The sequence below is a fragment of the Dyadobacter sp. SG02 genome, assembly GCF_900109045.1.
Taxonomy (GTDB): domain Bacteria; phylum Bacteroidota; class Bacteroidia; order Cytophagales; family Spirosomataceae; genus Dyadobacter.
In genome coordinates this window covers 230,687-288,357 of sequence record NZ_FNYL01000013.1, presented here as the reverse complement: position 1 = coordinate 288,357, position 57,671 = coordinate 230,687, and the positions used below count along the sequence as shown (strand labels likewise).

Here is a 57,671-nt window from a genome sequence, read left to right as displayed (position 1 = left end):
CCGGAGATAAAGCAACCGTTTTGGGCAGACATTCAATGTAATCTCATATTCGTCCGCCCCTTGCCGGCGTACTTTGATTCCATAGGCAAACTTTCTTTGCGCATAGGTCAACTCCTTTCGCTCGCCCTTTTCCGCATATTTTATCCAAAATATCCTGATGGGACTGCGGATGTCGAGCGCTCCATCCCTGTTAAAGTTGAGGACATAGCAAACTGTATTTGCATTGGGATCGCGCTGGATGTAAAACAAGAGATCAGGGACGTCGCTCGGCACGGGAAGCGTATCCTGCGCGGGAGATTGCAAAACAGCTTCGACGCAGGATGACCCGGCAAATGCCCGGACGACGGAAAGCAGAACCAGTAAAAGTGTTGTTTTCATAATTCATCGTGCTATCGACCCACCATTAAGCTACCCGATCACCCCAATGTGCCAATCTCCGGTTGGCACATTGTGATACTTGTGCAATGAGAGTCAAATGGAAATACATATGAGAGATCAAAGCTTGTACCACGGCCCGGCGTGCCCGTGGTAACCCGGGAATCGGCATCAGCGATGCAGGAAAGGCGCATTCGGCCGGACAAAGAATTGTATTACTCCAAATGGCTGATCCGGAAATACGGAAAACTGGATGTCGTTGGCGGCTCCAACCGACCTTTAATTTGGCACAAATGGATTTCATAGAGAGGGCATAACTATCAGTCCATCAGGGTTACAGGCGCCGCAGACGGCGAATGCATTGAACTCCGCCGAACCGACGGTGGCCTTGCCATTTGATACTTTCAGGATTGGCAGGGACTTTGTCAGGGAGCTTAGTCAAAAAGCAAAGCTCAAACGAGTACCACTAAAATGATAAAGCGACGGAGAAAATTTTTTTACCACAGATCATGGCTTCTTTTCGCAGGGCTTGCGTTGATTGCAATGCGGACGGACGCGCAGATAAAACTCTCGCTCGATCAGGCTGTTGACCTCGCGAGGGAGAATAACCTATCGAACAAAATTGCCTACCAGGAACGGCTGGTCAGCCTTGCCGACTATAATGATAGCAGAAATGCCATCCTGCCCCAGGTCACCATGGGAGCGTTCTATCAACGGTTCAGTAAGGTTACCTTGTTTTCGGACGGGCTTTCGGATTCGCGCAGCATTACCCGGATACCCGGCCCGAACAGCGCCGGAACGAGCATCGAGGCCTCGGTTAATCTTTATACCGGAGGACGTCAGAAAGCACAGATAGAGGAGCAAAAACAGCGCAAGGAACTCGCCACATTAAATCAGCACGAGCAGAAAAGCAGCGTGAGCTTGCAGGTATGTGTGCAGTACTTCGAGCTGGTAAATGTCATTGAACAGCAGAAACTAGTGGGCGAACAACTTAACCGGGCCGAAACCCGCCTGAAAAATATCCGCGCGCTGTACAAGAATACAAGGGTTACGAGAAACGACGTCCTGAGATCGGAAGTCGTGCTGGCCAATGTGCGGCTGCTGGCAGAGAAGACGGCGAACGACCGCCGGATCATTAATAACAGACTGAAACTTTTACTCAACCAAAGAGATGAAGAAGATATAGTACCGACGGACTCCGCGCGGATTATCCCGCCGATCACATTGGCGCCTTCGACAGACCCATACGGCCAGGCCGGATTATCCTTTGCCGTGAGGAAGGCGCTGATATCGGAAGAGATTTCGCAAACCAGGCTGACACTCGTCAGAAGCAACTACAAACCCATCCTGGCACTATTTGCGGCTTATAATTTGTCCTACCCCAATAATCTCTTTTTCCCGCCTGTCGATCAGGCCTATTCCGTGGGGTTCGTCGGACTGAAAGTGCAGTATCAGTTATCTTCTTTATATCACAATAAATACAAGGAATCGGCGGCGTCCATCAGGATACAGATCGCCAGGCAACTCGAACAATCCCTGGCCGATCACGTGAATGACCAGATTTCCGCATTGTACATCAGATACCAGGAGTCTTTGATGAGAATCGCCGTCGCGCAGAGCACCATTGAACAGACCGAAGATAATTACCGGATCGTAAGTACCAAATATTACAACCAGTTGGCCCTGTTGATCGATGTTCTGGATGCCGACAACCTTTTTCAGGAATCGAAGTATAGCCTCATACGTGCGCAGGTCGATGCCCTGAATTATTACCACCAGCTTCGTTTTGCAAAGGGAACATTATAACCCGTTCATCTCAGAAAACATGACAACTTCTTCCAAAAAACCGATTGGCCGGTTGCTTACAAATGGAACTGCGGCCATATTGATCATCGCCCTGCTAAGCTACACTTCGGACTACTTTATCCGTAGCAACGAATTTGCAGAAACCAATGATGCCCAGGTGGAAGCTTATATCAATCCCGTTTCGGCACGCGCCGGCGGGTACATCCAGCGCGTACTTTTCAGCGAACATCAGCAAGTCAAAAAAGGGGATACATTGGTAATCCTCGACGACCGGGAGTACCGTGCCAAACTCCTGGAAGCGGAAGCGACGCTCGAAGATGCGGAGGCGCAACTGCATGTCCTTTCGGCCGGTATCCAGGCCGCTCAAATCGGGGCTTTGGTGAACAAACACCAGATACGCGGGGCAAACGCAAGGCTGACGCAGCAGCGCAAAGACCTGGCCCGGTACCTGAATCTGATTGATGAAGAAGCAGTTACCGGCCAGGAACTGGAACAAATTACTGCCCGGCACGACGTGGCGGCAAGCGATTTCAACAGCGCGGAGGACAATCTCAAATCCACCTACGCCAGAATAGCGGAACTGGAAAGCAGGAGGGCATTGATCCTGGCCGACATCAAAAAGAAAAAAGCACAGCTCACTTTTGCCAAAATAAATCTGGGATACACGGTCATAAGGGCGCCATATGATGGACAGGTGGGCAGGAAGACGATTTTGGAAGGCCAGCAAATTCAGCCGGGACAGCCACTTGTTTCGATTGTGAATAAAAAAGAGAAATGGGTTACCGCCAATTTTAAAGAGACACAGCTTGACCATTTGTATGTCGGGCAATACGTTTCAATCGCTGTCGACGGCCTGGGCGGGAGGGAATATGCTGGAAAAGTCGAGGCTATTTCGGCGGGTACCGGTTCCAAATTCTCCCTTTTACCGCCGGATAACTCTACGGGCAATTTTGTAAAGGTGGTTCAGCGGGTTCCGGTCAAAATAAAACTGACGGAAGGCGATATGGACTTGTTGAGAGCCGGGATGAGTGTGATCGTATCAGCCCAAAAAATGTCACGCCAATGAAAACGCCGACCTACTTCAAGCCGTGGACCCTTCAATGGCCCTGGGGCATCCGGATTTCACTCGTGCTGATCCTGGCAACCGGAATCGTTCAGTTCGTCGTATTTGCCATGACGCAGAATTATGTGGTAGCCTACTTTGGAGCTGAGCCGCAGGAAGTTTCCCTCGCATTACAGGTAACCTATTGCGGCATCGTGGCCGCCCTGCCATTCCAGTTTCGCTTTGTACGTTACTTCGAAACCCGGAATATGCTGGCCACCGCCCTCCTGGCCAGCATGCTGTTAAGTGTGTGCCATATTTTTGTCCATGATATTTACATCTTCATATTCCTTCGCCTGCTGACCGGCTTTGCGGTAAGCGCCATTGCGGCTGCTGCATTGACACTTTTATTCTCTGTTCTTACGCCCGATAAAATCCCGACGGTCGGCCTGTCGGTGTTTTTCGGGACAGTTTTATGTTCCGGCGTCATTATCGGGATACTCGGCGCCTGGGTCGTCGGCAATATGGAATGGAAGAACATCTACTATTATATGATCATGATCCAGTTCACTACACTTGTTCTGGTGTTTTTCCTGTTGAACCCCCATAACAATGTCAAAAAATACCCTTTGTACCAGCTGGACTGGACCAGCGGGACTTTTAACCTGATCGCGCTCGTATCTTTTGCCTATACCGTATTATATGGCCCCGCCAGAGACTGGTTTGATGATCCGGTAATTGTCTGCTCGGCCATTGTCTCTATCAATTCGTTCGGGTTGATGTTATACAGGCAGTCATTTTTAAAACGTCCGTATATTCACCTCGACACCTTCAGATCGCTCAACTTTTATGTCGGCATTATCCTGCTCATGTTGTTTTACGTCGTAAAGGATAGCCTGAACCTGGTGTACGCCTATTGCTCGGCTACCCTGCAGTGGCCGATCGAGCGGCTGATCATGCTGGCCCTTTGCAATGTGTCCGGCATAGTGCTCGGTATCTGGACGATGGCCCAATCGTCCGTTTTGAAGGTTATTTCAAACAAAACCGCTTTCATCATGGGGTTTTCGGTCATGCTGATCTATCATCTGTGGATGTATTTCAGTTATTCCGGTGATATTTCTTTCAGTGAATTGATCGCCCCCGTTTTCCTGCAAGGTACCGCCTGTGGCGTTTTGTTTGTACCCATTATCCGTTTCGTCCTGGCCTCTGCGCCGATGTATACCGGCGTTTCGGCCACGGTAATGGCTACCATGGCAAGGTTTGCATCATCGGTAATCAGCGTTTCCGCGTTCTTCTCGATGCAGCGGTATTACAATCTGCTCAACAGACAGGTGCTTTTGAGAAACCTGACGGAATACGACCAGAATTTCACGAGCAGGATTTCGCAAAATGCCGTGTCGTACCAGTACGCGGGATTTACCGGGGGACAGGCGCAGACATTGGCCATTGTGGAGGTAAGTAAAAGTTTAACCATTCAGAGCCAGCTGCGCGCGAGCATGAATGTTTTTATGCTGATGACAGGAATTTTGTTACTGCTGCTTGCCATTATCTGCCTGGCGCCGCCGGTGTTCAGGATGTTCCGGAATTTACTCGGACAAAATAGCGATAAGTGACCATTCGGAAACCGGTCACGCGGGAATGCGTGGGGCCTTGTCTTCAAAAAAACGCAGCGTAATCTGCACACCGCCGGTTTGCGTAATGCGCAATGTGCCATCTATCTGTTCGCTCAATCCGCGGATCAGACTCATACCGAGCGTCCGGCTCAGATTAGGGTTCAAATCTGCCGGAAACCCGATCCCGTCGTCGGCAATTACAAGCCGGTAGATTTTAGGACCTTCTTCTTTGAACTCGATCCTCAATGTACCGATCCGGCCTTTCGGAAAAGCATATTTGAGCGAATTGGTCACCGCTTCGTTCAGGATCAGCCCCAATGGCACGGCAAATGCAATATCCAGATCGATCGGATCTACATTAAATTCCCGACGGATGTCCGCACGATCGAACGAGTTGATGAGATAGTCGACTATTTCACGGGTATAATCGTTCATGGGAATGCTGGACAGGCGGTCGGCCTGGTAGAGTTTCTGGTGGATCAATGCCATTGCATGGACCCGGTTCTGACTCTCGCGAATGGCGGCGAAGGCTTCCTTGTCTTTGAGAAATGACCCCTGCGAATGCAGCAGGCTCGTGATAATTTGCAGGTTGTTCTTCACGCGGTGGTGCATTTCCCTCAGCATCCATTCCCGTTCTTCCAGGAGCCGGTCCTTATCCGTAAGCAATTGTTCCCTGTCGATCAGCAAATGGTCTTTTTCCTTCACAATGTGTTGAAGCGCGTGATTCTGACGATTGATTTCGACCTGCTTTGCTTCGAGCAGCTGGTTGATATGCTTTTTCACCCGGTAGCCTTTAAACCCTAAACCGAGTAGCAGGATCAACAGAACAGCCCCCGCGAAAATACCATTCCGGATATAGGTTGCCTGGCGCAACTGGTTTTGTTGAAGCAGGCTCTTCTCCGTTAGAAGTTGAATCGCCTGTCCTTTCAATTTGAGGTCCTGATCTTTCTTCTCAGTCTCGTATTGAATGCTCAGCTGACTGATTTGCTTGCTTTTTGCTACATTGAAAACCGAATCATTCAGTGTTTTGTATTTCTGATAATGCCTGATAGCCGACAAGTAATTTCCCTGGGCGGAATCCACCTTGAAACGCATCCAGTGGACTTCGATCCTGTGGCTGGGAATAATCTTTTTGCCGGGCACGGCCAGTAATTGGGTCAAATAGGGCGATGCTTTTTCAAACTGGCCGTGTGCTACATAAAACTGGCTGATTTTCCGCCAAGCCGAATACTGGAAACCGGATGTGACCTCGTCGCTCCATGCCACGCTTCGGAGGTAGTACATTTCAGCCACACTGTATTGTTTCAAACCGTCGTAACACGCACCGAAGGACTGCGCCAGAAGCAGTACGTCTTCATAAGTATACGGCAGATCTTTCCGCACGACATCTTGCAGAAACCGCAACGCCTCCCGGGGCTTTCCCTGCCGCAACAGGGTGAGGGCCATTCGGTTAGCAAGCGCCATTTGGACCAGGAATACACCCTTTTTCCGGCTGAGCGCCAAGGATTTATGGTAGTAGACGACGCTTTTATCGAACTGGCCCAGCTCGTAGTAGGCATTACCCAACCTGTAATAAGCGTAGTCGAGTTCGTCGGGCTGGCCGCTTTCCTCCGCGTCCCTGACGACTTTGAGAATGTAAAACAGTTTTTGGTTTAAATCCCCCCTGGCCTGGCTTATATCGGACAAAAAATAATAGGCATTAGATAAATAGCCGTATTCGGTCGGCGTTTTGTAGACACTTCCATCCGCCAGTTCATGATAAGCCCGGGTCAACGGCTTTGAACCGATTTGGGTTTGAATGGCCATTACCTGCTGTGCTTTGGTTTCGGCCTCTTTGGTATCCCCGGTATGTAGCTGAAAATCCTGATAGCCCATTTCCATCAGGATCAGCATCTCCTGGGAGCGGTCGCCGATCTCCCGGGCGAGCGCCAGTGCCCTTTCCAGCGCGACCCTGTTTTCCTGGCAGTCGTCGCAAAAAATCGTCGTCGCCATCCTGAGCAACGCCCTGATTTCCCCCGCTTTGTCGCCCCGCTCCTGGCGCTCCCGGACGACCTTCATAAAGTAAGCTTTGCCTTTCGGCCAATTGCTATCCAATAAATAAGCAATACCCTGCAAACACTGGCTTTCTTCCAGCCATTTCCGATGGCCGATCCTGGCACTGAGCGTTTCGGCCCGGCGAAAAAACAAGAGCGCGCTGTCCCGATTTGCTTTTCGGGTATATGATGGCCTGAGCCTTTTTTTGCCGAGTTCGAGCAACGCCCTGATCTGATTGGTATCGGGCTTGCCAAACGCCGACTCATGCGTCAACCCGGAAGTGTCGGAAACACGGATGGGCTGTGCCTCCGAGGGAATGCCCCAAAAGCCAAGCCACGTCGTCAGCAAAAAGAGAAGGACCGATCCAGAGCGTGGCATAGTGAGTTTGACGAAATTTACCGTTGTATGCGGGTGTGTTTATGAATCAGGTGACTGGACTGTGAGCATCTTGCGGATACCCATTTTTTCAATGCGATATTCGAGTGTAGTAGGCCTCAGGTTCAACAGTTCGGCAGCGCCGCCGGCGCCCCGGATCCGCCCGTTGGTCTGATTCAGGATCGATAGAATGTATTCCCGCTCCGATATCCGTTGCATCTGCTTCATTTCCGACAAATTTTTGGGCGGACCTGCTGTCGCCTGTGCGAAGGTCTTGTTATTTTCAGGCTGGCTCGGGGGAGCATTGAGCGCAAAGGACCGCTTTTGAAGAGGCCTGCCGAGCGCCAGCGGCGTTTGCCCGTTACTCAGGATGACGGCCTGTTCAATGACATTTTCCAACTCGCGGATATTTCCCGGCCATGTGTAATTGATCAACTCGTCGAGTGCCGTATCGCTGAACCCTAAAAACGGCTTTCCTTGTTTCCGGGTCAGTTTTCGGGCAAAAAAGTGTGCGAGTAAGCTAATGTCCTCCTTGCGTTCGCGCAGTGCGGGTAACGTCAGCGGAAAGGCTGCCAACCTGTAAAAAAGGTCCATTCGGAAACGGCCTTCCGCTACCTCAGTTTCCAGGTCGCGGTTCGTGGCCGCAATGACGCGCACATCTGTTTTAATTGGCGCCCTTCCTCCTATCCGTTCGATTTCCTTCTCTTGAAGTACCCGCAACAATTTTGCCTGCAATTCCAGCGGCAGCTCGCCGATTTCGTCGAGGAATATGGTTCCCCCGTGCGCCAGCTCGAATTTGCCGGTCCGTTTTTCGATAGCGCCGGTAAATGCCCCCTTTTCGTGGCCGAACAATTCCGATTCGATCAGGTTTGCCGGTAACGTCGCACAATTGATCTTCACCAGAATTTTATCTTTCCGAAGCGATTGGTTATGGATAGCCCTGGCAATCAGCTCTTTTCCCGTACCGCTCTCCCCCATCACCAATACCGTCGTGTCCGTCGGCGCAACTTGTGTAACCAGGTTGAATACGTGCAGCAGGCTTTCGCTCTTTCCGATAATCTCCTCGAAATTCACGAACGCCTTTACTTCTTCCTGCAAATAGGAGTTCTCCTGTTTCAGTTTTTCGCTGAGGCGGGCTACCTCTTCGTAGGCCATTACCCTTTCGAGCGTCAGCAACAGCGGTTGTTCGAGCCGTCCCAGCAGGGCCTGGTGCGAGACCAGGTAAGGTTGGGGATTCCGGTTTAATAGACAAATATGGAACTGTTCGCCATTTCCCAGGGCGAACGACATCGCCAGCGCCGATTGCAAACGGAACGTTTTGGCTACCAGCCGTATATAGGGGTCCTGCAAAAGCAAGTCCTCCATCTCCCTTTCCGAATAGCGGACGGGCTCGTTGGAAAGCAGGCCGTCCGGCCAAAGCACGGGTGGCTCGATCTTTGAATGGGTCATCTGCAGAATGTCCCGGACACCCAGCACCTGGTACTCTTCGAATCCTACGCGGTAAAAATTGAAATCATGCGTCGCATGCGCACGCTTTTGCCGGACGGTTAAAAAATCGAACGGAATATGCTTCTGTAACAACCGGGCGACAGTCAACAGCCTGCTTTCCCAGCTGCCCTTGTCCGACATTGCCTCGGTAAGCGCAATCTGCAATGCTTTTTCCTCCCGCAATTTCACCTCCACACTATGCGAATGCCGGTATCGCCCGATTTCCAGGGTCGTGAGGACATCCTTATCGCGGAATGGTTTGACAATATATCCGCTTGGTTGTGTGGCCTTTACCGCTTCCAGCACGCTCTGGTTGTCATTGGCGGAAATGTAAATGAAGGGAATATTGATTTCTTCCAACTGCTTGGCCAGGTCGATACCAGTTTCATTCCCTTTGAGATAAATATCCAGCAGGACCATATCGGGTGTCTGCTGCCCGATCAAATCCAATGCCTTGGCGACCGAGTTGGCAGTTCCTTGCACCGTGTAACCGGCGTTGGTCAATATAATTTCAAGATTGTTGGCAATAATATATTCGTCTTCCACAATCAGGATTTTGCAGGAAGATGTGTGGATTGAAAGACTGGATGATGGTTGCATTGCTTCAAACGGCTAGAATTTTGAGATAACGACCAATTTCATATTTAGAAATAACTATACCGCCCGGGTATTCTGGCGGGAACAAGCTGACGAACAAGTGGATTAAACCGAATGCATTAATCGGTAAGCAGCTAATTTACTGATCGTTACATTAGTTATAACTGCGTTTATTATAAATATATCAAGTTTTTTCCACAGTTCCGGCGCGGCAGACGGCCTTTCCGCAGGCCGATTTCAGGCTATCCCGGAGCCCGATCGCTACGGACCGTTGTGATAACTCCAATTTTTTGGAGATATCCGAAAACAATGCTTGCATACACTGCGGTACCCACCGACGAGCTGTTCCGGCAGGGAACTACAATGAGGTTAGTCATCCAGTTTTTTGGATTTCTTCTTCGTTTTGGAGTAATACAATTCGGTTTTACCATGCTACCGACTACAAAAACGGCTACTAGGAGCCCGAAATGGCCTTTTTTATGGCGGGCCGTGCATGGCACGTGTTTGATCCGTCCATCAAGGTCCCGAAGGAAATGCAGGTGCATCCGCGGCAGACGAACGGCAGAGTTTCCACAACCAGAAATAACCCGAAACGATGAAAACATCCAGCTTTGAAATGGTCAATGCGAGGCCTATCCTGACAGATTTACGGTCGAGAATACAGGCATATGACGCTTCGCAAACGGTATATCTGAGCCGCGAACGGCCCACGCATTCCAGCGATCGCCCGGTATCGATGCTCGACATGAGTTCTTTCGGCATCCATGAAATCGTCCTTCCCGGTTTATTGCAGTTTTTAGGTATCAGAAGTCTTACCCTGGACAGCCCGTATGATCTGACCTCGCTGGCTGGTCTTCGAATTGACACAACACACATTGCCAGCGAACGCTACCCCTGGATATTCGTACGGAACGAGGCGATTATTTCCGAATTGCGCGCGCTGTTCAGCTGCTGCCGGACGGTCGCATTTGATAATTGGTCCAGCCTTACCGGTGCCTCCGATCTTTGGAGCGGGCTGCTTTATGACGTTATCAAACCGATCCGGAAAAAAGACCTCGAATTTATCTTTTATCTCGGCGATCCGCAGCACAGGCTGTCCTTCCAGGTAGATGAGGTACTCGACATTATCAGTGATTTTTCGCTGTATGGCAAAGTCACTTTTGCGCTGGACGAGAGCGAGGCAGGCAAACTGTGGCGGGTCCTGAACGGAATCCAGGCCGACGCGGGCATGGCGGACGAGGATGCAAGCGACCTGAACCGGAAATGCATTTCCATTTTCAGGACCCTGAACGTCACGCGGTTGCTGGTATACTCTGCTTCCAAGGCGGTTTTGTTCAGTGAGCAACAACAATTTACCCTGGCGCGGATGCGGGCCGCACCCGTCCTCGAAATGGCTACCGACGCCCGTCAGAACTTCATTACCGGTTTCAGCATGAGCTTGCTGCTGCAATTGGAGATCGCCCATTGCGTCGCCTTCGGGCTGGTCGTTTTCGGCAGTTTTGGAGAACGGTCCGGGCGCCTGGACCAAAAGAACCTGCTGGCTTACATTGACCAGTGGATCGACGACCTGGAAAGGCCCGACACCATGCATCTTTATCAGGAATCACCGGGGTAGCGCCCACCCCCTGCGAGGCAAGCGGAATGGCCGATCTCCTGCCCGGCCGCCTTGGATAATAAGTGCCCAAAAGTCTCCGTATAGTCACATGCGTTCGATGCCGGGCAATTCGATGCCCGGCAATTTGGAGAACGAAAGCGCAAAACCGATCGATAGTCCATTCTAACCCAAACAGCGATGAACGAATTTCTCTTGGTAATCCACCGGGACTTGACGAGCAACGATGCCAGGCCCTCCCCGGATGAAATGAAAATGGCCGTGAAACCCTACCAGGACTGGATAGCCGGTATTGCTGCCCGGAACAAGCTGGTTGGACCGCCCAGGCGCTGGGATGCGGACGGTCGTTTTATCCAAAGGGGTAACCCGGTGGCAAGCGGGCCTTACACTGCGGGCAAAACGTCTATCGCGGGCCTGTTTCTGATCCGGGCAAACGACTACGAGGAGGCGGTTGAAATCGCCGGAGCGTGCCCGATTATTCAATACGGCGCGGTGGTGGAAGTGCGGATGGCCATGATGCCCGCGCAATGATGTACAAAACAGGCTGGATGTGCTATGATTCTTTGCGACAATTTGCTAATTTTATTGACCTTGCCAGGTATAAAGAGGATATAGATGTCTTGCATATCTGTTCAATTATACTTTAATCCGGTTGTGTCATGAGCAGATCCTGCTACATCGCTATTTCACTGCTCCTATCGGCTTACCATTTTGAAGTAAAAGCATCATTCCTCTTCCCCCGGTTAACCCGGTCATTTGCCGACAGTGCGGCCCTCGCTCTTCCAGGCGCCAAGGCGGATACCAACAAGATCATCCTGCTATTGAAGCTTTCCACCTTTTACATCTATAAACCCGGGGAGGCGAAAGCAGATATGGACAGTGCAAGCACCCACCTTGTCTCCGCTCTTTCCCTGAGCAACCGGCTGGGCTACAAAAAAGGCCAGATCATGACCTTGCTCACATGGAGTATTTTGTTCTCCGAAACCGGCGACCGGCCCCGTGGCGTGAGGATTACCAAAAAGGCTATCGGGCTAAGTGCTGCCGGAGGTGAAACGCTGCTTTCGGCCATCGCGTGGTTTTACCTGGGTGAAACCTACCCGCAAAGCAATGAAGGGCTGATCGAAAAAGCCAAATGCTTTTGGCAGGCAAAGGCGCTCTTCAAGAAAGCCGGTGACAAAGAATCCGAAATCGACATGCTGGGAAGGATTGCCGACATACATTATAAACAGGGAAATTACGCCAAGGCACTCAGTGAATTTGAAAATGTCCTCGCATTATTTCGGTCCATCAACGGCCCGTTGCACCTCACGTACAATATGCTGACGGAGGTGAGTAACTGCCTCGGAAATTACCAGGAGTCGATCAAATACGGACATGCGGCTATTGAAACCGCCCAGCAGGCAAACGACACGATATTCATTGGTTTTTTCTATTCGAAACTGGCGTCCGCCTACTACGATCTGGGCCAGTGGGAGCCGGGGATACTGTATCTTCAGAAAGCACTGAATGTCTTTTCCAGTCAGCATGAAACCATGATGGTACTCAGCACCGGCAACGGGATTTGCAGGGGAATGGTGAATATGGGCCATGCAGGAAAAGCGATCGCATTTTACAATGACCTTGTCGAAAAAAATCCTCCCAACAACATATTCGCCAAGTTGACCGTGGCCAAAACGTATGGCCATTGTTACATGGGCATCAAAAACTACGGCCTGGCGGAAAAGAGCTATAACACAATCATTTCGCTTCTGAAAAGCGTAAAAAACGAAGATATCGACTTCGTGGATATCTATAAGGACATTGGTAATTACTATCTGACGATCAGGGAATACGACAAGGCCAGGCATTACCTCAGCGAAGCATTGCACATCAACCACCGCAATGGTACGGTACGGCTCGTATCGCAGCTGCATGCGATGCTTTTCAAAGTGGACTCTGCGCAAGGGAATTACCTGAGCGCGATACGCCATCAGCAGCAATTCAAGTCGCTGAGCGATTCGATTTTCAACGAGGCCAAAAGCAGCAAGATCGCCACTTTGCAGATCCAGTACGACAGCAAGGAAAAAGAGCAGAATATCGCATTGCTCAACCGGCAGAACGTTATCCAGCAGGCTAGTATCCGCCAGAAAGAGCTGGAACGAAATGTCACAATCGGCGGTGCGTTTATGCTGCTTTTGTTTTCCGGCCTTATTTACAATCAATACCGTACCAAAAAGCGGAACAATGAACAACTCACTTTGCAACAAATCGACATCAGGCAGAAAAACAGCGCCCTGCTCAATCTTGTCGAGGAAAAAGAGTGGCTTTTAAAAGAAGTGCACCACCGTGTAAAAAATAACCTCCAGACCGTAATGGGCTTGCTGGAAATGCAGCTTGCCCATCCGACCCAGAGTTTGATCACCGTGATCCGGAACAGCCAGCGGCGGGTTTTCGCCATGTCGCTGATCCACCAGAAACTTTACCAGTCCGATGACGTCAGGATCGTGAAAATGAACCTGTACCTCAAAGAACTGGTCGAATACCTTCAGGATAGCTTTGTCGTAGATAAAGCCATCCGTTTTGAACTGGACCTCGACCCTGTCGACCTGAAAGTGGCCAGGGCTATTCCGCTGGCACTCATATTAAACGAGGCCATAACCAACGCGTTGAAATATGCGTTTACCGACCGAAACGAGGGACGGATTGTCGTGGCCATGAAAAAGAAACCGGACGGACAGGTACATTTATCCATATCCGATGACGGCGTCGGGTTACCGAAAGACCTGAACTGGCTGAATATCAATTCCCTGGGCATGAAACTAATGACCGGATTGAGCGACGATATCAACGCCCGTTTTACGATCGAAAGCAACCAGGGCACTACCATCTCCCTGGTTTTACCACCCGAGCAACCCGAAGCACGGTAATTTCTATTCTAAGGCCCCAAGCATTACTCACTGCCGACGGCTGACAACGATTTTTTAGCTTTCAGGCTTTTTACAATCACCATGAGTACGAGGCCTGCCATGATGATCGACGAAATAATAGCAACGATCTTGAAAATGGCCATATTGGTCAGTAGCTGGCTTTGCACCAGCGTATTCCTGAACAATATGCTTTTCCCTGCACTCGCAGCCTGTTCCGCGGCAAAGCCCTGGGATGCGAACAACCGGGTGTAAGCACCCGATCGCTCCGCAAACAGGAAATTGGTGTCGGAAAGGAATGCTAGAAAATTCTCTTTATTGGATTGATTATAAAACAATTGCAACGTATACAGTCCCGCACTGCTGTTTAGCCCGGCTGCCAGGCGTGCTGCCGCGGCGACGGTAATACCGGCAAATCCCGTGTAAGACGGCAGGGCAGCCACCGAAAAGCCGACGAGCGGAACGAAGAGCATTCCGCATGCGACACCCTGCATGAAGACCGGCAAGGCCAGATCGCTGAAAGATAAATCCGTACTGAATATTTGGTACATCCACCAATGGTAAGCCAGCATTACCCCGAAGCCGGCAATCATGACAAGTGGCCTTTTCTTGTCCAGCCGGATCATGAGCCAGGCCGTGCATGCCATGGAGGTCACCAGCCCGGTGAGGTTTACGGCCGCGAGCTGCATAATGTCGTTGCTGTTCCACCTGAGCACACCGCCGGTCAGGCCGTAGATCAGGGTAATGGTGTCCTTCATACCATAGAAGAGCGTCAGCAATATAATGCCGATGATAAACTGCTTGGACTTGAAAATGTGCAGGTGGAGGTAGGGCCGCCTGCGCCGGCTTTGGCGGATAGCAAATAAAGTCACACCCACCAAAGCGCCAAACGCGGCAGAACACACACGCACATCACTAAACCAATAGTACCTTGGGCCGTACAGGAAAACATAAACCGTTAACAAGAGAATTCCCGTGGCCAGCAGAAAGCTGATCCAGTCGACCTGGTAGAGCGGATACGGTTTTACATCCGACTTGCTTCTGAAAATGAGCAGTATCAGCAGTATGCAGATGGCCTGTGCAAATATCAAAAACAGATAAATATGCTGCCACGCCATGCGGTCGGCCACGGCGGCGGTTGCAAGCCCGGCGACGGTAATGCCGCCCAATGCCGAGCCATAAAACATCGAAGAACCGATGATTTGTCCCGGACCGGGTTTCAACAAACCGAAAATAAGCGTGAGCATCCGACCACCAAATGCGGCGGTAAGGAAGCCGGTCAGGAGCCGCAATACCATAAAAACGTAAATGTCGCGCACCTGCATGCTCAGGAAACTCATCACGATCGCCAGCAGCATGATCGTGATCAGGTAACTCCGGGCTTCGAAGTAGCGCAGCAACCGGAACTGAATGGGCAGGAAAGCGATAATGCCCACATAAGTAATCTGCATGGAAAAAGTTACATCTTCCGGCTGCGCGCCGAATGCCCCCAGGACATACGCCTGGTTCAAGGCATATAATCCGAATGGCGAAAGGCCCACGAGCAGCATTGCCACCAGTATCAGGTACAGTAGCGGTCGCTGGCGCACCACCCAACGCTGAAAGTATTCCGGGTTGTTCATCGCTGCTGGGCTTTGGCAATCGCTACTGTCGCATTCATTCCTACCTTCACGGCATTCAGGTCGGGATCGGTGAGCCTGATCTTCACAGGAACGCGTTGTGTGATTTTCACAAAATTACCGGTGGAATTATCGGGTGGCAGTAATGTAAATTTCGACCCGGTAGCGCCGGCGATGGATTCGATCTCGCCGTGGTACGTTTTGCCCGGCAATGCATCCAATGCAATCGTAACCTTCTGCCCTGGTTGCATTTCTGCAACCTGCGTTTCCTTGTAATTGGCAGTTACCCACTTGTTCCCCTCGTTAATGATCGATACAAGCGGCTGGCCGGGCTGGATTTGGAGGCCTTCATGAATGGTCCGACGTCCTAATCTTCCCGTAAAAGGAGCTGTAACCACAGTATAGCCCAGATTTACCCTGGCGAAATCGAGTATTGCCGTCTTGCGTTTGATATCGGCCAGCAGCAATGCTTCACGGGCTTCGAGTTCTTTGATACGGGAAAAACTGGTGGTGAGCGTGTGCTGCGATGCATTGTATTCGCTGGAAGCGACATCGTACCTGGCCTTCACCTGCTCAAACTCCTGGCCCGTTACCGCTTCTTCCTGCAACAGATTCCGGAAGCGTTTCATATCCTGCTCCTGTTGCCACAGCCTCGCTTTGGCCGAGGATATCTGGTCCTCGTTAACGGTTGTGGCTGTACGCGACGCGCGGATGGACGTGTGCAGTACGATGAGCTGCGCGCGGGAATCTTCCAATGCAGCCTCGGCTTCCGTCACGCGGATCCGGTATTCGCGGTCGTCCAGCACCACCAGCGTGTCGCCCTGGTGAACGATCGCATTCTCTTCGAAACGTATTTGGGCAATGTACCCGCCCACCCGGGCCGATACGGGATTTACGTAAGCTTCCACCTGCGCGTCGTTGGTCTCTTCGGCCTGGCTTTGTTTAAAAAAATACTGGCACAGGTAATAGAGGATTGCGGCAACGATCATCAGCGTAATGGCCGTGATAGTCAGGTCGGCGAGGGATTTATTTTTCTTGGTGGTTTCCATGGTAGTGATGGTGAGGTGATTTATAATTGGCCTTGCGCGTAAAGGAGTTTGTAATAAAAAATCCGTTCGTCGGCTTGCGCTCTGACCAGGTTGTAATTGGATTCCAGAAAAAGATTGTCGGCATCCAGCAAATCCGTCAGCAATGCCGACTGGTTAAGATATTTGGTATTGGTGATCCGGAGGTTGGTACGCGTTTGCTCGATCGATTCTTCGGCAACCCTGATCCGGCTCAGCGATTCGTGGTATTTGATTTGTGCCGAGCTGATTTCCGTGCCTACCTGATCCGAAACCGCCTGCTGTTGAAGGTACATTCCCGCGAGGCGGGCACGGGCGGCCGTCATTTTTTGCTTGGAATGATAAAATGCAGAGAGGTGAATGCCTGTTTTAATACCCACAAAACCCACCGAGTACCACTGTGCCACCGGGGGAAAAAACAGGGTGTTGGGATAATTAAGCCCGTAAGCGCCCACCAACTGAACCGTCGGAAGGTAGCTGCTTTTGATGAGGCGGATGCGCGACTCCTGCAATCTGATATTCTCGCCGAACCGTCGCAAGAGGTAGGAGTTGTTGGGCTGATGCAGCATATCTTCAGTTGCGTAGGCGTTTCCGGCCGGCATTTGACCTGGGTTCCGGGTAAGTATTCTGGTGGAATCAGGGAGGTTCAGCAGTACGTTCAGCCGGTGGTTCGCGATGGTAAGGTCGTTGGACGCCTGTTCCATGTTGAGCTTGTTGGCCGAAAGTATTACCTGGGCACGCAGGAGGTCCGTCTTTGTTACCCGCTGGTTCTCATACAGAGAGGTGATGTTTTTCAGCCTGATCTCGGCGCGCTTGATTTGCTCCCCTATCAACGAGTCCAGTTTGCCCAGCCGCACCATTTCCATGTATTGTACCACGGTTTGTAAAGCCACATTGCCCTGGAGGTCGGCCGTATTGATCTTTTCAATCTTTGTCCTGATCCCCGCTTCTTCGATAAACGTCCGCTGGCGTCCACCCGAGTACAGCGTAAACTCCGCCCTCGTACCTGCATTCACGCCGTTCGGGCTGGGCCTGCGTGTGTGGGAATGCGCATCGGACAGACCGCTCTCGAAAAGGGTCAGTTTGGAAAAACGGTCATATTCGGCACCGAACGACCATTGTGGGAGGATCGCGTTTTTGGCGTCCTGATACTCGGCTGCACTCGCAGCCTCCTGTTGTTTGCTCGCGGCAACCGTCTGGTTCTGCGTCTTTGCTTTTTCAATGGCCTCCTCCAAAGTAAGGGGCAGCTGGGCGAGTACCGGTTTGGGCAATAATGCCAGTAACAGTACATTTGCCAGCACCATTGCGGGGATCTTTGTGAGAATCTTGGTATTCATTCTGTTCGTCATTTAGTTCGGAGCGCATTTCCCGCCGGGTTAAAACCGTGAAAAAAGCAACCTCTTTCTAATGCAAATTTCCTGACATATTCCCCCTTTTAATCGTCGATATTTCGGCACTTTTGGTCGGTTATACGGATATTTGCCCCCATATACTTTACCCATGAAGCCAATCCCCCAATACAATATCCGGCAGTTGCAAAGGCTGTTCCGCAAAGACGATGTGCCGCATGACTATTTTTTCGTCCGGGAAGACTCTTTCAACCTCTACGAGTCAGAGCCATTCCGCACGGAAACCTTTGCGATTGCTTTTCTGCGCAAAGGCACGTTCGTCGTGCAGGGGGGATTGGAAAGAAGCGAATTGGTGGCGCCATGCCTCTTCGCATTGGGCCCACACGTGATCCGGCAGTTTGACAGGGCGGACCAGGAACCGCTGTTGGAAATCATCTTTTTCACAGGAAAGTTTTTCCTCAACGATCTGTCGGACGTGTTTTTCCTCTCCAAATTCCCCTTTTTTGAACAAAATCAACCCTGCTTTGCCCAGCTCGACCAGACCCGGGAGAAGCAATTCATCGCATTGTACGAACAAATCCAGGCGGTATTGTCGGAAAAGCACCCCCACGAATCACAGTTGATCAGGAGTTATATCAATATCCTGATCCATGAATTTGATGCTGAATTGGGCAGCAGGACTGTGAATGTTACCGAAGATCACGGCACGCCGGCATTGGTGGCCAACTTCAAAACGCTGCTGGTGCGGGAATTTAAAGATCAGAGAACCGTCGGCTACTATGCCGAAAAACTGAATGTCACGGCAAAGCACCTGTCCGAATTGCTCAAAGAAAAGACCGGAAGATCGGCCAGTCAATGGATCAACGAGGCGATCATTCTCGAAGCCAAAGTATTGTTGCAACGTAGCGACTATACCGTTGCCAAGGTAAGCGAGCAGCTGAATTTTTCGGACCAGTCGGTGTTTGGGAAGTTCTTTAAAGCCAATACAAACATGTCGCCGGCGTCGTATAAAAAATCCGCAACGCACTCCTGAATTACCCGGCCCTGTCGAACAGTTCATTGCCCGATAGGACTCGACCCGGCAATTTCCTCCCGCATGACGGGAGCCATGGAATCAAACCGGATCGCAATCCGCGTCCCGTCATGGTTGCTCAATTCCAGGTTACCGCCGAACTCGCCCGTCAGGCCGCGTATCAATATGATTCCCAGCGATCCGGTTTTCCCTTTCAGGTACCGGTCCGGCAAACCGACACCATCGTCCCGGATGGCCAGCAGAATATCGGAACCGGGGGATTGCCTTTTCAACAAGACATCGATTTTGCCTTCGCGGCCATCGGGAAATGCGTGTTTAAGGGAATTTGTAATAGCCTCATTGAGAATCAGTCCGATAGGTATGGCTTGTGAAACGTCCAGATCGACCGGATCGACGTCGATACTGAGCCCTATGCCATCGAAATTGAAACTCTCCCGAAGGTATTCGATCAAATCCGTGACGTAATCGGGCATATTCACCACCGCCAGTTTATCCGACAGATATAATTTTTGATGGATCAGCGACATCGCCTGCACGCGATGCTGGCTTTCCTTCATGGCATTGAGCGCGTCGCCTTTCAGGAAAACAGATTGCGATTCGAGCAGGCTCATGACCGTCTGAAGGTTATTCTTAACCCGGTGATGCAGTTCGCGGATCAGCCATTCACGCTCCTTTACCATTTTTTGGAGCACACGATTGTTCTCCGCCGTGGCAATATTAATCTGTTGCTTTGTTTTGTACCGGTTGTAAAGCAGGATTAAAAAAAGAACGGAAAGGATCAGAAAGGCGGCCGTGATATTGCGGTTGCGCTTCGTTTCCGTCAGTATTTGATTTTGCAAAGCAGCACGCCGTTCAAGCTGACCGATGTCACGCGCGCGCATCCTTAATTCATTGTCCTTCCGTTCCGTATCGAACCGGACATTCAACATCGCGACCTGATCTTCTTTCTCTTTACTCTGCAGAGAATCTTTAAGGGCTTTGTGAAGCTGGTAATTTCTAATGGCGGAAAGGTGATTTCCATTTAAAGAATCCAATTGAAAACTCCACAGGTAATTATAGATAAGCTGATATTTCAAATTGCCTTCAAGGGACTGCGCACGATGCTTCAAAAGGTATTTATGTGCCTGATCGAGCTGCCTGGTGGCCAGGAAATGCTGCACGGCGGCGTTGGACAAAGCCATCAGGGTATTACTGACCAGCTTGTTTTCGTTGGCCAATGCAAGCATTTGATCGAAATACCTTTGCGCCAGCGCGTGCTTACCCAGATTGTCGCAGGCTTTCACGGCAATCGCATAAAGCCCTATTTTCGAACCGGGAGCCATGTCCGGGTATTTTTTGATCGTAGCCAGCGAATAGTCGATGGCAGCCTGGTAATGCGGATACTTACCCAGATTCTGGCGGTTCGCAAAATTTGTCGCGATAAGCGCTATACTGAAATTATCCTTGTGACGCACCGCCACGTCCATCGCCAATTGGTCATATTCGAACGATTTTTTGAAATCATTCGAGATAAAATAGGCGTAAGACAGCCGGTTGTAGATGGTACAAAGTTGCATTGAAGAGTCTTTCTGCGCGATCGCCACCTTCTCTGCCAACCTTCCGTAGCGGACGGCTTCGTCCATGATCCCCATTTTCGCATAAATGTATCCGATCAGATCATACACCCCGTGAATTTTGTTGTAATGCACAGCCCGGTACAACGCCAGCGACTGTTTCAATTCCGACAGGGCCACAAACGGCTCTTTGCCGATGATCTGCAAAAGGTCTCCTATTTCGCGCCGTGCATCCGCCTCTTCTTTTTTCGCTTTGGCCTTGCCATATGCCGCAGCCGCCTGCCTGACGACCTCCATGCGCTGGCTGATATTGTGGGCAAAATCGGCGTATTGAAAACGTTTCTGCATGAGCGCGTTCCCCTCACCCAGAAAGTTACCGATGCTACGGTAAATGCCCAGCGACTTTTCCAGCAAAACGGACGCCTCACCAGGCTTGCCGCTTTCAGCGCTAATCATCGAAGACAACAGACAGGCATCCGCTTCCCAAGATTTGTTTTTCTTTTCAAGACTAAAATCCATGGCCTTTTGGGCGAAACCCGCAGCAGTTTGCAGATCGCTTCCCGCCTCCCCGGGCCTTAAAAGATATTGGTAACCTGCTTTCAAAAGCGATGCGAAGTGCGCCTGGTCCGCATTGGAAATTGGGCTACGGGCCTTCTCCGCATGCAAAGGATCAGCCCCGGCGACCCGGAAAATAAGCAAAAGAATGATCAGGAATTGACAGGCGGTTCGCACCGGTGCGGGGGATTCTTTCATTGACGGGCAAAGGGTTGAGGAATCATTTCCGAAATCTAAGTAATTGCCGAGAGCTAAATGGTAAAAGACACCCGCAAATTGTCGTGCTTACACCTCATGCGCTTACGCGGTGTTACCTAATTTTGACAACAACTAAACCAGCAGAAACAAAATGAGAAAGATCAGGATTTTCGAACACATCTCGCTCGACGGGGTAATAGAACACGATGGAGACTACACCTATGGCGCCTGGACCACACCCTACCGCAGCCCTGCCGGGGCGGCAATGCTTTTGGAGGCGTACGGTACGGACTTTGACCTGCTCCTTGGGCGCCATACCTACGATATATTCAGCGGCTTTTGGCCGACCGCCGGAAATTTCCCGATGGCCAACGCAATCAATGCCGCGACAAAATACATTGTAACCCACCGGCCCGACAGCCTGGAATGGGGACCGGTAAAAGGTGTGAATGAGAATATTACGGAGACAATTCGTGAAATTAAGGCAACCGACGGCGCCGATCTGATCGTCTTGGGAAGTTCAACGCTGACGTCTCTCCTGCTGGACCATGGCCTGGCCGACGAGGTGGTACTCATCACCTACCCGGTTTTGCTTGGCAAGGGTAAACGCCTGCTATCCGACAGTTTTGACGCGCGGGAGCTTGCCTTTGTCGATTCCAGGTCCACGCCAACGGGTTTGCTGATCAATACTTACAGGCACATCGGATCACTGAAAGCGGCTAATAACCGATAATGCTTTCATCCGCCGACGCGATTTTCCCATAAGGATCAGCCAGAAACGAACGTACGATCGGGCCCATCGATTTTCCAATCACGCCATGTCCCTTGTCGATCAGCAAAAAGCGTTGGCTATTGGGCATGTAGTGGCTGATACGGTCGATGTACAATGGTCGGCACGCCGGGTCCATTTCGCCATCGGCTAAAAGGGCCGGCTTGTCGGAATAGTATGGCTGTTTCGTCTCCCGGTTGACCGGCGGTACCTTCCAGCAATCGCACATAGCCCGGTAAACGTCGTTGATGTGAAAACCGGCCAGGTAAGGATATACGCGATCCAGATCCCGGCGTACTTTTTCGGAATGGTAGGCCGTCTGGTCCGCACAATAAACGGACAACCGCATACCGTCCGGCGCGCCGTTCCTGCGGAAAAATTCGTTGAAATAGTGAAGCATATAAGGCTGATGCTTCCCTTCCATTATGTCCGTGACGATCCGGGCAAGATCTTTCCGGCCCGAATCGTCATAGAGCTTGTCGAGCACCACGGCTAACAGTTCGTTTTTGGTATACTTGATGTGAACGGAATCCTTTGTTCCCGCTTCGAGGTAAGGCAAGTCGAAGGTTTTTGTGGCGATAGCATTGAAATAAGTATGAAAACGGCTTCTGAGGTTGCCATAAAGTTTGCGCTGAACGGAATCCGCCGCCACTTTTTCGAAATAGATATGGAGCGCCTCCATAAAGTTTACCGGCTCGTCTTCGTCGATCGGCACAAAAGTGGGCAGCGGCGAATCGAGGATCAGCGAGCGGATGCGGGACGGATCACGTTGCAGAACGGCCGTCATCAACCCGCCGCTGTATGAAACGCCAAACAGGTTCACCGAATCGATCTTTAATGCTTTCAGAAGGTCATGGATGTCCGATACGGTTTCATCCGTATTGTACCCTGAGAGATCGATCCCCCGTTTTTCAAGTGCCGCCTTGTAGTTTTTAACGCCGACCACCGTCATACTGTCCTTGTCCAGGTTCCGGCGGACGGCATCTTTAAGCGCCTTGTCCAGCTCGAACGTACGCAGGTACGGCAATGCGAAACGCGTACCCCGCTGCTCAAAAACAATGCAGTCCCGGTGCTCGATAAACGGGCTTTTCGAAAGTCCTGCCGCGGCACCGAGCGAACTCCCGCCTGGCCCGCCCGCGGTATAAAGTACCGGATCATGATGTTTGTCGGGGTTTTTAGTTTTGACAACGATAAAGGGCAGCTTAATCAACCGGGAATTTTTCTTTTTCCGGTTTTCCGGCACCAGCAGGTAACCACATTGTTTTTGAAAACTGCTGTCGGGCAGATTCGGCCCGGAGGTATAATTTTTCTTTGCATTGTCCGGTACGATTTTCAATACCTCGGGGTCAATTTTGAAATCGCAGTCGCAAGTCTCGATTTTTGCTTGCTGCGCAAATGCCCCGCTACTTAAAAAGAAAATGGTCAGAAAGTGTACAATGCGCTGTGACATATTGCTATATTTTTTTCAAATGTAGCCGGGCGTCAGTATATTCGTCAAGGTAAAAAACGGACAATTTGAAAGAAATATTCGACCCGATTCGCGATCACTACACGTTTGCTCCGCCCTGCGGCGAGCTTTCGGACCATATTGATTTTTTCTCCGAATCTATCGTCCGTAGCGATGCGTTTACCGTCGAAATGTTTCCAAGCTGGACGCCCACAATGTACATTAACCTCGGTAACCCGTACCGGATTTCGCTGGACAATTTTACTTATTCAGTCGATAAAAGGGCGGACATTCTCGTGCTGAGGGATTTGCATACCACACGCCACAACCTGCCCGGCGACCGTATTTTCACCATTAAGTTTCAGCCTGGCGGCTTGGAGGCTATTCTGGGGATTTCGCAGGTGCTTTTGAAAGGAAAAGTAATACCGCTGCATCAAATCCTGCCTGTGCAATTAATAGACCGGTTAAAAAATAGCCCGTCCTTCGCCGATCGAAAGAAAATCACGGAAGAGTATTTGCTTGAAAAACATGATACAAGGATAATGGACCATTATCTGGCTTTTGTCCGGGATATCGCGGAAACGTATCAACAATCAGATTGGCAATTGAATGTAGGCCAACTTGCGGAAAAGCATTTTACTACTTCCAAAAGTATTAACCGCTATTTTCATCGTGTGATCGGCATCAGTCCCAAAGGATATTTCTCCATTCTCCGGGCCAGAACCGCGCTGACTGCCTATGTCAAACAGGAAAAATTTGACCCGTGCCGGTTTGGGTATTACGATAGCAGCCATTTTTACAGGGAAGCTGCAAAATTCACGGGAACAACGCTCGGGTAATGTTAAAGCGAAAGTTTTTCGGAAGCAATTTCAGCACCTGAAAATTCAGGAAAAGCAAGCTTTGCTACCACCCTGCCGGGTGCCGCTTCGATCAAAAAGTCGACATTCAGCAGCGCCGAGATATCCCGCACCAGAACCAGACCCAACCCATACCCGTTCATCCCCGGATTGAACGCAAACTGCCCTGACACGCTATGTCCGTTCATTCCCGGAGTGTCATTCAAAGGCGTGCCGGATAACGGATTTTGAATATACAGGCATAACCTTTCATCGACAACCTCACCCGATATTTCAATTTCCCCTCCCGAGGTATTTTTCGTGGCGTTGTCCAGCAGGTTATGAAGGATAACCCCGAGAAGATTCGTATTGCTGTGGACTGTCAGCTTTTCGTCCAGGAAAATGCGTAGCGTGTTGCCGCCTGAGGAGAGAATCTGTTCAAACAAACCGGCCTTTTGGCGGATCAATGCAGCCAGGTTTACATTACCCATTTGCAGCGCGCCCCGGTGGATTTGACTTTTCGCAAATTCCAGCAGGTTTTGCATAAATACCACCATATTATCCAGGCCGCGTTCGACTTGCAAGTTACTTTCGGCCGCCTGTTCCAGCTCCGCGCCCCCGATGAGCTTGCCGGTGTGTTTGGTCGCGGAGATGATGTATTGCAGGGGCGCATGCACGTCATGGGCTATGGACGCCACCACGCGCGTAAGGAGGTATACCTGGTGGTCCAGCTCCTCCTGTGACTCGCCCAGAAACGACAGCGCCTCTTCCAGGTCTGCCGTCCGCTCGGATACGAGCATTTCCAAAACGTGTTTTTGCTGTTCCGCCTCGATGGCCCGGTCCCGCTCCCTTTTTAATGCTTCCGCCTGCCGTTCGCGCTCTGTTTCAAGGAGAAAAATAATGGGTACCATAATGAGCCCCAGCAAGAGGCCGCGCAGGGAAAGCCGGATGGTGATAATCCAAAGCGGAAGATCGCGCATCGATTTGAGCGGATAATCCTCGAACATGCGGAACGATGCCAGAAAGAACAAGTTCGAAATCACCGCGCAAAGTGCCAGCGCGATCGCAATTTTTTGCCATTTGGCTAACCTGAGCCTGTGGTAAGTCTGATAACTCGACAACCAGGTTGCCATGCACATCAGCCAGATTACGATTTCCGATCCTACCAGACTTACCATATTAGCACCCTGGCCTTCGGAAAGCCGGACAGGCACGATCGCCAGGGTTACCACGGTGGCCATTGATGCACCGAGTTGCAGATTGTATTTTCTCACGGGGGACTTTACACGAACAATAAGCGTGCAATATAGCAGGTACTTGCCCCAACCCCGGCAATCGCTCGGGTTCATTGCAGAAAATTCATGGGTTATTACAATGCTGCCGCAGTGGCTCAGCGCTACTGATGGATAATCTTGTTCGACACGACGTAACCCGCCAGGTTTTTGGCAAACAACTGCGCGCCCTGCTCGCTCAGGTGGCACACATCGCAAAACATGACCGAATCTTTGGGCATCACGGCCGACATGTCGAACATATAGGATTTGTGCGTCTTGTGGACTTTCTCCAACATGGCATTATGAACCTGGATACCTTTTTTTACATTATCCGGTTTGCCCCAGGTCGTTACCGGCGATACTACGAAGCAAGGGGTAAAATACTTTTTATCGGCCTGCTCGCCTGTCAGCTTCACACCCTTTGGAAAAAAGGACGCGTATTTAACCAAAAGAATCGGCTCTTTCCTTTCATTGGCAAAACCGGCAATCGCACTGACATTATTATAATAGGATTCGGCGGTTTTAATATGGGCGCCGTATGAAGCCAGTGCAGGATCTACCTCGTCGTTACTGATATATTGCCTGTGTGCCAGTTTTTGCCGGACGGTTTTGATCACCAGATGAACCACGTAGGGAGCTACCGTTACATTCATTTCCGGGTGTGCGGCCAGCAGGTTTATCTCGTCGTACCATTTGATATGGCTGTAATCCGGGTGAAATAATTCATCGGAGATATTATTGGCCCTGTTTTCATTAATCGCCTCGTAGTAAATGACCAGATCGAACTTCCGGTCCTTTAATAATTTGTATTTGATCAGATTGTCGAGAGAGCTGTGACCGGGCATAGCCACATTGAAAAAGTTGAATTTCTTTATGCCAGGGTAAGATTTTTGAAAAAGTGTATCCAGACGCTTTTCCATTCGGGACCAATCGGTATTGACCACCGATCCTCCGAGTATTAAAATGTTGCGCGCATCCTTCTCAGGCCGCGCATCGGGCATTTTTTCTATAAATGGGTAATATTTTTGGGGAAGATAATTTGCGGGAAGGAAAAACGGATAGCCCAGGAAAAGCAAACCTAATCTGAGCATAAGCTCCATAAATAACAGCAGCAGCGTCGTAGCAACTAAAACCAGCAGGGTTTTTCTACCAATCATTCTAAATCTAATTCAGGGATAAAGGAAAATTTAACGTTATGCATACTTTGACACCAGCAGATTTGTCGCCGTTGCGAATCTGCCGAAAAAACATCATTTAACGTTACAAATCAAACAATCGAAAGATATTTTATGACAAATCTAATATCTGATCCCAGACATTACCTATTAATTAACGGTTAGAATTGAAATGCGCATCGTTGCGCCCAATGTCCACAACGGGCGCAATCCGAAACCCAACTTGCTGGAAGTCCGGCTATTCCAAAACCAATTTGTTTAAACAGGCATGGTTAGATTTCTCCTTTCCCGATCTTCTCGAAATAAGTAACCGCTCATACCCCTAACTAATCACTTGTCAAGCAGCTCATCCGACGACCATCTACGGTCGTCACCTTCGATGCTGTTTTCAGGTTCTTCGACGTTAACGTTGCCGCGACAATTATTGCCTTTTCTGATTCCTGCGGGGGAAATCCCGCAGTTTAAGTATTTGCTTTTTGTTTGAATACTCACCCTAAACCGCCTCTGCTTATGTAATTACTTCTTCAAAAAATACGCGGAAGGATTTCGATGTATTTCCGACTGCATCCGCACATCACGTGCCGTTATCTCACCTTTCTTAACTCAAATTCAAAACTCAATTTAGCATGAAGAAAAAAATATCGCTGCTTCTTCTGTGGTGCATGCTCATGGGAATCGGGGCCTATGCGCAAACGCAGATTTCAGGTAAAGTAGCAGACACCAATGGCAATGAATTACCCGGCGTAAGCGTGGTCGTGAAAGGTACTACCACCGGCACTACCACCGACCAGAACGGCAACTTTTCGGTAGCCGGTGCACAGGGTACCGTGCTGGTATTCTCTTTTGTGGGCTTTGCCACGCAGGAAGTGCCTGTCGGGGCCAAAACGGTGCTGAATATCACCATGGCGCCCGACGATAAACAGCTGAACGAGGTGGTCGTGATCGCTTACGGTACGGCCAAAAAGAAAGACCTCACCGGCGCGGTAACGGCCATCGATTCCAGGACGATTGCCGTGCAATCCAATTCGACGGTCACCCGGGCGCTGGAAGGCGTGGTACCGGGGTTGCAGGTTTCGTCGGTGGACGGCCAGCCCGGCCTGGACATGGGGATCAGGGTGCGCGGCGCGGGGTCTACGAGCCAGAACAGCTCCAACGCCCTGATCGTCATCGACGGGGTGCCGGCCGAGCATGAGAATGCATTATCATCCATCAGCCCGAAAGACATTGCGAGCATCAGCGTATTGAAAGACGCCGCTTCAACAGCCGTTTACGGATCGCGGGGCGCGAATGGCGTCGTGCTCGTAACTACCAAAAGAGGAGTTACCGGAAAAACGCGCATTTCGTTTGAAGGGCGCTGGGGCGTGAACTATGCCGGCGCCCTCAAATTCGATAAAATGACTGACGCCAAAGACATTTACGAATACGCCTGGCAGGCTGTCTACAATTCCGTGCGGTATGGTGTGGCAGGCGGGCCTTCCACCAACGGTACTTCGACGACCAATCTTAAAAACCCGAATATGTCGCACGAGCAGGCGGCCGAGTTTGCCAGCGCGCATTTGTTCGACTATACGGGCTCCACAACCAATTTTTCCGCCAACCTGTTGGGTAACTGGATGCTGTACGACGTACCAGGCGCCGTTTACACGCCCACAGGCACCGGTACGCAGGCCAGCGCAACGATGTCGGGGGCTTACCTGGTGAATACCGATGGAAAACTCAATCCGAACGCCCGGAAACTTTACGACGCAGGCAGCTACGACAATTATTTTCTCGAAAGCAAACTCCGGCAGGAATACAACCTCACCGCCAGCGGCGGTACCGAAAAGGTCGATTACTTTACTTCCGTGAGTTACCTGGAAGATCCCTCCTACATCCGGGGATCGAAGTTCGGCCGGTATAATGTGCGTTCGAATGTGAATGCGCAGCTATTCAGCTGGGTCAAAATCGGGGCTAATATCGGGTATACCAACCGTACCACGCAGTCGCCCGCGACGCGCTTCGGCAGGAATGCAGGTTCGGCGACGGCCAACGTATTCCGCTGGATCAACGGTCAGAGTCCGCTCATCTCGCTCTTTGCGCGGGATAAGGACGGCAACATCAAGAAGAATGCCGACGGCACCGACATGGTGCATGTGAAGCTGGGCGATACCTATTCGCCACTCGGCCCCACAAAAATCCCGACCTCCGAAGCCAACCTGATCAAATTGCTGGACGACGATATCGACAAACGCGTTTCCAACGACCTGAACCTGAAAGGCTACGCGACATTCAAACTCCTGAAAGATTTCAGCCTGACCACCAACATTTCCTATGACCGCTTTTCGGAGACCCGCACGCGGTACGGCAACAGCGGCACAGGACCGTATGTGGGTGTGGGTGCATTTGGTAAAACCTACCAGAATGTAGGGATACTGGATGCGCAGCAGCTCCTGAACTGGGCACACAACTATGGCCGCCACGAGCTGACAGCCATGGCCGGACATGAATACTATCAATACAACCTCGAAAACCTGAACTACAACTCCGCATACGGGCTGATCGACGGGTTTCCGGCTTACGCGAACTTCGTGGGCCGCTACACCGGCGGGACTTTCGCGGCGCCGGGAGGAAACGAGATCAAGACGGCCATGGAAAGCTTCTTCGGCCGCGCGAGCTACATCTACAACGACCGCTATTACCTGGAAGCCTCCGTTCGCCGCGACGGTTCTTCGAAATTCAAATATGCCAAAGACCGCTGGGGTACCTTCTGGTCGGTGGGCGGCGGCTGGCGGTTATCGACCGAGGAGTTCATGAAAGGCACGAATTCGTGGCTGAACGACCTGAAAATCCGTTCCAGCTACGGCGTTATCGGTAACCAGAGCGGGATCGGCAACTACTCGGGGTACCAGTTGTGGAGCTACGGCGCTACTTATACTTCGAGCACTTCCGGGTCTGGTATCCCCGCGGGCTACACCCTCACCCAGGGCGCGTTCGTCAATGATGGCCTCACCTGGGAGAATACCCACACGCTGGACGCCGGTATTGATTTTACATTATTTAAAAGGGTGCACGGGTCGTTCGACTGGTATAACAAGCACACGGTCAACTCGGTATACAATCAGCCGATCCCCTATTCGATGGGCCAAACCACCCTCACCAAGAACTCCGCGGGCCTGCGCAACAGGGGGATCGAGGTGGATATTAATGTAGATATCATCCGGACGAAGGACATTAACTGGACGGTCGGCGTCAATGGAACGCATTACACGACCGTACTCACCAAAGTTCCCCCGGGCGTAGGGTCGGCCCAGCTGAACGGCAACTGGACGGCCGGCATAGATGGCTGGGCTGCCAACGGAGGCGGATCGACCGGCGAAACTGCCTATTTGCGCGGCGTGGGCAAAGATTTTTACAATATGTACTTCTTCAAATATGGTGGTGTGGACGCCAATACCGGCCTGCCGCTGTTCCACCACCGCGTAACCCAGGCCGATCACGCCGGCGACAAGTTCACGGACACGCCGATCGGTTCCGACGTGAAAACGACAGACTACTCGCTCGCCAGCCGGTATGAAATGGGCAGCGCGCTGCCCAAATGGATCGGAGGTTTCAATACTACGTTCCGTTTCAGGCAATTTGACTTCTCCGCAATCCTCGCTTACCAGATCGGGGGCAAGTACCTGAGCGTGGAATATGCCAATGCGCTTTACGTGAACGGCAATATAGGCAGCGCACTTTCCAAGGAGTTAGTGGGCAACACCTGGACACCCGAAAATACCGATGCCAAATTCCCGATGGCGTTTTACGGAAGCACTTATTACACCAACGGCGCCACCATCGGAAGCTGGATGTATTCGGATCTCGCGCTGTTCAATGCCTCTTACCTGAATGTGAAGAACCTGTCGCTCGGATACAATCTGCCCGCGTCTGTGCTGTCCAGATTCAAAGCGAGCAACTGCCGCATCTTTGCATCGGCGGATAATGTGGCGATGCTCACCGGCCATTCCGGATTCGATCCCCGGATGTCGCTCGTGGGCGGCCTGGAAGTGGGAGGCTACTCCTACCCCTACATGAGCACGGTTTCTTTGGGTCTTAATCTAACTTTCTGAGGATATTTAAAAGGCATATCGACATGAAAAAATACATTTTCATCCTTCTGGCGACCTTCCTGTTCAGCTCGTGTTCCGACAAACTGGATATTACGCCGCCAAACAACATTACCGACGAGCAAATCCGCGAACTGCTGCTATCGGGCAATGCCGAGTCCATCAAGCTGGTGATGGGCAGCATGGCGAACAATATGCCGTTGCTTTTCAATTTTGCGGGGATCAATGGCGTGGGTTCGGCGGATATGTATTACAGCAACCAGGGCCTCGACATCATGCGCAACCTGGAAGGCAACGACATGGTGCTGGGCGACGTGGCAGGTCTCTCCGCGCTCGTGGGCGCACCCGAGTATGGGCTCGACAACTTCATTTCCAGTACGGCCAACAAAAACCTGGTTTACTGGTACTATGCCTGGAACTGCATTAGTCAGGCCAATAAAATGCTCAATTTCCTGACCGACGAGACCGTAGGCACTAACACCTTCCTGATGGATTGCAAAGCACGCGGCCTCGCCGTTCGTGCTTATGGCTACAATTATCTGATGGAAAACTATCAGGACGCTTTCATGCTGACCGGCAAGGACAAGCTCGGCCTGATGCTCTACGATTCGTTCTCGCCCACACAGCCCGGTAAGGCGCGGGCAAGTGCGCAGGAGACATACGCTTTCATCAAAGCCGATCTGAATGCCGCCAAAAAGCTCCTCACAGACGCCGGTACCGGGTACACCGCGGATGTGACGGATATCGATCTGGCCGTGGTCAACTTCCTGCTCGCAAGGGTATCCATATGGACCGGCGACTGGAATACCGCCCTCACCGCCAGCGACGAAATCCTGGCCAAATACCCCACCCTGATGAGCGAAGCACAATACGGCGGCAAAAATACCGGAACGGCGAAAGACCCCGTGTATCTACCTGAAAGCAATGGTTTTCTCAACAATGCATCCAATCCGGAGGCCATTCTTGGGTTCCCCGTCGGCCAGGCGAAAACGTACCATAATGCGTACACCAATCCATTCGGCGTAGGCAGCGGCGGCGTGACGCGCGCTTACAAGCGGATCGATAACCGGCTGTATGAAAAAATGGCTGCCGCAGACTATCGCAAAGCCTGTTTCATGGCGACGGACTTTGGCGATTACACCTATCCGGGCAACAATACGGTGGCATTCATTCCCAAATACACCAATACCAAGTTCGCCGCGACGCACGGGATCGGGAGCACCAACAAAATAGAAGTCGGTAATGTAACCTGCTACTACATGCGGACCTCCGAAGTGTTGCTCATGAAAGCGGAAGCACAGGCACAGCTCGCGAATGAAGCAGCTGCCAAAACAACCCTGAACATCCTTTTGGCCGCCCGTACCAAATCCGGCTCGCCGGCGCTGACCTGCGATACCTATCCGGCCATGGCCGGGCTAACCGCCCTGCAGATGGTGTACCTGCAAACCCGGATCGAAATGTGGGGCGAAGGCGGACGCGAGTTCTATAATAACAAACGGTGGAATATCCCCGTCGACCGCAACGGCTCCGCCAACCACCTGGCCAAGGTCACTTACCCGGTGGCGAATATGACCCTGCAAATTCCGGAGGAAGAGATTTTGTACAATCCGCTGGCGGTGCAGAATTAGGAAGTACTCCGTTTATTGTTACAAAAAGCCCTTCTCCCGATCGGGGAAGGGCTTTTTAATGGGCTTGCAATCTTACCGTTAAATAAACAAAATCGACCGGCAGATATTTTTTTCTTAAATTAATACAACTACGGCACCCCACGGCACTAACATGCCCGAAATATGAAACCAACTGTACTTATTTTCTACGCGAACAATCAAGGCCAGACGTACCTCGGCGAGCTCGATAAGGAATGCAAAGGGATCCAGCAGCTGCTCAATGCGGTCGAACGGCGCGAATACGAAGTTTCCCTGATTCCCCAGACCAGCATTTCCGATATCATCAAGGAATTGAATATTCCCGGCCGCCTGGTCGAGATCATCCATTTTTCAGGCCATGCCAATGATTCAGTGCTACTTTTCGGCGACAATGCGGCCGACGCGGCGGCCTTCGCCGATAAACTCAAATCGGTCAGAACGGTAAAACTGGCATTTCTGAACGGCTGCTCGTCGAAAGGGCAGGTCCGGTTTTTCCACGACGCCGGGGTGCCTTATGTGATCGCCACTTCACGACCGGTGGAGGATACCAAAGCTTCATGGCTCGCCAACCAGTTTTACAATTACCTCTCGCTTGGCCGGACGGTCAACGCGGCATTTGACGAGATTCAAAAGGACGCCCGGTTGCTGAAAACGGACCTCTCGCTGGTTGTCAACCGAGGTATCGGGCTTGCGCCCACGGGTCAGGAACCGGAAGAACTCGAATGGGGGCTCTACGCACTGGCCGATTCCGCGGAGTACAAGCTGCCGATCACCCTTCCCGCTGCCGGGCAAACGCCGCAAAACGGGGTCAGGCACACGAGGCTGCTCTCCAAAATGCTGGTAGCGCTGAAAAACCAGACCAGTCCCATTAGTACCAAATATAAAAACACGATTGCGACGATCGAGTTGCAGGGGGAGCCTGCCGACAAGATCATGGTGAGAAGCCTGCTCGAAATACTGCCTTACCCACTGGGCATAAGGCTTCAACAAATCAATGGAATCCCGCAGGACGATGGCGACCTGAGCGAATATCACCGGCAGCTGCTATACGATTACGCCCTCTTTTTTGAAACACAACTCAACCTGAGTACGATTTTGCTGCTGAGCCAGATCTGGCAAAACAAAACAGCTATCGACCTGTCTTTGCAGGAGACATTCAAACCGATAAGGGACTTTCTGACGAATAACAGGCTTAATCACTCCCTGGCCGACTACGCCGTCGTGATCCAGAAAGGGATTGAAATACTGAATACGGCGGGCATTGACAACATCATACCGAAAATCGAAAATGTCAGGGATTACCTTACCAGTGGTGCATTCGGGAAAGCCTGCGCATTCTTCGACGTCAACAAAAACTACTTCTGGAGTCACATCAGGCTCAGCCAGGAAGAAGCCGTGGAGCGATGCTACGCGTCCCAGGAGCACATTATAGGCGGCCTACCCTACTTCTCCTTTGTGGTTGAAAACATCCTGACATCGGTACGAGACGTGGATACGATCAATTTCCGGCACGTGGACAAGTATTTTGCGAGCAGCGTGTCCCAGTTGGTGGCGGTATCCGAAGATGCCGGAAGCAATTTTATGATGAACCCCAGTCCGATGGAAAACAAGTCGATTTTATGCTTTTCCAAATATGACTACGACCCTTCGACACCTTCGATCAATCTTTTCCCCTTCCTGCTGGACCGGAATGTGTTCATCAAGCAGGCGGCGACAGAGATCGACCTGTACCTTTTCCTCGGCTTTTTCAGCGATGAAATGATCACCAACCTCTCCATTCGGAAAGTCGGGAATCCGTGCTTCTATTTTATGTCTTTGAAAAACCCGCAGAAAATATGGCGCTTCAATGACGAGGACCCTTCCGGTTCCGACCTCGCGCATATCGACGATGTGGTAGCCGAAACTTACCGACAAAACCACCTGCTCACCAATGCGGGGGAGCTCAATACCTACCTGAGCAAATTCAAGACTTTTTTTATCGCCTCGTAAACCCATGGCAGATAGCCCATTCAAACTTTTCGAGCCGTACAGCTCCTCGGACAAGGATATTTTTTTCGGGAGAGACCCGGAAATTTTCGCGCTTTACAACCTGTTGCAACAAACCCGCCTGGTACTATTCTACGGCGCCTCGGGAACGGGTAAAACGAGCATTATCAATGCCGGCCTGCCCAAAGTCTTCAAGCTGACCGACTGGTCGAGAGTTTCGGTCCGCAGGAAAGACAATATTAACGACGCTTTTCGGCAGGAGTTAAAACGCCTCTTGCAGGTAACTGAAATTTCCAGCCTCGCCACGGCCATCACCGATGTTTATGAAAACCGCTGGATTCCGGTTTACATCGTGTTCGACCAGTTCGAAGAGATTTTCACACTGGGCGACCACGAAGAACGGGTAGCGTTTTTCAAGGACATTCAGCAACTGCTCGTACTGCCGATCCCCTGCAAGCTGATCCTTTCGATACGGGAAGAATACATCGGGCATTTGTATGAATATGAGCAGTTTGTGCCGCTTCTGTTCGACAAGCGCTTTCGGGTAGAACCCATGAAAGACGATACGACCCGTTCGGTCATTGTGGATATGAGTAAATCTGCGGACGTCGAGCTGGAAGAAGGACCGGAAACAGCCCGGAAAATACTGATGCAAGTGAAAGAGGGCACGCAGGCGGCGCATTTGCCCTACCTGCAAATCTACCTGCATTACCTGTACGTGCAGGAATGCAAGACGCAGAAGTCTCCCGGGATTACCTTCACCGAGCATGGCATTAACGCGGTCGGAAGGTTGGGTAATGTGTTGAAGACCTTTATCGAATCCATGCTGGAAAAAGCGCGGGAGGAGTTCGTGACCATGCGTCTGCCGGACGATTTCGCGTCGCGCCTGCTGGACGAATTTGCCACCGATGAAGGAACCAAACAATCGCGAAAGGTGGATGAGCTGATGGTAAGCCTCGAAACCGGCGAACAGGATATCAAAAAAGCGCTCACCTATTTTTCAAACCTGAATTTGCTCCGCGCCGACGAAGACGACGTGAGCCGCTACGAGCCGGTACATGATGTGGTGGCCAAACAAATCAGCGAACTGAGATCGGTGGAAAGCAGGGAATTCAAGGCTTTTGTGAGATCGTTTCAAAGCGATTACGAGCGCTGGATTGCTGAAAACAAACCCGAAACCCGGCTGCTGACAGAGACCGACATCGCGAAAGCAAACGTTTACTGTGCGCGCCTCGAAAAGATCCCCAATTACGAAAGCCATTGGAAAGAGTACCAGGAAACGAGCAACAAATACCACCAGGAAAAGCTCAGCAAGGTACAGAAGGAGGCGATCGATAAGGAGGAACAAAACCAGAAGCTGACGGAGGCGCTTTCGAATACGGAAAGAGCACGGACAATCGCATACATCATCGCATTCGTGGCGATGATGTCGAGCCTGATGGCCTGGTTTTTCTACAAGAATGCGGAATCGCAAAGGGAAATTGCTGAAAACGAAAAATTCAAATCCAAAGCGCTCCAAGAGAAGGCGGAGCGAAGCGAACAGAAAGCCATTGCCCTGGCCGACAGTGCTACAAAGTCGGAACAAAGGGCCAGGCTGGCATTGCAGGATAAAAATACTGCATTAACCGCCCTTGCCGCGAGCAACAAGAATACCAAAGTCCAAAAGAACCGGGCCGAAGCCGCACTCACCAAAAGCCAGGCCGAACTGGGCAAAAGAGTGGCCGCCGAAAAACAACGGGATAGCATTGAAGTAAAAAAATACATTTCTGCCGCGAACCGGATGCGCAACATTCAGCAGTATGACCTCGAAATGTCGATCCTCAAAAAAGGCCTCGGCAAGTTTCCGGACGATCCCGAATTGCTGGAAAGTTTAAAGTCATTGGAAGCACAAATTAAATCCGTTCAACCATGAAAAAAATCTGCGTGTTATGGATTTTGCTCGTGGGAACTTATGCCCACGGCCAGAAAGCAAAAAAAATTGCGGCCCCGGAACCCGATCGTTCCTGTGAAAACCTGCTGGTGTCTGCCAAAAAATCGCTCGAAAAAAATGAGCTTACCCAGGCACGCGATTATTGCGAAGCCGGTTTGCTGGTTTGCGATGATCTTTCCGGCAGTTTTCAATCGGTACTTAGAAACGTGAATTCCAAAATCGATTCGCAAAAAGTAGAAATTGTAAAGGCATATGAATCGGCCCGGGTATTGGCCGAAAAAAATCAAAACCTGATCAAGGCATTCTATTTTTACAATGGCAGGTTTGCTTTGGCATTTAACAGTGGGCGCTACGGGTTTGTCAATAACGACGGCCAGGTACTGATCGATTATAAATACAGTTCCGCAATTCCTTTCGGACAGAAATACGGATATGCCATTGTAAAAAAACAGGATAATGGCCCGGAATTTCTACTGGATACGACGAGAGCGGAATTCAAGCTGACCAGAAATGTCAATTTCCTGACCGACACTTCCATCACCGCATGCATTACATCGATCCGGACCCGCAAGGAAAGGTTTGCTATTTTCGATGCGAAGCAACTAAAAATACTCTTTGTAGAAGATTCGAGAGGGGTCAATCAAACGTTATTGAGACGACTGGTTGCCGGGTTAAAAGACCTGCCGGAACTGACCACATTGGGCCTTGCCAACACGGGTATCACCACCATACCAAGAGGCATTTTTTTAGTACCACACTTATTAACCCTGGACTTGTCCAATAATAAACTGGGGTTATCAGAAGAGGTGTTTCCCAATGATTCCCTAGAAAAAAGCAATATCATTAAACTGGACCTTTCCAACAATCAACTAGACAGCATTCCCAGCCGGATTGCGAAATTGAAAAACCTTCAATACCTGAATTTGCTGGGAAACAAAATCAGCAGGGCGCATTTGGAAGAGATTAAAACCTGGCTTCCGAATCGCACCATTTTATACAAAGATTATTACGAAGAACCTCAAAAGATCCTGGCCGAAATAAAGATCGGATCGAATTTGCCTATCGACGACAAGATAAAATTATACCAAAACCTGACATCGTTGCTGGAAGGCTACCATCGCGAAGTCCCATTTGAAAACGGCATCAAAACCATGTTGTACGAGAGCAAGGCGGACCTAGCGTGGAACCGGAGCTTTAAATTAACGCGGATTCAAGCCGGTAATGCCAAACCCAGTTACGATTCTCTTGCCCGGTACCAGATAGGTCTGCGGGACAGTCTGTTGGTATTCAATGATTCCCTGCCAAACGATCCCATCATCCGGTTCCGTCTCGCGCAATGCTATGGTAACCTCGGGTTTTACAAGTTGTTCCTTGCCCAATATGAGGAAGCGGAAAGAATATGCAGGCTCGGGCTGGAAACAAGTCCTTCGCAAACCTTTATTAAATTAAACCTGGCGCACGCATTGCTTTGGCAAAATGAATACGACGAAGCGGTTATGACCTATCGGGAGTTCCTCGTCAGCGAAGCCGCGTGTAAATCGGCGTTGCAGGATTTCGAAGATTTCCGCAAGGCCGGAGTGCCCGTCCACCCCGACGTCGCAAAAATCAAGGCAATGATCGGCAGGCTTAATTTTTTTAGCAAAGGGAAGTAAAAACCCAATGCACATGTCGAGGCAAATCCACAACAGGACCATCAATATCGACGGGATCGATGTTTTCTACCGCGAGGCCGGGGACAAAAGCAATCCGTCGCTGCTGCTGCTACATGGCTTCCCGACTTCGTCGATCGCATTCAAAAACCTGATGATCGCGATGTCGGACCAATATCATCTTGTCGCCCCGGACTATCCGGGTTTTGGTTTCAGCGAATTTCCCGTACCGGATCATTTTGCATATACATTCGGGAATATATCGAAGCTGATAAACCAATTCACCGAAGCCATCCATCTCAACCGGTATTTTATTTACCTCCACGATTACGGTGCTCCGATCGGGCTTCAATTATGCATTAACCACCCCGGGAAAATTGCAGGAATTATCGTTCAAAGCGGCAATGCACATCGTGAAGGTATGGGCCCTGAATGGGATGAATATATTCAATACTGGTACAATCCGACCGCCGAAAAGAAGCGGGAATTAATCAAATTCCTGAGCGCGGAAGGCATTAAAAACCAATATTTCGGAGGGCTTCCCGAAGAGGTATTAACCAGGGTAAGCCCGGAATTGTGGATGCTGGATTGGGAGTTTTTAAAGAGGCCGGGCAATATTGAAAAGCAGTTTGAATTAAACTGCGATTTTAGAACACACCTGGAAATGTTCCCTGCATACCAGGAATATTTCCGCAAATACCAGCCGCCGGCCCTTGTCATTTGGGGGAAATACGAGATATTCTTTTCGGTGGAAGAAGTACCCTGTTACCGCCGCGATTTGCCCGACGCCCAAATCCACATTTTAGACGGGGGGCACGATGTGCTGGACACACATTTTGATGAGGTGTTGCAGTTGATAAGAGATTTTGTTACCGCTTAATAAGCAATTGACTACAAACAATATGAAGTAGTTACAGGTTGGATCTTTGTCTGATTTGATCATATGTTTTGATCAATCCGAACATACCATTACCAATCCAACCTGTCAGTCAACCATGTCCTACTTCAACTATCCCGAGCGCGGCGTTTATCACCTGCCCAAGAAAAACATTTTAGTTCTCAGCTGCATTGACCTGCGGTTAACGGACAATTTGCTGGAATTCCTTCATTTCGACAATCTTACTAACCGCTACGACCATTTTGCGTTGGCCGGAACGTCGTTGATGACCCAGGCCGAAAATCCCAAGCTAACAAAGTTGATCGATCACAAAAAACTCAAAGCGGGAATAAAAAGTTACAAAAACTGGAATGAAGTGTGGCAAGATCACGTGAGGATTGCGATTGCCCTGCATGACATTAAGGATGTCTATATCATTGAACACGAGGACTGTGGCGCTTACCAAAACTTCCTGACCGAGGAAGCGCTTTCTGTTGGCGAGCATGCCTGTCACGTCAAATTCTCGATAGCGCTGGCAGAAGAAATCCATCAATTTAAAGTAGATAAGGATACCACCGTGACCCTGAATGTCCACTGCTTTCTTTTGGATTTGCGCGGTAATGTAGAACACCTTTATTCGATACCATAATAAAAAGTTTCCTCAACTACCCATCCCAATCGGGACAAAAAACAGCACTTGCAATTCCCTGCGGTGCTGTTTTTCATTAAGGAAACTGGCGCATTTGTTTTTTGATTCGCGCCGATAACGATGAGCTTGCCTAATGCCGGGCAAATTATTTTTCCTGATTTTAACTTTGGTGAAAATTTTCCGGAAAACGTCCACGCAACTTTGGAGTGACAAAACCAAACAAAATCTAACCTTATGTCATCTCCATCGTTTTCAAATGCAGTAACCGACAGCCATGCGGTTACCACCGCGAGATCACTCCGCAACCTCTATTTCGTTCGCGCCGCCTTTTCGGTTTGCTGGGTAATCCTTACCGTGCTGTTTGCCCAAAAATCGGCAGGCATTACCACCGTCCTGCTGGTAATTTACCCGGCCTGGGACGTCGTAGGCACGTTAATCGACATCCGCGCCAATCGCGGCGGCGCTTCCAAAGTACCTCAGTATGTCAATGTGGTGATCAGCATTGTTACAGCCATTGCCGTGGGCATTGCATTGCAGCGGGGTATTCCCGAAACGCTGGTGGTCTTCGGGATCTGGGCGATTCTTACCGGGTTGATCCAGCTCATCCTCGGGATACGGCGCAGACAATTGCTCGGCGGGCAGTGGCCGATGATCATCAGCGGAGGCCAGTCCATCATCGGCGGAGGTTCGTTTATCGCACTGGCGCATGATCCTACGATGGGTATCAGCAGTCTGGCCGGTTATGCTGCTTTCGGGGCGTTTTATTACCTGGTTTCGGCATTCCGATTGTCCAAAACTGTCAATAGGATCGCCGCGGCATAACGAGGCGTTGGCGGTTATCCGGGTTTCAAAGGCTAACCGCCACTACTTTTTACGCGCTTCCTGATACGGCTCAGCGAAGGGTTGGTAATGCCCAGATAGGAGGAAATGTGGTACGCCGGAATGCGCTCCACGATATTGGGATGCTCTTCCAGCAACCTCAGGTAACGCTCCTCATTGGAGAAAAACATGAATTCTTCCGTACGCGTCTGCGCATAGGCGAAGAACAGTTCGGCCAGCAACCTGCCGAACCTCCCCCAGTTCGGATTGGTTTCGTACAGACCGTTGAGATCCTTGTAGGAAATGAAAACAATCTCCGAATCCTCCATGGCTTCGATGAAATACCAGCACGGATTGCGCGATATGAAGCTTCTGAATGATACAACAAATTGATTTTCCGAAAAAAAGAAAAGGTTTTTGTCCGTATCGGTCTGCGGGTCGCGGTAGTAGATCCTGAAAATCCCCTTTAACACCAGACCGAGGTCGTTGCAGACCATACTTTGCATATTAAAAAAATCGCCTTTCCTGATCGTTCGCGGTTTCCAGAATGGCTGACTTTCAGCAATATCCTTGTCTGTCAAACCAGCGAACTTTTTCAGATACGCGGCAATAATCTCGTTTTTGTCGGTCATAACCTGGCCAAAATGATTAACTAAATACAAAAGACCCCGCCGCGCTCACTTTAACAATTCGGCCACTTTGGCGAGCTCCGCCCCTTCGGCAACCGGATAATCGGGCTGAATGCCAATCACTTCCCAGCTTTCGCTCGTACCAGGCCATGTAGGCGCGCCGGTGGAAACGGAGATAAAGAGCTGCTCGTTGACCGGGTACCATGAGTTCATGAACGCGCCACCGGCCGATTTCTGCCCCACCACTTTGGCACGACGATGTTTTTGCAATGCAAACGTAAATGCCTCCGCAGCCGACGCCGTACCCGGATTGACCAAAATGAACAACGGCTTCCCGTACTTTGGTTCCAGGAGCCAGTCGACGGTCTTTTCGGTGTGGCTGCTCCCGTTTCTGGTGTTAAATTCCAGGAGGGCCGTCCGGGGCGGCAGAAAAAAACTTTCCAACACGCTGCCCACATTACTGCCCCCACCCCCATTATTGCGCAGGTCGATCACCAGCGCCCTGGTACCGGCGACCAACCGCATCGCGGCAAACAGTACCGGCAGGCTTTTGGCCGAGATATTGATTTCCGAGATTTTGATATAACCGACATTGCCTTCCAGTACTTGCACTTCACGAAAACCGAAATTACGTTCGATAGCATCCTTGCCATCGAAAAAAGGGTCATATCCTGCGTTTTGCGGAGTTGAATCAGGATGATTTTGCGATGGATTTTTCAGGTCGTTTACCGTTTTCGGGTCGTTCCTGACATACAAATGCCCATCACGGCTGAATTCCTGCAAGCTCTTCGAAATCACCGCGGCCAGGTCCTGCCAGTTTTTTACATGATTAAAACTGCCGCGTTGGTGTTCCCCACGGAGGTGCTGTGCTATTTTTTGCCCCTTTTCCGGAAAAACGTATGCGGTATCGATACTACGGGCCATATCGCCGATCGCCGCATCGATTGCTTTCGGCGACAGCTCCTGGGAAAAGGCATTTTGAAAACAGAGAATCAAGATTGCGCTCAGATAAAAACAAGCTGATTGAATGGCTGACATATCTTTGGTTGATTGGGTTTACAGGCAAAGTTCCTGTATATCCGTCACTCAAAATTGTATCAGATTAGCGCGCTATGCGGCCCGGTATTCTTTCGGTAAAAAACCTGTTACCTCTTTAAATACCTTTGTAAAATGCGCCTGGTCCGTAAATCCGGCCTCGTAGGCGATGCGTGTGAGTGTGTAAGGAGTGTTTTTAATCATCGTCAAGGTGTTTTTAACTCTCAGTTTCCGCATATAGTCACTCAGCGTGCCGCCAAAATAGCGCGAAAAATACCGGGAGATAGTCACCGGATGAACGCCCGTTTCAATGGATAATTCCTGTAAACCGACTTGCTCGTTCCAACGGTCCTGCAAGAGTTCCGAAACCTGCCGGACCCATTGGGGAGGCTGCCTGCAAACCCTGCAATGCCTGTCCATCAGCCCGATAACCGCCATTGCAATCGAATCGCCCGCTAAAAGACCGTCGTGTGAAAGATGGCAGTAGGCCCTCAGAAAGGCAAGCGCGGCAAGCGGATTGCGGTTGATCGCCTCGCCGATCTTCTCCTCCCCGACACCATATGCCGCAAAGAAATCCGGCGCAAATTCGATATTGAAGTTTCGCGAGCCTGGCATCGTCCGGCTATTTTCATGCGGCTCGCCGGCGTGGAAAAATACCGCCTCGCCAGCCTGCCGATAATGCTCCTCCCCTTGCCGCTTTTCCAGGGTCGCCCCGGCCAAAAGCACCGTCACGTGCGGGTTCGCATGAGCGTGCAACGACACATTCGGAAGGTTTTCCCGGGTATAGCAGGTCACGCTCGTCCAAATGCCATTCGCCTGGCAAGTCGCTGAGGTGTTTCCCAGGTAGGTGGCTGTCGGTAGTATCTGCATGCGGCGGCAGGGATTCAAGTAATATTCAAGATAGCAAAAAATTAGCGCTCAACGCTTGTAAAACGGGGGAATACACTTACGAATTTACGTATAACTACCTGATTATTAAATATTTAATATTTTATTTTCATTTACCGATTAATAACATTCACTTGCTTTTTGCAGCGGGTATCGCGTCGTTTGACCCGGATTTTGTGAGTTCCTCCCCGCTTCATTGAAGATTTCTTACTTGTTTCAGCGCGTCAGTTTTGGACGTGCATTGGAGATTCTACCAACTTAAACAGTGAAAGGAGCCAGGTTATGCCGACAGAAAGCCAATCCAGACTTATTGCAGTCAAGTATCCTTGTCCCGTCCGCCGTGTTACCATTCAATGGACCGGTCAGGAATGGAAGATCGTCAAACAGTTTCGCGTTCCCAGCATGACATTACCCGCACCCGACCCGTTGCCTTCCGGAGAAAAGAGCATCGGTTTCTGGATCGAGGTCGCCGACGGAAACGGTGGCATTTATCAGCGCGAAGTAATGCCGGACCCGTTGCTGGGTATGGAGCAATTTGGAAAAGACGGCGAGATGACCCGCTTAAACCATCCGCCGCATGATGTTACCCTCGAAATTCTGGTGCCGGACGTGACAGGCATATCCGAATTACACCTCGTTTCCAACACAAAAGCACAGTCAGGAGCCACAAGCGGCCTGAAACGGACTGTATTGAAACTGCCCAAAGAAATGGGCGGCGACACCCCCGACCAGCCCGGCGGCGGACACCACCACTAGGTGTACCAACACCCCGCGTTCCATTCTTTCTTTCTTTCCATCCATTTCAAACACCGATCACTATGGCTGCATCAGATGGAGAAATTTTCGGACTGACCAAAATATTGGACAACGGTCCGGATAACCAGAGATTTAATATCGTCATCGTCGCCGAAGGCTTCCAGGGCGCGAATGCCGCCGCCCAGACCGACTTCAATGACCGCTGCCAGGAAATCGTCGATGCATTCCGCGACGAGCCCTGGTTTAGTGAAGGTTTGCTCGCTGCGATCAACATACACCGCCTGAATGTCCGTTCGGACGATGCGGGCGCCGATAATCCCGCCACCTGCCCCGACATGTCGACGGCCACGGCAGTGACGGCAGCTACCTATTTCGACGCTACCTATTGTTCATCGGGTATCCGGCGATGCCTGGCCTGCGACTGGACGCTCGTCCGCAACACCCTGAATGCCCAGCTCCCGCAATGGCATGCCGCCGCGGTGCTCGTCAACAGTCCCGAGCGGGGCGGTTGCGCCAGCGGAAATGTTTTCGCCACCGCCCTCAGTGCCGACTGGCTCGACGTTGTCATGCACGAGCTCGGCCACGCGGCCTTCCGCCTCGCCGACGAATACAGTACCTGGCAGGGCTGTTCAAGCGGCGAAACCGACCGCGACAATGCCCCTGCCGGAGAACCGGCCGATCCTAACATTACGGCCCATTCCAGCCTTGCCGGGCTGAAATGGGCACACCTGGTCGGTCCGCTCACCCCGGTACCCACCATGCAGAACCCCGACTGCTCCGCCTGCGACACGCGTGCGAATGTGCGCCCCGACGACCATGAAATTGGGCTGTACGAGGGGGCCGGCTACTACCATTGCGGCTATTTCCGGCCGGCATACACTTGCAAAATGCGTAGTTCATTCCAGCCATTTTGCCGCGTCTGCGTAGAAGCCATACAAAATCGCCTGCGCCCGTTTTTTACCACGCCCGCACTGGCGGCGTCGGTATCCGCACTGGATTTCGGCAGCGTAGGAGCCGGATCGACGCTCACACTTACTTTCGACCTGAGCAATGTAGGTAGCGTAGCCGTCACCGGTGTTTCATTGACCAGCGATAGCCCCAATTTTTCCGTTGCGCCAAACTCCTTCGCGAGCATGTCCGCCGGACAAACGCAATCGATATCGGTCACATTCGGCCCCGCATTCACCAACGGTGCCCGCACAGGTACGGTCCTCATTACGAGCAATGCGCCGACGCTGAGCATCGAACTGGATGCATTTGTTTGTACGCCAGCCGCGGATATGGACATTCAGACCGCCGACGGATCGACAACGCTCAATTTCGGGGATGTAGGCCGGCGCCTGACGATGTACCGATGGTTCGAGGTCCGCAACCTGCAACGCCCGTGCGCGTCGCAATTGCGGGTAACACTCGGCAGCCCGCCTGCCGGTTTCGAGTATGCGCCGGGTACAAACCTGAACTTTACCCTCGCTGCGCCGACGCCCACCCAGTCCTTCACATCCCGCCGGGTATATGTGGCATTTCCGTCCCCGCCAACAGGCGGACCCGATTTCAACGGCAGCCTCACCATCACTACCCCCGACGATTCCGTCACACCATCCGTCACCCTGAACCTCGTCGCCCGTTCAGTCGACCCGCCGCCGGTGGATTCGGTATTGGTCATCGACCGTTCGGGTAGCATGAGCGAACCTACGGGCGTCCCGGGCGCATCCAAAATGGACCTTGCCATCCAGGCGGCCAATTTGTACATCGCTTTGCTGAAAGACAATGACCGGATCGGTGTGGTCCGTTTCAACCATTCTGCCAACAACCCCGGTGATGTACTGCAAACGCTGGTAGTCGCCGGCGATCCGGAAACCGGTGCGGGCAGGGCATCTGCCCGTGGCGTGCTAACAAGCGCCAACCTCAGCCCGTCCGGTAATACTTCCATCGGAGGAGGCACAATCCTGGGTAGTACCGTCCTCGACGCCGCCGTGGCGAATGCGCGGGCAGTGGTCGTGCTGACGGATGGCATTCAGAATACCAACCCCGATATCCCTGCTGCCAGCACCGCTGTCTCGGCAAAAACACCCCGGCAGCGGGTATTTGCAGTAGGTTTGGGATTAAATCAGTTGGAAGACAGGTTGATTCAGCTGGCTTCGGTCAACAACGGTGTTGCGCAAATCACCGGCGAGCTGGCCGGCGACCGGGAGTTCTTGCTGCAAAAGCTATATGTCCAGATCCTGAGCGATGTGGCCGACGAGGCCTTTGTACAGGACCCTACCAATATACTTTTCCCCGGTACCGAGCAGGCCACCGATATTTACATCGGCGAGGTGGATGTGGCCGTGGATTTTATCATCGTATATCGTAAGGCTCCTGCCTACCCGATCATCGACCTCTGGCTGGAAGCGCCTGACGGGACCACCATCCGCCCCGGCGACGCAGGGACTACATTCCCCAACTTCATGTTTGTGACGGGCGACGGTCATGTGTACTTCAGATGCCAGTTCCCAGCCTTCCCCGACCGCCCGCAGGCGCATATCGGCCGGTGGCGACTGTGGTTGGCCAGCCGCAAGGGCAGGCCCGCGCTCACACACGGGTACTCCCAGGGAAGCAATGTGAACTTCTACTATTCCGTGATGGCCAAAGCGCGGAGCGACTTGCGTCTCAATGGTTTTATTTCGCAAAGTTCCTACGACCCCGGCTCGCCGATGCTCCTGGTGCTCGAACCGACTTTGTATGGCCAGCCCGTCAAGCTCGATGCCCCGGTGGAAGCCCGCTTCACCCGGCCGGATGGCGTGATCCGCATCATTACCCTGACCGAAACCTCTTACGGACAGTACAGCGGCACCTTCGACGACACTCACCAGTTGGGGGTCTACTCCATTTCGACCGTGGTGAGGGCTACCACACCCCTGGGCGCAGTCGTTACCCGCTACCGCCTGTTCACAGGATTGATTTTCAAACGCGGACAATCAGACGGCGGCCCCAATGGCGGCGGCCACGACGGAGGAGATCCGAACGGCGGAGATCCCAATGGCGGACAAAACGATCCGGATTGCCGCAAAGCCGCCGTCGCATACAGGCAGCTTCGGGCATTGTTGCTGCGGCTGTTGGAAAAGCATCCCGAGGAGCGGGAGGAAATTACTGCGCTGCTCGAATGGTTGAAGCTTTTTATAGCTAATTGTTGTAAATCAAAACGTACCAAAGAGGATTCACGGAAGCTTCACGCAATTCTGGAAAAAGCCAGGCAACTGCTCGATGCCGACGAAGAACCCTGATGTATCAGTCCAGCCCTTACGGAACATTTGAACCGTAGGGGCTATTTTTTTGAAACTTCTACCCGGAGCAGACCGGCTGTCCCGGATGCCCCTCCAAATTGGCCAGTTTCCCATACGCACGCATGGCAAGTATTTTTTAGTTTTGATCCCGATCAACGAAATACGTACATGCAGCTACAAACCAAAAACGCAATCATTTTCGGCGCAGGCGGCTCGCTCGGAGGCGCTGTTGCACAAGCCTTTGCCGTCGCCGGCGCGAAGGTATTCTTATCCGGCATCCATTCGGCATCCGTGGAAAAAGTGGCGGCAGCAATCCGTGCGGCAGGCGGACTGGCCGAAACCCGGCAAGTGGATGCGCTCGATAAAACGGAAGTCGACGCATTTGTAGCCTGGGTAGCCGACCAGGCCGGCTCCGTCGACATTGCATTCAATGCGATCGGCCTCGAAGATGTTCAGGACATTCCGCTCACAGACATGGATGTAGAGGATTTCACAAGACCGATCTTGAGGGCAATGCGAAGCCAGTTTCTCACCGGTACGGCGGCAGGTCGCGTCATGAGCAAGCAGGGAAAAGGGGTGATACTGGCCCTTACCGCCACGCCCGGCGGCATTGGTTACCCCGGCACCGGCGGATTCGGGACCGCTTGCTGCGCTATCGAAAGTTTCACCAGAAACCTGGCCTCCGAATTAGGCCGCTTCGGCGTTCGGGTGGTTTGCATCCGATCGGGAGGCTCTCCGGATTCGCAGGTATTTATCGACGCCTTCGCCCACGTCGGCCACGAAATCGCCACTCAGATCATCGGAGGGCTGGCAAAGGATACGATGCTCAAAAAACTACCCAAAATGCAGGATATCGCCCACGTAGCCGTCTTCGCCGCCTCCGACCAGGCCGCCCTCATTACCGGCACCACGATTGACGTAACCGGTGGCACGACGTCGGCATTGAATTACAAGACCAGTGAGGATGGGCCTTTTATTCCACCGTTTCAGGAGCGCGGGACGTGATGGCCCGCAGGATGCAAAAAATCATTTTCACACTTTTCCTATGTGATGATTCTATTGAATGGATTGCGGTTTAGCTTTGCGCTCCTATAAAATACCGTAATCTGATGGCTACCATTATCGACCTTTCCAAGACCATTTCATACGACAAAAAAGATCCTTGGTTTATGCGCATCAAGGTTAAACATAAACCACACAAAAACAGCAACCTGCTCATCCGATTTTTCATTGGACTGCCCCATAAATTATTTCCTTCCCGGTTTGAGGGGTGGGCCGACGACAAAATTGTCGGTATGGGCGTGCATGCCACAACGCACATCGATGCTCCCTGGCATTATAGTCCGGTTGTCAACGGCCAGAAAGCGAAAACCATCGACGAAGTTCCGCTGGAATGGTTGTATGGTAATGGAATCGTGCTCGATATGCGTTTCAAACAGGATTTCGAAGAGATCACCGTGCAGGACATCGAGAACGACCTGAAAAAATCGGGTGCCCACATCACACCGGGTGATATTGTGCTTATATGGACCGGGCGTGACCAGCTCACAGGTGACGATTACGTAAACCGTGGAACGGGTATGAGCCGGGCCGCCACGGAATGGCTTATCGACCGTGGCGTAAAAGTGATGGGCATCGATCAATGGGGCTTTGACCTGCCGCTGCGTTACATGGCCAAAAAGGCCAGGGAAACACAGGACAACGCACTGTTCTGGCAGGCGCACCTGGTCGGCCAGCAGCGCGAATACCTGCATATGGAGCAACTGACCAACCTGGGCGCGTTGCCTGCATTTGGTTTCAAAGTAGCCGTATTCCCGTTGAAGATCAAAGGTGCGTCGGCCGCCCCGGCGCGGGTAGTTGCGATATTGGAGGGTTAGCGTGCCTTGGTAATCGCCAACTCCTGCGAACCACCCCGGCGCGAGCGATTGAGTGCGGCAGCTTCAAGGGCCCGATCATGATTTCCATTCCATCTTCTTAATTTCTAAGTACGAAAATGAGCCTGAGTTTTACTTAATTTGTAATTTATCTAAATAAAATTAATCCTCAGGCCCAGTTTTATGATTCCTCCATTACGAAATGTAAATTATTGCCGATCCGCCCGGGTGGTTCGGCCTGCACTTCGCTTTCAACCCATTTTTGTATCCCTCTTCTTTGCTATTTTCTGTTCCGTTTCGATGTCGGCCATCGCGCAATCGCGCCAGCAGGGACTGATCCGCGGCGTCGTAACAACCATAGACGGTTCGCCTGCACAGGGGATCTCCGTCAAACTCAAAAACAACGCCAAGGGTACCGTCGCGAACACCCAGGGAGGCTTCGAATTTAAAAACCTCGCATTCGGGACTTATACGATAGAATGCTCGATGGTTGGGTATGAGACCGCTACCGCCGACGCTACGGTTTCCGAAGAGAAACCCGTCGCCGACGTCTCCGTCCAGCTCGATTTTTCTTCCAACAAGCTCGACGAAGTGATCATCAGCAGCGGCGGGAACCGGTTTGCGAAAAAAGAGAGCGACGACGTTTCGAAAATGCCCATTGCCAACATGGAAAACCCGCAGGTATACACGGTGGTAAGCAAGGAGCTCATGAAGGAACAGGTTGTGACCGACTACAACAGCGCATTCAAAAACGTGCCGGGCGCGGGTATCGCCGAAATACGGAACCAGGGAAGAACTACCTCTATTTCAAGAGGTTTCGCAACGCCACAGCTCGTCCGGAACGGGATTGGAAGCTTTACTTATTCGTCCATAGACCCGGCCAACCTGGAACGGATCGAGGTGATCAAAGGCCCGTCCGCCACCTTGTTCGGAAGCACATTGTCGTCATTTGGCGGTTTGTTCAACCGTGTTACCAAAAAGCCGTTCGATACTTTCAAAGGCGAGGTTTCTTTCTCGGCCGGGAGCTGGGACCTGAACCGCCTCACAGCGGACATCAATACCCCGCTGAACGACGATAAATCAGCTTTGCTTCGGATCAATACGGCTTTGCACAGCGAAAGGAGCTTCCAGGACGCGGGTTTTAACAGGAGCTTCCTGATCGCGCCCAGCTTTTCCTACGCGGTAAACGATCGCCTTACCTTGCTGCTGGATGTAGAATACAGCGGTTATAAAGCGGTGTCGCCCATGCGCGTCGCGCCGGCCACAAAAGGCAAAGCCAAAAGCGTTACTGAACTGGGCATGCCTTACAAATTGTCTTTCGCCAATAATACAATCAACTATTCAGGTCAGCAATACAACATTTTCGGGCAGATTAAATACAAGCTGTCCCCGCAATGGACTTCCCAAACGATCGTTTCCCGGACAAGGTCGTCGGCGGACGGTTATGTAGTAGGGCTCACGATACTAACCGATTCCACATTGCGCCAAACGGTTACCAACCAGGATTACCCCTATTACGGGACCGATTTCCAGCAGAACTTCATCGGCGACTTCCATATCGGCTCTTTGAGAAACCGCGTCGTAGCCGGCGTGGACGTTTACAGCCTGCGTGCGACGCGGAACGATGCATCCGTCAATATGCCTGCCATTAATTTCAGAAAGCCCGGCAATGCATATAACAATTTCAACCTGACCAAGGTCGCGCCAATGTTCGAGACGGCGACTTTCACCAATTTCACGGCCATCAATGAAAGGACTTACAGCGCCTACGTTTCGGACGTACTGAATGTGACCGACCGCCTTTTGGCCATGGCCAGCCTGCGTATCGACCGCTATTCCAATCTGGGCACCTATTTCCCAAGCGCGGATTCGACCGCCGGGGCATTCAAGCAAACGGCACTTTCGCCCAAATTCGGGGTCGTTTACCAGGTTGTGAAAGGCAAAGTATCGTTGTTTGGTAACTACATGAACGGGTTCAGCAACGTCAGCGGCTCCGATTTCTTCGGGAATACGTTCAAACCCAACCAGGCCAACCAATGGGAAGCCGGTGTGAAACTGGATTACAGTTTCGTGACGGCGACATTGAGCTATTATGACATCTCCGTGACCAACGTCACCCGCGACGATCCGGAACACGTCAATTTCTCGATCCAGGATGGCACCCAGGTGAGTAAAGGCTTTGAAGCAGAAGTAATTGCAAATCCTTTGCCGGGCCTGAACATCGTGGCCGGGTACACCTACAACGACAGCAAGTATACCAAAAGCAACGAGAATGTGCAGGGCTACCGCCCCACTACCGCAGGCCCTCCCCGCATGGCTAACCTGTGGATCAGCTACCGCCTTATCAATGGCGCCGCGAAAGGATTGGGCATCGGTTTCGGGGGTATTTACGGCAGCGAGTCGTTCCAGAGCAATACCAAAACATTTACATTCACTGTTCCTTCCTATACGGTACTGGACGCCTCGGTTTTCTACGATAAACCCCGGTACAGGCTCGGCGTGAAGGCGGATAACCTGACCAATGAAAAATACTGGTCGTACCGTCTCGCGGCGCAAAACCCGCTGAGGATTACGGGTAATATTACCTTTAAGTTTTAAGTCAGAGAATTACTTCGAGTTGACAAATGGGTGCCCGGCGGGCACCCATTTGTCGTTTTTAATGATCTCGCTATTCCAAACCCGGCAATGCTGGAAGCGGGGTCTTTAATATTTCGAAATACTTGATAATCAAGCACATTAAGACTAACTTAGAAGTATTGTCATCAGTTAAACCCCCTCAGTTCTATGAAAGCTCTATTTACAGGAATCGTGCTCCTATTGGGGAGCGTCGCCACCGTGTCAGCCCAGGATTATTACCTGCCGGTATCTTCTACTTCCAAAGCGGCGGTCGCGTCGCTGCACCGCGCTTCGGAGTTGTATTCCAATATCCATTTCAAGGAAGGTAAAGTAGAGCTCGACAAAGCACTGGCCGAAGACCCCAATTTCTTCATGGCCCACGTATATGCCGTGCAGTATGCGCCGAAAGCTGACAGACCGGAGCTGATCGACAAGGCACTGGCCATTGATGCAACGAACTTCAATGAGGCTGAGAAGATAATGCGGGAATGGATCGGTAAATGGAAAGCGGACTCGACAGCAAAAGCCGGAGAAAGTATGAACGCATTGATAGCGGCCTATCCCAAAACGCCTCAGGCGCTGGAATGGGCCTCCCTGCACGCTTTTTACACCGACAAAAACCTGGACGGAGCATTGGACTATGCCCAAAAGCTGGCTGTAATCAGCCCGGAATATGCGCCCAATTACAATATTCTGGGTTACCTGTATATGGAAAAAAAGGAAACGGAGAAAGCGAAGGCAGCTTTCGAGCAATACATCAAACTGGCACCGAAGGAAGCCAATGCCTACGACAGCATGGGCGAGTTCTATCTGATCAATAAGGACTATGCCAAATCGGCGGAACTTTACGACAAGGCGGCGGCAATGGGGCTCGCGGATGCCAAAGAACGTGCAGACAAAGCCAGGGCGATGATTAAATAAAGACGATAATTTTTAAGCCCGTCGGACAACAACATCCGGCGGGCTTATGCGGATTTACGGCGGCAAAGTGTATTTTTGGGTTTTCCGCCTATGAAAAACATTCTTATCGCCGACGACCATTCATTGATCCGCTCCGGGCTCCGTATGGTGCTCGACAGGATGGCCTTCAAGACAGACATCAGCGAGGCCTGGGATGGCAGGACCGTAATGATGAAAATGAAGGAGAAGCCCTTTGACCTGATATTGCTCGATATTCAGATGCCGGCGACGGATTCGGTGGTACTAATGCATTGGATACAGAGCTTCTACCCGGATACGCGAATCCTCATTGTTTCCCAAAACCCGGAAACCACCTATGGCAAACGATATATACTATTGGGCGCCCATGGTTTTATCAGCAAAACGGCTCCGGACGAGGAATTGATCAAAGCAATTACCCAGGTGCTGAATGGTGATACTTACGTCAGCGCGGACCTGTCGCAGTCGATCGTACGCGGGGTGTTCAGCGGCGCGACGGCTAATCCTTTCGACCAGCTTTCGCAACGGGAGTTTCAGGTGGTGATTTGCCTCGCCAAAGGATATTCGATGAATGAGATCTGCGAAATGCTGCAAGTGCAGTATTCCACTGCACACACGCACAAGCGGCGCGCTTTCGAGAAGCTTAATATTGAAGAAAATAAGGAGCTCGCAGACCTAGCCGGCGCCTACGACCTGCTGAGCTAGACCGGGCGACAACCTTTCGCTGTTTTCCTTCCATTGTATTTGCAGCGTAACGGATGTGCCCGCGCCGCGCTCGCTCCGCACATTCAGCTTTGCATCGAGGCGGTTGGCAAAGTCGATGATCATCTGGTAGCCCAGCCGGCCGTTGCGTTCGATACCCGCCGCCGTAGATGCCTGTGCGATCCGGTCCTGAATTCTTTTCAGCACGGGTTCGCTCATGCCCCCGCCCGTGTCGGCGATGGTAAGCGCTACATTTCCGGCAGATTCCCCGGTTGCGGATATGGTGATTTCACACTCGCGCGAATGCTTGTTCGCATTGTCAATGATATTGCGAAGAATTACTTTTAAAAGCTCGCGGTCCGTGTGTAACGTGTAATGCGTATCCGCAGCAAATGTCAGCCTGTTGCCATTTGCGTCGAGCATTTCCCGGAAAAACAGCCGTAATTCCTGCAAGAGGTCGTCCAGCGGAAACGACGTTTTATTCACCGAGAAACCTTGCGTAAAGGAAGAGGCCCAAAGGTTAAACTCTTCCGCGAACTGGTACAACTGGTCGGCGGTGTTTTTGATCTCGCTGCTGGTCCGCTCGATACCGTTGAAATTCTCCCGCTGCACATTGTCGCGCAAATGCCCTGTAACCTTGGACAGAAAGTACAGAGGCGATTTCAGGTCATGCGCAATCGATACCGTCAGTTTTTCCATCAGCTTACTCTGGTATGCAAGCTCCTGCGTCCGTTCATTTACTTCCGCTTCGAGGCGGTTGCGCTGGCGGAGCAGGTAGCGGTACCGCATTTTGACGATGACGATAACGGATGCGACGATCAAGGCAAGTACCAGCAGGTAAAACCACCAGGTTTGATAGAAAAACGGCATCACCACCAAAGGCAACTCGGCGGTGATGTAATTAAGGGTACCAAACCCCGCTTCTTTCCTGAGCCGAAGTTTGTAGCCTCCGTGTTGCAGGGTGTTCAATACGATGCGGTTATTTTCGGGCAGCGGATACCAGCGGTCGTCCAGGCCCTCTACATTGTACTGGATATTCAGATTGTTGGGACTTCCGAAGTAGGGTGATGAGACGGTCAATTCCAGTCGTTTGAATGAAGGCGCTATTTGCAGGAGAGCTTGTCTGCTCGCCGGTGTGCCGTCCAGCATTACCTGTTCGATAAAGATTTTACTATCCGGAAGTACCGTTTTGATGCTGTCGGGATGAAACACGACCACGCCGTTCATAGACGGAAATGCAAACCGGCCGCTGGCCATTCGCAATGCGCTGGGCGAACAGCCTCCATTGAATTCCGTCGTTTTCAGGCCGCTTTCCTTTCCGTAATAATGATGATATACCTGCTTTGATTTGCCCGAAGCATAATCATAGAAATCGTTGAGGGAGCATTGGAAAAGGCCGTTGTTAGTACTCATCCAGATAAATCCTTTTCGATCTTCCACGAACGAATGAACGATCTTCAGATGGTGCGCTTCGTCTTCGGGCATTTTTGTAAAACGGCCATTACGGAAAAGGTAGTAGCCCTGGCCATAGCTCCCCATCCATACGTTCCCCAATTTGTCGCGGTACACCGTTCGCAGCTCTACGTCGTCAAACTCATGGTAAATGCGCTGCTTGCGGTTCTTTGCGTCGACCCACATACACAACCCGGTGCCGACGATCCAGAACGTCTGGTTGCCCATGGGAATAAAACTTTGCATATTCTTCCCTTCAATACCTTGTAGCGGATAAGGCTCGATTAAGTTTCCGCGCACCCGCGCAAACCTGTTTTTCCGTCGCCCGAACTGCACTTCGCCCTCCATCATCCATATCGTCCCTTTCTCGTCCTGTCCCAGACACGAAAGCACTCCGGTCAACGGGATTTTCCTGAGGACCCTGAACTGCTCATCTGCTTCCAGAAGCGTCGTTGCGCTGGAATACCAGTAATGCCGGTCGCGGTCGCGCAACAGGCTGTATCTGTTGTAACTATCCTCTACCCCCGGTACGGACGGGCTGCCGGGCAAACTACCCGTAACGGATAACACCTGGTTATCGCCATAAGGCGCCAGTGCATAGAAAGCATCTGCATTGAGGGCATTTTTACCGACCGATCCGAGTTGCTTTCTTCTCAATATATACACCCCATCCGTGTTTGAGCCGACAATCAGCAGGCCCTGCCGGGGATAATAGCGAACAGAAGTGATATAAGGAATCTGCTTTAAGGTGGCAAGGTGACGAAATTCCACCTCCCCGCCGCTAAGCATCACTTCATAGATAGCGCCGTCGATATTCAGCACCATTGCTTCATTTTGCCAGCAAAAGTATGCTGTGTTACGGTTGCGCTCCAATTTGTCCCAGGGTATGGCGATCGGAACTTTCTTGCGTGTGCGTACGCCATTGGAGTCGAGTAAAACAATTTCCCGGGCGCGACTGAAATAGCAGAGCTTGTCACCGACGCTGCCAATGGCTTGTGCCATATTGCGGTTGATGTCCAGCGAGTCGACTCTTCGCACTTTGCCGTTTGAAACGTACCCTGCAACTAAATTTTCTTTGATGATAAATCCTTTACCATTCCGGGTTTCGAAGAAACTGAACGTCAAGATATCCGAGAATCCCGTATGCATGAACTTTTCCGTGTAGCGGGTCATTGGCCCGAGGTCAAACTCGTCGAAACGCCTGAGTATCCCCCTCATTGAACCCAGCAGACCCGTTGGCGACTGCGGTTTGGAAAATCCATTTCGGTGATCGTAATAGGATATCTCAACATTATCGTCTATGCAAAAAAGGCGGCCGTCATTGCATTTACCAAGCGACAAAAAACGGTTTCGCCGAAGGCCCGAATTGCTGTTATCGAATAACCGGAAATGCTGCCCATCGTACCGGACGATACCAGCTTGCGTAGTGAACCACAAGTAACCATTGTCGTCCATCAATGCCGAATTGACGCTATTCTGGGGCAGGCCGTTCTCGCTGTTGAAATGGGTCACCGTCCACGACTCGTTTTCCTCTGCATGTAGTGTTAAAGACAACAGGAATACGGTGGAAAACCGACCAAGCAGGTACAAAATTCTCATAGGGATGCTCTGCTCCGCCATCAGGAGCGTATGGCTGACAAGCTATATCCATTTGATTACAAGTAAAAGTAAATTCTGTACGAATAATTTCCTCATGTGTAGTAAAAATTTGTACCAACAATTCGAAATAGTCCTTACAACTCTTTTCCGCAGCTGCTTCGACATTTGTGATAGCCGTTTTGGCCATCACTTAAATTCGTTAGTATGAAAAAGCATTACATCTTGGCGGGCCTGCTGATGCTCGCCGCAGCCCCCGGTTTTGCACAAGTAAAAATCGGCGCCGCAGGTGCCCCCGACGCAAGCGCCACACTGGAAGTAACAGGCGGAGCCGCTAACAACAAAGGTCTGCTCCTTCCCCGCCTGACAACCGTACAGCGCAACGCCATCGCCAACCCGGCCAAAGGACTCCTGATCTTCAACACAACGACTAACGAGGTTCAGACAAATATCGGAACGCCGGCTGCGCCGAGCTGGTCTACAACCCCTGCCGCGGGCTGGAACCTCGCCGGCAATGCAGGTACTAACCCGGCCAACAACTTTATCGGTACCACCGACAACCAGCCGTTGGTTCTCCGCACGAACAATGCGGAAGCCGCACGTGTACTGGCCAATGGCTGGGTCGGCATCGGGGTTGCTGCACCTGAGACAAAGCTGCATCTGAATAACGGTTCACTGAGAATAACTTCCGGCTCTACGCCGCTGCCAAACCATGCATTGCACATCATCAATGATGGTGGAGGTAGTTCAAATAATGACAACATCGTAATCGAGTCATATGGGGCCATTACCCGGCCATCGATCGCGTTCAAATCCAACCATGGAACATTCGCAGCACCGGAAAACAGCCAGGCAGGCGACAACGTCGGTAACGTCTTTTTCACAGCTCGCCGAAATGGCGCAGAAGCCAATGTGGGCATTATCTCGGGCGATTATCTGGGCGATGGTACCAGCGCCGCTTCCCGATTGACTTTCGTCACCAGCCAACAAACAGTTATGACGCTCGACAGTAGCGCTAACGTGGGTATTGGTTCGGTTTCTCCAAGAGCCAAATTGCAGGTAGAAGGTGGTGTGCTGGTGCGCAATGAGAAAAACGTCAGTCATTCAAACGGAACTCTTTTTACGTGGAGTACGCTACGTGGCGGGAATGGAGAAGCAGAGTTCGTTAACTACCATGGTTTAGGTACAGGCGGATTTCGTTTCTATGATCTCGCCCCCGGTACCGCTGCATTCAATACCAATAACATCGCCTTCATTGCACCCATTACCGGTGCATACACGAACGTATCCGACATGCGTGTGAAGACCAACGTGAATATCATCAACGACGGTCTGCAAAAGGTAATGGCCATGCGCCCGGTATCCTACGACTTCCACAGCGGCAGAACGATCAAAGACGGCGTCGTGAAATTCACGGAGAACGACAAGGTGGTCAAAACCATCGGGTTCCTCGCGCAGGAACTGGCGAAAGTGGTACCAGAAGCGGTAGTGATCCCGAAAGACCCGGCTAATGAACTGTACAATGTGTCCTATGCCACCGTGGTACCGGTACTCACCAAAGCT

The 57,671-nt window shown here is 51.3% G+C and carries 39 protein-coding genes (2 of these 39 running past the window's edge); 25 read left to right on the top strand and 14 right to left on the bottom strand.

Annotated elements, in window-relative coordinates; translation table 11 throughout:
- On the bottom strand, positions 1 to 378 hold the 5' portion of the coding sequence (locus BMW93_RS27105; protein ID WP_090383821.1) for a DUF4833 domain-containing protein. The gene continues 186 nt to the left of window position 1, outside the view; only the first 378 of its 564 coding nucleotides appear in the window; its start codon is at positions 376 to 378; the stop codon falls past the left edge of the window.
- Between the two features lie 468 nt (positions 379 to 846).
- On the opposite strand from BMW93_RS27105, the gene BMW93_RS27100 reads away from it, so the two are divergent.
- From BMW93_RS27100 to BMW93_RS27090, 3 genes are read left to right on the top strand one after another with little or no spacing between them, the layout of a single operon-like run.
- Positions 847 to 2,181 carry a TolC family protein gene (locus BMW93_RS27100; protein ID WP_090383818.1) on the top strand — a complete coding sequence of 445 codons (1,335 nt, stop codon included), beginning with the start codon at positions 847 to 849 and terminating at the stop codon, positions 2,179 to 2,181.
- A 19-nt stretch (positions 2,182 to 2,200) separates the two neighbouring features.
- Positions 2,201 to 3,247: an HlyD family secretion protein gene (locus BMW93_RS27095; protein ID WP_090383816.1), complete on the top strand. Its 1,047-nt coding sequence runs from the start codon at positions 2,201 to 2,203 to the stop codon at positions 3,245 to 3,247.
- A complete protein-coding gene (locus BMW93_RS27090) occupies positions 3,244 to 4,836 on the top strand; it encodes an MFS transporter (protein ID WP_090383814.1) in 1,593 nt (530 codons plus the stop codon). Before BMW93_RS27095 ends, BMW93_RS27090 begins: the two co-directional genes overlap by 4 nt.
- Positions 4,837 to 4,851: 15 nt before the next feature.
- On the opposite strand, the gene BMW93_RS27085 is transcribed toward BMW93_RS27090, so the two are convergent.
- Positions 4,852 to 7,248 carry a histidine kinase dimerization/phosphoacceptor domain -containing protein gene (locus BMW93_RS27085; RefSeq protein WP_090383809.1) on the bottom strand — a complete coding sequence of 799 codons (2,397 nt, stop codon included), beginning with the start codon at positions 7,246 to 7,248 and terminating at the stop codon, positions 4,852 to 4,854.
- Positions 7,249 to 7,287: 39 nt separating this feature from the next.
- Positions 7,288 to 9,333, bottom strand: coding sequence for a sigma 54-interacting transcriptional regulator (locus tag BMW93_RS36160; protein ID WP_218147742.1), 2,046 nt, complete (start codon positions 9,331 to 9,333; stop codon positions 7,288 to 7,290).
- A gap of 592 nt (positions 9,334 to 9,925) precedes the next feature.
- Between BMW93_RS36160 and BMW93_RS27075 the strand changes: the two genes are divergently transcribed.
- The 3 genes from BMW93_RS27075 to BMW93_RS27065 all read left to right on the top strand — a co-directional run bounded on the left by BMW93_RS27075 (position 9,926) and on the right by BMW93_RS27065 (position 13,848).
- Positions 9,926 to 10,945 carry a hypothetical protein gene (locus tag BMW93_RS27075; RefSeq protein WP_090383807.1) on the top strand — a complete coding sequence of 340 codons (1,020 nt, stop codon included), beginning with the start codon at positions 9,926 to 9,928 and terminating at the stop codon, positions 10,943 to 10,945.
- Positions 10,946 to 11,122: 177 nt separating this feature from the next.
- Positions 11,123 to 11,473: a YciI family protein gene (locus BMW93_RS27070; RefSeq protein WP_090383804.1), complete on the top strand. Its 351-nt coding sequence runs from the start codon at positions 11,123 to 11,125 to the stop codon at positions 11,471 to 11,473.
- Positions 11,474 to 11,601: 128 nt separating this feature from the next.
- Positions 11,602 to 13,848 carry a histidine kinase dimerization/phosphoacceptor domain -containing protein gene (locus BMW93_RS27065; RefSeq protein WP_090383801.1) on the top strand — a complete coding sequence of 749 codons (2,247 nt, stop codon included), beginning with the start codon at positions 11,602 to 11,604 and terminating at the stop codon, positions 13,846 to 13,848.
- A 23-nt stretch (positions 13,849 to 13,871) separates the two neighbouring features.
- Here the strand turns inward: BMW93_RS27065 and BMW93_RS27060 are convergent, their stop codons facing one another.
- The 3 genes from BMW93_RS27060 to BMW93_RS27050 are packed head-to-tail and all read right to left on the bottom strand — an operon-like array spanning position 13,872 to position 17,865.
- A complete protein-coding gene (locus tag BMW93_RS27060; RefSeq protein WP_090383799.1) occupies positions 13,872 to 15,467 on the bottom strand; it encodes an MFS transporter in 1,596 nt (531 codons plus the stop codon).
- The gene (locus BMW93_RS27055) at positions 15,464 to 16,513 is read right to left on the bottom strand and encodes an HlyD family secretion protein (RefSeq protein ID WP_090383795.1); all 1,050 of its coding nucleotides are present in this window, start codon (positions 16,511 to 16,513) and stop codon (positions 15,464 to 15,466) included. Before BMW93_RS27055 ends, BMW93_RS27060 begins: the two co-directional genes overlap by 4 nt.
- A 20-nt stretch (positions 16,514 to 16,533) precedes the next feature.
- Positions 16,534 to 17,865, bottom strand: a complete 1,332-nt coding sequence (locus tag BMW93_RS27050; protein WP_177194212.1) for a TolC family protein — start codon at positions 17,863 to 17,865, stop codon at positions 16,534 to 16,536.
- 163 nt (positions 17,866 to 18,028) lie between these two features.
- Between BMW93_RS27050 and BMW93_RS27045 the strand changes: the two genes are divergently transcribed.
- Positions 18,029 to 18,910, top strand: a complete 882-nt coding sequence (locus tag BMW93_RS27045; RefSeq protein WP_090383789.1) for an AraC family transcriptional regulator — start codon at positions 18,029 to 18,031, stop codon at positions 18,908 to 18,910.
- A gap of 23 nt (positions 18,911 to 18,933) precedes the next feature.
- Here BMW93_RS27045 and BMW93_RS27040 read toward each other — a convergent pair whose 3' ends face one another.
- Positions 18,934 to 21,216, bottom strand: a complete 2,283-nt coding sequence (locus BMW93_RS27040; protein WP_090383786.1) for a sensor histidine kinase — start codon at positions 21,214 to 21,216, stop codon at positions 18,934 to 18,936.
- Between the two features lie 151 nt (positions 21,217 to 21,367).
- On the opposite strand from BMW93_RS27040, the gene BMW93_RS27035 reads away from it, so the two are divergent.
- On the top strand, positions 21,368 to 21,949 hold the full coding sequence (locus tag BMW93_RS27035) for a dihydrofolate reductase family protein (protein WP_090383782.1): 582 nt from the start codon (positions 21,368 to 21,370) through the stop codon (positions 21,947 to 21,949).
- Here BMW93_RS27035 and BMW93_RS27030 read toward each other — a convergent pair.
- Positions 21,936 to 23,435 carry an alpha/beta fold hydrolase gene (locus BMW93_RS27030; protein ID WP_090383779.1) on the bottom strand — a complete coding sequence of 500 codons (1,500 nt, stop codon included), beginning with the start codon at positions 23,433 to 23,435 and terminating at the stop codon, positions 21,936 to 21,938. The genes BMW93_RS27035 and BMW93_RS27030 overlap by 14 nt on opposite strands.
- A 65-nt stretch (positions 23,436 to 23,500) precedes the next feature.
- Between BMW93_RS27030 and BMW93_RS27025 the strand changes: the two genes are divergently transcribed.
- Entirely contained in the window at positions 23,501 to 24,271 is a 771-nt protein-coding gene (locus tag BMW93_RS27025) for an AraC family transcriptional regulator (RefSeq protein ID WP_090383778.1), read from the top strand.
- A gap of 2 nt (positions 24,272 to 24,273) precedes the next feature.
- Here BMW93_RS27025 and BMW93_RS27020 read toward each other — a convergent pair whose 3' ends face one another.
- Both BMW93_RS27020 and BMW93_RS27015 read right to left on the bottom strand, forming a co-directional pair.
- On the bottom strand, positions 24,274 to 25,542 hold the full coding sequence (locus tag BMW93_RS27020; RefSeq protein WP_177194211.1) for a sensor histidine kinase KdpD: 1,269 nt from the start codon (positions 25,540 to 25,542) through the stop codon (positions 24,274 to 24,276).
- 122 nt (positions 25,543 to 25,664) lie between these two features.
- The gene (locus BMW93_RS27015) at positions 25,665 to 26,699 is read right to left on the bottom strand and encodes a hypothetical protein (protein WP_090383774.1); all 1,035 of its coding nucleotides are present in this window, start codon (positions 26,697 to 26,699) and stop codon (positions 25,665 to 25,667) included.
- Positions 26,700 to 27,343: 644 nt separating this feature from the next.
- On the opposite strand from BMW93_RS27015, the gene BMW93_RS27010 reads away from it, so the two are divergent.
- From BMW93_RS27010 to BMW93_RS26970, 8 genes are all read left to right on the top strand, one after another.
- The gene (locus BMW93_RS27010) at positions 27,344 to 30,805 is read left to right on the top strand and encodes a SusC/RagA family TonB-linked outer membrane protein (protein WP_090383772.1); all 3,462 of its coding nucleotides are present in this window, start codon (positions 27,344 to 27,346) and stop codon (positions 30,803 to 30,805) included.
- Positions 30,806 to 30,828: 23 nt separating this feature from the next.
- A complete protein-coding gene (locus BMW93_RS27005; RefSeq protein ID WP_090383769.1) occupies positions 30,829 to 32,430 on the top strand; it encodes a RagB/SusD family nutrient uptake outer membrane protein in 1,602 nt (533 codons plus the stop codon).
- 162 nt (positions 32,431 to 32,592) lie between these two features.
- Positions 32,593 to 34,437 carry a CHAT domain-containing protein gene (locus BMW93_RS27000; protein WP_090383767.1) on the top strand — a complete coding sequence of 615 codons (1,845 nt, stop codon included), beginning with the start codon at positions 32,593 to 32,595 and terminating at the stop codon, positions 34,435 to 34,437.
- A gap of 4 nt (positions 34,438 to 34,441) precedes the next feature.
- Entirely contained in the window at positions 34,442 to 36,346 is a 1,905-nt protein-coding gene (locus BMW93_RS26995) for an ATP-binding protein (RefSeq protein WP_090383765.1), read from the top strand.
- Positions 36,343 to 38,016 (top strand): leucine-rich repeat domain-containing protein, encoded by a 1,674-nt coding sequence (locus BMW93_RS26990; RefSeq protein WP_090383763.1) that lies wholly within the window; start codon positions 36,343 to 36,345, stop codon positions 38,014 to 38,016. The genes BMW93_RS26995 and BMW93_RS26990 overlap by 4 nt, the downstream gene beginning before the upstream one ends.
- 13 nt (positions 38,017 to 38,029) lie before the next feature.
- Complete coding sequence (locus BMW93_RS26985; protein WP_177194210.1) at positions 38,030 to 38,893, top strand: alpha/beta fold hydrolase; 864 nt, start codon at positions 38,030 to 38,032, stop codon at positions 38,891 to 38,893.
- Between the two features lie 115 nt (positions 38,894 to 39,008).
- Positions 39,009 to 39,539, top strand: coding sequence for a hypothetical protein (locus tag BMW93_RS26980; RefSeq protein WP_090383758.1), 531 nt, complete (start codon positions 39,009 to 39,011; stop codon positions 39,537 to 39,539).
- A 234-nt stretch (positions 39,540 to 39,773) separates the two neighbouring features.
- Complete coding sequence (locus BMW93_RS26970) at positions 39,774 to 40,361, top strand: hypothetical protein (protein ID WP_229240852.1); 588 nt, start codon at positions 39,774 to 39,776, stop codon at positions 40,359 to 40,361.
- Positions 40,362 to 40,393: 32 nt separating this feature from the next.
- Here the strand turns inward: BMW93_RS26970 and BMW93_RS26965 are convergent, their stop codons facing one another.
- The 3 genes from BMW93_RS26965 to BMW93_RS26955 all read right to left on the bottom strand — a co-directional run bounded on the left by BMW93_RS26965 (position 40,394) and on the right by BMW93_RS26955 (position 42,892).
- The gene (locus BMW93_RS26965; protein ID WP_090383753.1) at positions 40,394 to 40,990 is read right to left on the bottom strand and encodes a Crp/Fnr family transcriptional regulator; all 597 of its coding nucleotides are present in this window, start codon (positions 40,988 to 40,990) and stop codon (positions 40,394 to 40,396) included.
- Positions 40,991 to 41,035: 45 nt separating this feature from the next.
- The gene (locus BMW93_RS26960; protein ID WP_090383752.1) at positions 41,036 to 42,025 is read right to left on the bottom strand and encodes a S41 family peptidase; all 990 of its coding nucleotides are present in this window, start codon (positions 42,023 to 42,025) and stop codon (positions 41,036 to 41,038) included.
- A 72-nt stretch (positions 42,026 to 42,097) separates the two neighbouring features.
- Positions 42,098 to 42,892: an AraC family transcriptional regulator gene (locus BMW93_RS26955; RefSeq protein WP_090383749.1), complete on the bottom strand. Its 795-nt coding sequence runs from the start codon at positions 42,890 to 42,892 to the stop codon at positions 42,098 to 42,100.
- Positions 42,893 to 43,192: 300 nt separating this feature from the next.
- Here BMW93_RS26955 and BMW93_RS26950 point away from each other — a divergent pair, with 300 nt between their 5' ends.
- The 7 genes from BMW93_RS26950 to BMW93_RS26920 all read left to right on the top strand — a co-directional run bounded on the left by BMW93_RS26950 (position 43,193) and on the right by BMW93_RS26920 (position 53,063).
- Positions 43,193 to 43,666 carry a hypothetical protein gene (locus BMW93_RS26950; RefSeq protein WP_090383747.1) on the top strand — a complete coding sequence of 158 codons (474 nt, stop codon included), beginning with the start codon at positions 43,193 to 43,195 and terminating at the stop codon, positions 43,664 to 43,666.
- Positions 43,667 to 43,728: 62 nt separating this feature from the next.
- Positions 43,729 to 46,929 (top strand): M64 family metallopeptidase, encoded by a 3,201-nt coding sequence (locus BMW93_RS26945; protein WP_090383744.1) that lies wholly within the window; start codon positions 43,729 to 43,731, stop codon positions 46,927 to 46,929.
- Positions 46,930 to 47,097: 168 nt separating this feature from the next.
- Complete coding sequence (locus BMW93_RS26940; RefSeq protein WP_090383742.1) at positions 47,098 to 47,934, top strand: SDR family NAD(P)-dependent oxidoreductase; 837 nt, start codon at positions 47,098 to 47,100, stop codon at positions 47,932 to 47,934.
- Between the two features lie 104 nt (positions 47,935 to 48,038).
- The gene (locus BMW93_RS26935; RefSeq protein WP_090383739.1) at positions 48,039 to 48,806 is read left to right on the top strand and encodes a cyclase family protein; all 768 of its coding nucleotides are present in this window, start codon (positions 48,039 to 48,041) and stop codon (positions 48,804 to 48,806) included.
- 297 nt (positions 48,807 to 49,103) lie between these two features.
- Positions 49,104 to 51,401 (top strand): TonB-dependent receptor, encoded by a 2,298-nt coding sequence (locus tag BMW93_RS26930; protein WP_090383737.1) that lies wholly within the window; start codon positions 49,104 to 49,106, stop codon positions 51,399 to 51,401.
- A 186-nt stretch (positions 51,402 to 51,587) separates the two neighbouring features.
- Positions 51,588 to 52,340, top strand: coding sequence for a lipopolysaccharide assembly protein LapB (locus BMW93_RS26925; RefSeq protein ID WP_090383735.1), 753 nt, complete (start codon positions 51,588 to 51,590; stop codon positions 52,338 to 52,340).
- 90 nt (positions 52,341 to 52,430) lie between these two features.
- Complete coding sequence (locus BMW93_RS26920; RefSeq protein ID WP_090383732.1) at positions 52,431 to 53,063, top strand: response regulator transcription factor; 633 nt, start codon at positions 52,431 to 52,433, stop codon at positions 53,061 to 53,063.
- Here the strand turns inward: BMW93_RS26920 and BMW93_RS26915 are convergent.
- The gene (locus BMW93_RS26915) at positions 53,034 to 56,066 is read right to left on the bottom strand and encodes an ATP-binding protein (RefSeq protein WP_177194209.1); all 3,033 of its coding nucleotides are present in this window, start codon (positions 56,064 to 56,066) and stop codon (positions 53,034 to 53,036) included. The genes BMW93_RS26920 and BMW93_RS26915 overlap by 30 nt on opposite strands.
- A gap of 249 nt (positions 56,067 to 56,315) precedes the next feature.
- Here BMW93_RS26915 and BMW93_RS26910 point away from each other — a divergent pair, with 249 nt between their 5' ends.
- Positions 56,316 to 57,671 carry the 5' portion of a tail fiber domain-containing protein gene (locus tag BMW93_RS26910; protein ID WP_090383727.1) on the top strand. Its footprint extends 177 nt past the window's final position, so the window shows 1,356 of its 1,533 coding nt (coding positions 1-1,356); it begins with the start codon at positions 56,316 to 56,318; its stop codon lies off the right edge, out of view.

Coding starts and splice junctions, on each gene's coding strand:
- BMW93_RS27100 (WP_090383818.1), top strand. CDS start 847: ATGATAAAGCGACGGAGAAAATTTTTTTACCACAGATCATGGCTTCTT.
- BMW93_RS27095 (WP_090383816.1), top strand. CDS start 2,201: ATGACAACTTCTTCCAAAAAACCGATTGGCCGGTTGCTTACAAATGGA.
- BMW93_RS27090 (WP_090383814.1), top strand. CDS start 3,244: ATGAAAACGCCGACCTACTTCAAGCCGTGGACCCTTCAATGGCCCTGG.
- BMW93_RS27085 (WP_090383809.1), bottom strand. CDS start 7,248: ATGCCACGCTCTGGATCGGTCCTTCTCTTTTTGCTGACGACGTGGCTT.
- BMW93_RS36160 (WP_218147742.1), bottom strand. CDS start 9,333: ATGCAACCATCATCCAGTCTTTCAATCCACACATCTTCCTGCAAAATC.
- BMW93_RS27075 (WP_090383807.1), top strand. CDS start 9,926: ATGAAAACATCCAGCTTTGAAATGGTCAATGCGAGGCCTATCCTGACA.
- BMW93_RS27070 (WP_090383804.1), top strand. CDS start 11,123: ATGAACGAATTTCTCTTGGTAATCCACCGGGACTTGACGAGCAACGAT.
- BMW93_RS27065 (WP_090383801.1), top strand. CDS start 11,602: ATGAGCAGATCCTGCTACATCGCTATTTCACTGCTCCTATCGGCTTAC.
- BMW93_RS27060 (WP_090383799.1), bottom strand. CDS start 15,467: ATGAACAACCCGGAATACTTTCAGCGTTGGGTGGTGCGCCAGCGACCG.
- BMW93_RS27055 (WP_090383795.1), bottom strand. CDS start 16,513: ATGGAAACCACCAAGAAAAATAAATCCCTCGCCGACCTGACTATCACG.
- BMW93_RS27050 (WP_177194212.1), bottom strand. CDS start 17,865: ATGAATACCAAGATTCTCACAAAGATCCCCGCAATGGTGCTGGCAAAT.
- BMW93_RS27045 (WP_090383789.1), top strand. CDS start 18,029: ATGAAGCCAATCCCCCAATACAATATCCGGCAGTTGCAAAGGCTGTTC.
- BMW93_RS27040 (WP_090383786.1), bottom strand. CDS start 21,216: ATGAAAGAATCCCCCGCACCGGTGCGAACCGCCTGTCAATTCCTGATC.
- BMW93_RS27035 (WP_090383782.1), top strand. CDS start 21,368: ATGAGAAAGATCAGGATTTTCGAACACATCTCGCTCGACGGGGTAATA.
- BMW93_RS27030 (WP_090383779.1), bottom strand. CDS start 23,435: ATGTCACAGCGCATTGTACACTTTCTGACCATTTTCTTTTTAAGTAGC.
- BMW93_RS27015 (WP_090383774.1), bottom strand. CDS start 26,699: ATGATTGGTAGAAAAACCCTGCTGGTTTTAGTTGCTACGACGCTGCTG.
- BMW93_RS27010 (WP_090383772.1), top strand. CDS start 27,344: ATGAAGAAAAAAATATCGCTGCTTCTTCTGTGGTGCATGCTCATGGGA.
- BMW93_RS27005 (WP_090383769.1), top strand. CDS start 30,829: ATGAAAAAATACATTTTCATCCTTCTGGCGACCTTCCTGTTCAGCTCG.
- BMW93_RS27000 (WP_090383767.1), top strand. CDS start 32,593: ATGAAACCAACTGTACTTATTTTCTACGCGAACAATCAAGGCCAGACG.
- BMW93_RS26995 (WP_090383765.1), top strand. CDS start 34,442: ATGGCAGATAGCCCATTCAAACTTTTCGAGCCGTACAGCTCCTCGGAC.
- BMW93_RS26990 (WP_090383763.1), top strand. CDS start 36,343: ATGAAAAAAATCTGCGTGTTATGGATTTTGCTCGTGGGAACTTATGCC.
- BMW93_RS26985 (WP_177194210.1), top strand. CDS start 38,030: ATGTCGAGGCAAATCCACAACAGGACCATCAATATCGACGGGATCGAT.
- BMW93_RS26980 (WP_090383758.1), top strand. CDS start 39,009: ATGTCCTACTTCAACTATCCCGAGCGCGGCGTTTATCACCTGCCCAAG.
- BMW93_RS26970 (WP_229240852.1), top strand. CDS start 39,774: ATGTCATCTCCATCGTTTTCAAATGCAGTAACCGACAGCCATGCGGTT.
- BMW93_RS26965 (WP_090383753.1), bottom strand. CDS start 40,990: ATGACCGACAAAAACGAGATTATTGCCGCGTATCTGAAAAAGTTCGCT.
- BMW93_RS26960 (WP_090383752.1), bottom strand. CDS start 42,025: ATGTCAGCCATTCAATCAGCTTGTTTTTATCTGAGCGCAATCTTGATT.
- BMW93_RS26955 (WP_090383749.1), bottom strand. CDS start 42,892: ATGCAGATACTACCGACAGCCACCTACCTGGGAAACACCTCAGCGACT.
- BMW93_RS26950 (WP_090383747.1), top strand. CDS start 43,193: ATGCCGACAGAAAGCCAATCCAGACTTATTGCAGTCAAGTATCCTTGT.
- BMW93_RS26945 (WP_090383744.1), top strand. CDS start 43,729: ATGGCTGCATCAGATGGAGAAATTTTCGGACTGACCAAAATATTGGAC.
- BMW93_RS26940 (WP_090383742.1), top strand. CDS start 47,098: ATGCAGCTACAAACCAAAAACGCAATCATTTTCGGCGCAGGCGGCTCG.
- BMW93_RS26935 (WP_090383739.1), top strand. CDS start 48,039: ATGGCTACCATTATCGACCTTTCCAAGACCATTTCATACGACAAAAAA.
- BMW93_RS26930 (WP_090383737.1), top strand. CDS start 49,104: ATGTCGGCCATCGCGCAATCGCGCCAGCAGGGACTGATCCGCGGCGTC.
- BMW93_RS26925 (WP_090383735.1), top strand. CDS start 51,588: ATGAAAGCTCTATTTACAGGAATCGTGCTCCTATTGGGGAGCGTCGCC.
- BMW93_RS26920 (WP_090383732.1), top strand. CDS start 52,431: ATGAAAAACATTCTTATCGCCGACGACCATTCATTGATCCGCTCCGGG.